The sequence below is a fragment of the Eubacterium sp. An11 genome, assembly GCF_002161065.1.
In the GTDB taxonomy this organism is placed as follows: domain Bacteria; phylum Bacillota; class Clostridia; order Lachnospirales; family Lachnospiraceae; genus Anaerobutyricum; species Anaerobutyricum faecale.
In genome coordinates this window covers 230,686-288,356 of sequence record NZ_NFLV01000001.1, presented here as the reverse complement: position 1 = coordinate 288,356, position 57,671 = coordinate 230,686, and the positions used below count along the sequence as shown (strand labels likewise).

General features: G+C 49.0%; 52 protein-coding genes (2 of these 52 only partly in view). 8 read left to right on the top strand and 44 right to left on the bottom strand.

Annotated features, from left to right (window positions below):
* Positions 1-370, bottom strand: partial view of an amidohydrolase gene (locus B5E53_RS01215; RefSeq protein ID WP_242963465.1) — the 5' portion only. It extends 1,229 nt beyond the left edge of the window; 370 of the gene's 1,599 nt are visible here — the first part of the coding sequence; the start codon lies at positions 368-370; the stop codon falls past the left edge of the window.
* 212 nt (positions 371-582) lie between these two features.
* Here B5E53_RS01215 and B5E53_RS01210 point away from each other — a divergent pair, with 212 nt between their 5' ends.
* Together B5E53_RS01210 and B5E53_RS01205 are read left to right on the top strand one after the other, a co-directional pair.
* Entirely contained in the window at positions 583-1,833 is a 1,251-nt protein-coding gene (locus tag B5E53_RS01210) for a M20 family metallopeptidase (RefSeq protein WP_087311951.1), read from the top strand.
* Positions 1,834-1,936: 103 nt separating this feature from the next.
* Positions 1,937-3,337 carry a YfcC family protein gene (locus B5E53_RS01205; RefSeq protein ID WP_087311949.1) on the top strand — a complete coding sequence of 467 codons (1,401 nt, stop codon included), beginning with the start codon at positions 1,937-1,939 and terminating at the stop codon, positions 3,335-3,337.
* Positions 3,338-3,530: 193 nt separating this feature from the next.
* Here B5E53_RS01205 and B5E53_RS01200 read toward each other — a convergent pair whose 3' ends face one another.
* The 7 genes from B5E53_RS01200 to B5E53_RS01170 all read right to left on the bottom strand — a co-directional run bounded on the left by B5E53_RS01200 (position 3,531) and on the right by B5E53_RS01170 (position 9,255).
* Positions 3,531-4,310 carry a protein-ADP-ribose hydrolase gene (locus B5E53_RS01200; protein ID WP_087311947.1) on the bottom strand — a complete coding sequence of 260 codons (780 nt, stop codon included), beginning with the start codon at positions 4,308-4,310 and terminating at the stop codon, positions 3,531-3,533.
* The gene (locus tag B5E53_RS01195; RefSeq protein ID WP_242963464.1) at positions 4,307-5,344 is read right to left on the bottom strand and encodes a Sir2 silent information regulator family NAD-dependent deacetylase; all 1,038 of its coding nucleotides are present in this window, start codon (positions 5,342-5,344) and stop codon (positions 4,307-4,309) included. Before B5E53_RS01195 ends, B5E53_RS01200 begins: the two co-directional genes overlap by 4 nt.
* A gap of 115 nt (positions 5,345-5,459) precedes the next feature.
* Entirely contained in the window at positions 5,460-6,245 is a 786-nt protein-coding gene (locus tag B5E53_RS01190) for an ABC transporter ATP-binding protein (protein WP_087311945.1), read from the bottom strand.
* A gap of 16 nt (positions 6,246-6,261) precedes the next feature.
* Positions 6,262-7,251, bottom strand: coding sequence for a glycine betaine ABC transporter substrate-binding protein (locus B5E53_RS01185; protein ID WP_087311943.1), 990 nt, complete (start codon positions 7,249-7,251; stop codon positions 6,262-6,264).
* 69 nt (positions 7,252-7,320) lie between these two features.
* Positions 7,321-7,959, bottom strand: coding sequence for an ABC transporter permease (locus B5E53_RS01180; protein WP_087311941.1), 639 nt, complete (start codon positions 7,957-7,959; stop codon positions 7,321-7,323).
* Entirely contained in the window at positions 7,956-8,723 is a 768-nt protein-coding gene (locus B5E53_RS01175; RefSeq protein ID WP_087311939.1) for a 4Fe-4S binding protein, read from the bottom strand. The genes B5E53_RS01180 and B5E53_RS01175 overlap by 4 nt, the downstream gene beginning before the upstream one ends.
* A gap of 52 nt (positions 8,724-8,775) precedes the next feature.
* Entirely contained in the window at positions 8,776-9,255 is a 480-nt protein-coding gene (locus B5E53_RS01170) for a nitroreductase family protein (RefSeq protein WP_087312207.1), read from the bottom strand.
* A 215-nt stretch (positions 9,256-9,470) separates the two neighbouring features.
* Here B5E53_RS01170 and B5E53_RS01165 point away from each other — a divergent pair, with 215 nt between their 5' ends.
* Positions 9,471-9,824, top strand: a complete 354-nt coding sequence (locus B5E53_RS01165; protein ID WP_087311937.1) for a helix-turn-helix domain-containing protein — start codon at positions 9,471-9,473, stop codon at positions 9,822-9,824.
* Positions 9,821-11,239, top strand: a complete 1,419-nt coding sequence (locus B5E53_RS01160; protein WP_087311935.1) for an MATE family efflux transporter — start codon at positions 9,821-9,823, stop codon at positions 11,237-11,239. The genes B5E53_RS01165 and B5E53_RS01160 overlap by 4 nt, the downstream gene beginning before the upstream one ends.
* A gap of 49 nt (positions 11,240-11,288) precedes the next feature.
* On the opposite strand, the gene B5E53_RS01155 is transcribed toward B5E53_RS01160, so the two are convergent.
* The 6 genes from B5E53_RS01155 to B5E53_RS01130 form a co-directional block, all read right to left on the bottom strand.
* Complete coding sequence (locus tag B5E53_RS01155; protein ID WP_087311933.1) at positions 11,289-12,593, bottom strand: HAMP domain-containing sensor histidine kinase; 1,305 nt, start codon at positions 12,591-12,593, stop codon at positions 11,289-11,291.
* Complete coding sequence (locus B5E53_RS01150) at positions 12,574-13,290, bottom strand: response regulator transcription factor (protein ID WP_087311931.1); 717 nt, start codon at positions 13,288-13,290, stop codon at positions 12,574-12,576. Before B5E53_RS01150 ends, B5E53_RS01155 begins: the two co-directional genes overlap by 20 nt.
* 83 nt (positions 13,291-13,373) lie before the next feature.
* Entirely contained in the window at positions 13,374-13,925 is a 552-nt protein-coding gene (locus B5E53_RS01145; RefSeq protein WP_140401418.1) for a hypothetical protein, read from the bottom strand.
* A 185-nt stretch (positions 13,926-14,110) separates the two neighbouring features.
* A complete protein-coding gene (locus B5E53_RS01140; protein WP_087311927.1) occupies positions 14,111-14,344 on the bottom strand; it encodes an aspartate dehydrogenase in 234 nt (77 codons plus the stop codon).
* A gap of 105 nt (positions 14,345-14,449) precedes the next feature.
* Positions 14,450-15,046 carry a TetR/AcrR family transcriptional regulator gene (locus B5E53_RS01135; protein WP_087311925.1) on the bottom strand — a complete coding sequence of 199 codons (597 nt, stop codon included), beginning with the start codon at positions 15,044-15,046 and terminating at the stop codon, positions 14,450-14,452.
* 166 nt (positions 15,047-15,212) lie between these two features.
* Positions 15,213-17,162, bottom strand: a complete 1,950-nt coding sequence (locus tag B5E53_RS01130; protein WP_087311923.1) for an FAD-dependent oxidoreductase — start codon at positions 17,160-17,162, stop codon at positions 15,213-15,215.
* Positions 17,163-17,547: 385 nt separating this feature from the next.
* Between B5E53_RS01130 and B5E53_RS01120 the strand changes: the two genes are divergently transcribed.
* Complete coding sequence (locus B5E53_RS01120) at positions 17,548-18,135, top strand: AAA family ATPase (protein WP_087311919.1); 588 nt, start codon at positions 17,548-17,550, stop codon at positions 18,133-18,135.
* A gap of 96 nt (positions 18,136-18,231) precedes the next feature.
* Here B5E53_RS01120 and tsf read toward each other — a convergent pair whose 3' ends face one another.
* The 10 genes from tsf to B5E53_RS01075 all read right to left on the bottom strand — a co-directional run bounded on the left by tsf (position 18,232) and on the right by B5E53_RS01075 (position 31,233).
* Positions 18,232-19,164, bottom strand: coding sequence for a translation elongation factor Ts (gene tsf / locus B5E53_RS01115; RefSeq protein WP_087311917.1), 933 nt, complete (start codon positions 19,162-19,164; stop codon positions 18,232-18,234).
* A gap of 170 nt (positions 19,165-19,334) precedes the next feature.
* Positions 19,335-20,069 carry a 30S ribosomal protein S2 gene (rpsB, locus tag B5E53_RS01110; RefSeq protein ID WP_087311915.1) on the bottom strand — a complete coding sequence of 245 codons (735 nt, stop codon included), beginning with the start codon at positions 20,067-20,069 and terminating at the stop codon, positions 19,335-19,337.
* A 285-nt stretch (positions 20,070-20,354) separates the two neighbouring features.
* Positions 20,355-22,139, bottom strand: coding sequence for a DUF262 domain-containing protein (locus tag B5E53_RS01105; protein ID WP_087311913.1), 1,785 nt, complete (start codon positions 22,137-22,139; stop codon positions 20,355-20,357).
* Positions 22,140-22,173: 34 nt separating this feature from the next.
* The gene (gene codY, locus B5E53_RS01100) at positions 22,174-22,944 is read right to left on the bottom strand and encodes a GTP-sensing pleiotropic transcriptional regulator CodY (protein ID WP_087311911.1); all 771 of its coding nucleotides are present in this window, start codon (positions 22,942-22,944) and stop codon (positions 22,174-22,176) included.
* A gap of 195 nt (positions 22,945-23,139) precedes the next feature.
* A complete protein-coding gene (topA, locus tag B5E53_RS01095) occupies positions 23,140-25,212 on the bottom strand; it encodes a type I DNA topoisomerase (protein ID WP_087311909.1) in 2,073 nt (690 codons plus the stop codon).
* Positions 25,213-25,377: 165 nt separating this feature from the next.
* Positions 25,378-26,502, bottom strand: coding sequence for a DNA-processing protein DprA (gene dprA / locus B5E53_RS01090; protein WP_087311907.1), 1,125 nt, complete (start codon positions 26,500-26,502; stop codon positions 25,378-25,380).
* A gap of 161 nt (positions 26,503-26,663) precedes the next feature.
* Positions 26,664-28,253, bottom strand: a complete 1,590-nt coding sequence (locus B5E53_RS01085; protein WP_087311905.1) for a YifB family Mg chelatase-like AAA ATPase — start codon at positions 28,251-28,253, stop codon at positions 26,664-26,666.
* Positions 28,254-28,323: 70 nt separating this feature from the next.
* Positions 28,324-28,473 (bottom strand): hypothetical protein, encoded by a 150-nt coding sequence (locus tag B5E53_RS19020; RefSeq protein ID WP_162611736.1) that lies wholly within the window; start codon positions 28,471-28,473, stop codon positions 28,324-28,326.
* Positions 28,474-28,508: 35 nt separating this feature from the next.
* The gene (gene nrdR, locus B5E53_RS01080) at positions 28,509-28,994 is read right to left on the bottom strand and encodes a transcriptional regulator NrdR (protein ID WP_087311903.1); all 486 of its coding nucleotides are present in this window, start codon (positions 28,992-28,994) and stop codon (positions 28,509-28,511) included.
* 148 nt (positions 28,995-29,142) lie between these two features.
* Positions 29,143-31,233, bottom strand: a complete 2,091-nt coding sequence (locus B5E53_RS01075; RefSeq protein ID WP_087311901.1) for a polyribonucleotide nucleotidyltransferase — start codon at positions 31,231-31,233, stop codon at positions 29,143-29,145.
* Between the two features lie 412 nt (positions 31,234-31,645).
* Here B5E53_RS01075 and B5E53_RS01065 point away from each other — a divergent pair, with 412 nt between their 5' ends.
* Complete coding sequence (locus B5E53_RS01065; RefSeq protein WP_087311897.1) at positions 31,646-32,305, top strand: GntR family transcriptional regulator; 660 nt, start codon at positions 31,646-31,648, stop codon at positions 32,303-32,305.
* Between the two features lie 94 nt (positions 32,306-32,399).
* On the opposite strand, the gene B5E53_RS01060 is transcribed toward B5E53_RS01065, so the two are convergent.
* The 4 genes from B5E53_RS01060 to B5E53_RS01045 all read right to left on the bottom strand — a co-directional run bounded on the left by B5E53_RS01060 (position 32,400) and on the right by B5E53_RS01045 (position 39,537).
* Complete coding sequence (locus B5E53_RS01060) at positions 32,400-33,089, bottom strand: cyclase family protein (RefSeq protein WP_087311895.1); 690 nt, start codon at positions 33,087-33,089, stop codon at positions 32,400-32,402.
* Positions 33,090-33,182: 93 nt separating this feature from the next.
* On the bottom strand, positions 33,183-34,607 hold the full coding sequence (locus tag B5E53_RS01055; RefSeq protein WP_087311893.1) for a four-carbon acid sugar kinase family protein: 1,425 nt from the start codon (positions 34,605-34,607) through the stop codon (positions 33,183-33,185).
* 1 nt (position 34,608) lies between these two features.
* A complete protein-coding gene (gene garR / locus B5E53_RS01050; protein ID WP_087311891.1) occupies positions 34,609-35,502 on the bottom strand; it encodes a 2-hydroxy-3-oxopropionate reductase in 894 nt (297 codons plus the stop codon).
* A 276-nt stretch (positions 35,503-35,778) separates the two neighbouring features.
* Positions 35,779-39,537 (bottom strand): phosphoribosylformylglycinamidine synthase, encoded by a 3,759-nt coding sequence (locus tag B5E53_RS01045; protein WP_087311889.1) that lies wholly within the window; start codon positions 39,535-39,537, stop codon positions 35,779-35,781.
* A gap of 377 nt (positions 39,538-39,914) precedes the next feature.
* Here B5E53_RS01045 and B5E53_RS01040 point away from each other — a divergent pair, with 377 nt between their 5' ends.
* Positions 39,915-40,394: an S-ribosylhomocysteine lyase gene (locus tag B5E53_RS01040; protein WP_087311887.1), complete on the top strand. Its 480-nt coding sequence runs from the start codon at positions 39,915-39,917 to the stop codon at positions 40,392-40,394.
* Positions 40,395-40,565: 171 nt separating this feature from the next.
* The gene (locus B5E53_RS01035) at positions 40,566-40,760 is read left to right on the top strand and encodes a hypothetical protein (RefSeq protein WP_087311885.1); all 195 of its coding nucleotides are present in this window, start codon (positions 40,566-40,568) and stop codon (positions 40,758-40,760) included.
* Between the two features lie 706 nt (positions 40,761-41,466).
* On the opposite strand, the gene B5E53_RS01030 is transcribed toward B5E53_RS01035, so the two are convergent.
* The 16 genes from B5E53_RS01030 to B5E53_RS00955 form a co-directional block, all read right to left on the bottom strand.
* Positions 41,467-41,727, bottom strand: coding sequence for a YlmC/YmxH family sporulation protein (locus B5E53_RS01030; protein ID WP_087311883.1), 261 nt, complete (start codon positions 41,725-41,727; stop codon positions 41,467-41,469).
* 16 nt (positions 41,728-41,743) lie between these two features.
* Positions 41,744-42,694, bottom strand: a complete 951-nt coding sequence (locus B5E53_RS01025; protein ID WP_162611735.1) for an alpha/beta hydrolase — start codon at positions 42,692-42,694, stop codon at positions 41,744-41,746.
* Between the two features lie 133 nt (positions 42,695-42,827).
* Positions 42,828-43,619 (bottom strand): RnfABCDGE type electron transport complex subunit B, encoded by a 792-nt coding sequence (locus tag B5E53_RS01020; protein ID WP_087311879.1) that lies wholly within the window; start codon positions 43,617-43,619, stop codon positions 42,828-42,830.
* A gap of 15 nt (positions 43,620-43,634) precedes the next feature.
* Complete coding sequence (locus B5E53_RS01015; RefSeq protein WP_087311877.1) at positions 43,635-44,210, bottom strand: RnfABCDGE type electron transport complex subunit A; 576 nt, start codon at positions 44,208-44,210, stop codon at positions 43,635-43,637.
* A gap of 15 nt (positions 44,211-44,225) precedes the next feature.
* On the bottom strand, positions 44,226-44,948 hold the full coding sequence (locus B5E53_RS01010; RefSeq protein ID WP_087311875.1) for an electron transport complex subunit E: 723 nt from the start codon (positions 44,946-44,948) through the stop codon (positions 44,226-44,228).
* Between the two features lie 2 nt (positions 44,949-44,950).
* Positions 44,951-45,577: an RnfABCDGE type electron transport complex subunit G gene (locus B5E53_RS01005; protein ID WP_087311873.1), complete on the bottom strand. Its 627-nt coding sequence runs from the start codon at positions 45,575-45,577 to the stop codon at positions 44,951-44,953.
* Positions 45,574-46,530, bottom strand: a complete 957-nt coding sequence (locus B5E53_RS01000) for an RnfABCDGE type electron transport complex subunit D (protein ID WP_087311871.1) — start codon at positions 46,528-46,530, stop codon at positions 45,574-45,576. Before B5E53_RS01000 ends, B5E53_RS01005 begins: the two co-directional genes overlap by 4 nt.
* An 18-nt stretch (positions 46,531-46,548) precedes the next feature.
* Positions 46,549-47,862, bottom strand: coding sequence for an electron transport complex subunit RsxC (gene rsxC / locus B5E53_RS00995; protein ID WP_087311869.1), 1,314 nt, complete (start codon positions 47,860-47,862; stop codon positions 46,549-46,551).
* Between the two features lie 272 nt (positions 47,863-48,134).
* Positions 48,135-48,542, bottom strand: coding sequence for a NusG domain II-containing protein (locus tag B5E53_RS00990; protein WP_087311867.1), 408 nt, complete (start codon positions 48,540-48,542; stop codon positions 48,135-48,137).
* Positions 48,514-49,536, bottom strand: coding sequence for a glycosyltransferase family 2 protein (locus B5E53_RS00985; protein ID WP_087312205.1), 1,023 nt, complete (start codon positions 49,534-49,536; stop codon positions 48,514-48,516). Before B5E53_RS00985 ends, B5E53_RS00990 begins: the two co-directional genes overlap by 29 nt.
* 70 nt (positions 49,537-49,606) lie before the next feature.
* Positions 49,607-50,896, bottom strand: a complete 1,290-nt coding sequence (locus tag B5E53_RS00980) for an adenylosuccinate synthase (RefSeq protein ID WP_087311865.1) — start codon at positions 50,894-50,896, stop codon at positions 49,607-49,609.
* Positions 50,897-51,155: 259 nt separating this feature from the next.
* Positions 51,156-52,826: a polysaccharide biosynthesis protein gene (locus tag B5E53_RS00975; RefSeq protein ID WP_087311863.1), complete on the bottom strand. Its 1,671-nt coding sequence runs from the start codon at positions 52,824-52,826 to the stop codon at positions 51,156-51,158.
* A gap of 91 nt (positions 52,827-52,917) precedes the next feature.
* On the bottom strand, positions 52,918-54,351 hold the full coding sequence (gene purB / locus B5E53_RS00970; RefSeq protein WP_087311861.1) for an adenylosuccinate lyase: 1,434 nt from the start codon (positions 54,349-54,351) through the stop codon (positions 52,918-52,920).
* Positions 54,352-54,467: 116 nt separating this feature from the next.
* Positions 54,468-55,913 carry an amidophosphoribosyltransferase gene (gene purF, locus B5E53_RS00965; protein WP_087311859.1) on the bottom strand — a complete coding sequence of 482 codons (1,446 nt, stop codon included), beginning with the start codon at positions 55,911-55,913 and terminating at the stop codon, positions 54,468-54,470.
* Between the two features lie 111 nt (positions 55,914-56,024).
* Positions 56,025-57,290: a glycoside hydrolase family 3 protein gene (locus B5E53_RS00960; RefSeq protein WP_087311857.1), complete on the bottom strand. Its 1,266-nt coding sequence runs from the start codon at positions 57,288-57,290 to the stop codon at positions 56,025-56,027.
* Between the two features lie 20 nt (positions 57,291-57,310).
* Positions 57,311-57,671, bottom strand: partial view of an RNA degradosome polyphosphate kinase gene (locus tag B5E53_RS00955; RefSeq protein ID WP_087311855.1) — the end only. It continues 1,775 nt past the right edge of the window; only the last 361 of its 2,136 coding nucleotides appear in the window; its start codon lies beyond the right edge, outside the window; its stop codon occupies positions 57,311-57,313.

Sequence of the window (57,671 nt, the reverse complement as noted above, 5' to 3'; positions counted from 1 at the left end):
TCGGAGAACGTTTCTCCGCAAACCCTTCCTCATCATAGCCCCAGCCTTCAATCCATTTTCCCGGTCCCTGGGCTTCCCTTCTCTTCCGGACGGCTTCTTTCAGCTCCGCAATGGAAGTGATCTCCGGCGGCATGATAGTAATCTGTTTCTGAAAATCTGCCAGAATGACCGGATGCATATGCGCATCCACGAATCCCGGGATCACTCTTCTTCCTTCCAGGTCAACCACGGGCCCGTCCCAGGATGGCATCTCTTCTTTTTTTCCGATCCAGGTAATCCGTCCGTTCTCCACCGTCATGGCGTCGGCTTCACGGATGGTATCACTGGCGGTAAATATTTTTCCATTCACAAAACATGTTTTTTCTGACATATTCATTGCTATCTACACTCCTTTAGGTACTATAATACCAGAACAAAAGATATTTGTCAGGAAGTTTTGTATAAATTATTGCAAAATTCGTAAAGAAGTAGTAACATAAATATTAATATGTTTTAATATTTATGACACACGTATGACTCCGAGGCTGGAATATAGATTGTCCGGAGTCTTTTCTTTTTTGTACAGAAAGGAGATTTACCAATATGGCAACGCCCAAAGGCGACAGCAATACAATCAGACAGATGGCGCAGGATCTGCGGGAGCAGCTTGTAAAAGACCGGCGGTATCTTCATCAGATACCGGAAATCGGAACCGACCTTCCGGAAACCAGCGCATATATTAAGAAACGTCTCGACGAAATGGGGATTCCGTGGAAGGACTGCGGCGGCCCTCTTCCGGAAAAAATGACGGAAGATTATATGGCCGCAGGCTTTCCACGCATGGAAAAAGAGACCGGTGTCATCGCTTCCATCGGCAGCGGAGAACCCTGTATTCTTCTCCGCGCGGATATGGATGCTCTGCCGATCAAAGAAGATACTCCTCTGGAGTTTAAATCCGTCAACGGATACGGACACATGTGCGGACATGACGCCCACGCCGCCATGCTTCTCGGTGCCGCGCAGATTTTAAAGCAGATGGAAGACTCGCTGCCAGGCACTGTCAAGCTTATGTTCCAGCCCGGCGAGGAAACCGGAGCCGGCGCACGTCTCATGGTAGAAGACGGGCTTCTTGAGAATCCGGCACCGGGCGCTGCTTTCGGCATTCACGTTCAGCCTTCCGATACCACCGGACAGGCCGGCTACGCCATGGGAGTCAACTCCGCCTCTCTGGATACGTTCATACTGAAGATCAGAGGAAACGGCGGACACAGTTCTCAGCCGCAGCTTTGCACCGATCCCCTGATAGTCATGAATCAGGTATATCAGGCAGTAAATCTGCTGGTGGGTCGCGAGACTGACCCGGCCGCCATGGTGGCTCTGACCTGCGGAGTGGCAAAGGGCGGCGCCGCCGTCAATATCATCCCCGATGAGGCGGAACTTCACATCGGCGTGCGTACATTAAACGTGGAGGCTGCGGAACATCTTAAAAAACGGATCCCTGAGCTGATCGATCACTATGTAAAGGCGTGGAACGCCGATTATACGCTGACCACCTTCCACACCCCGTGTACCCTGACCAACGAACTTCTCTGCCAGGAACTGGTTCCCTGCTTAAAAGAAGTGCTGGGCGGCAGCAATGTCCACCAGATTCCGGCCATGTCAGCCACGGAAGATTTCGGCTACGTGACAGAAAAAGTACCGGGCATGTTCGTCTTTTTAGGCGCCGGCGCTCCGGACAGCGCGCCCCTGCACAGCCCGCAGATGGTGCTTGACGAGGACGTACTTCCCCTGGGAGCGGCCCTTCACGCCAATGTGGCGATATCCTGGCTGAAGAGTCACAAAAACTCTTTATAGTTCCAGAACTTACGAACATCTGCAAATTATGCGGGCCTCCAACATGGGTCCTGCAATATTTCAGATAACACATATTACATATATATAATAGAAAGGAAAAAACATGAATACACAAGCCAAAGCAAAGAAAGGCTTCCGCATGCCGCATGTCTTTATCATCTTACTGTTAATCATGCTTTTTGTGGTTGTTCTTTCTTACCTCATCCCAAGCGGAAGTTACGAACGGGTGACAGACAGCGCAGGCATCACTGTCATTAACCCGGACACCTTCCAGTATGTGGAAAATGAAACACCGATCACCTTTATGGATTATTTTGAGGCTGTCTACAACGGTTTCGTCAACGGCGCCACCATTATGGGCACACTCTTTATCAGTTCCGGCGTCATCTACCTGCTGGAAGTGAGCGGGGCCTTCGGAGCCGGCATCAACCTGATCTTACAGAAAACCAAAGGAAAAGAGTTCTCTGTGGTATGTATTTTCTATACCATCTTTGTTATTTTCGGCGTGCTGGGATACGGTGAGGCCGCCTATCCATTTTATCCTCTGGCGGTGACCATCGGATTCGCCCTGGGATATGACCGGATGGTCGGTACGGGACTTGCCATCATCGGAAGCACCGTAGGCTTTACCTCCGGCCTCATGAACACTTTTACCACCGGCGTGGCCCAGCAGATCGTGGGACTTCCGCTGTTTTCCGGCATCGGCTTCCGTACCATCGGTCTTGTGGTTTTTTATATTATCGGTCTCGTGGGGCTCTACGCTTATTGCCGCAAGATCAAAAAAAATCCGGAAGCGAGCCTCATGAGCGACGAATATCTGAGCCAGAATAAAGAAGACCATGTGTCCGGCATAGAAGAAATGACTCTGCCGCGGATCCTGGGACTGCTGGTTTTCCTGTGCATCATCGTCATTCAGGGATTCGGCTGTATCCGCCTTGGCTGGAGCTTCCCGCAGATTGCCGCCATCTACGTGATCATGGGAATCCTTTTAACCATCATTTTCCGTTTCGAGCCGAGCAAAGCCTGTCAGCTGTTCTGTCAGGGCGCCGTGCGGGTCTTCGCCGCTGCTTTTGCCGTTGGCCTGGCCCAGTCCGTGGTAGTTCTCATGAATCAGGCGTGCATCATGGACACCATCGTCCACGCCATGTCCGTCCTGCTTCAAAACAAGAGTGCCATCCTTGCTCTGCTGATCATCTTCGTCTTTGTGACACTATTTAATTTCCTGGTGGTATCCGGCAGCGGCAAGGCCGTCATCGTCATGCCAATCCTGCAGCCTCTGGGCGAGATTCTTCACATCAACCAGCAGGTACTGGTGCTTACTTACCAGTACGGCGACGGCATCACCAACAGTTTCTGGCCGGGCAGCTCTCTGGTACAGCTCTCCATGTGCGGAGTGGACTACGGCTCCTGGATCAAGTTCTGCTGGAAAATCTATCTTGCCTTCATCGTCAGCGCATTCATTCTCGTGATGATTGCCCAGGGCATCGGATACGGGCCGTTCTAAATTTTATACAGACCGCAAAAAAGCTCTCCTTCTCCGGTGTACATTTGCTGTACTTCCGGCAAGGAGAGCTTTTTTATCTTTCCACAGATATTCCTTTCAGCACTGACTTTCTCTTACCATAGAATATATTCTGTCAGACAATTAAATGACTTCCCCCAGATTCTCTCTGAGGGAAGAAAAAATGAGATATGATTTATTTCAGAATCTCCCGATATATTTCCTGATCTTCCGGCTTGAACACATTAAACACGACTCGTTCTATGGATGTATCTTGTTTCAGATATTCCCGCACGGTCTTCACCGCGATCTCCGCCGCTTTCTGTTGTGGAAAATGAAACTCTCCTGTGGAGATACAGCAGAAAGCGATACTTTTCAGTCCATTTTCCGCGGCCAGTCCAAGGCAGGAACGGTAGCAGTCTGCCAGCTGCCGGCAGTGCTTTTTTGTAAGTTCCCCTGACACAATGGGGCCAACCGTATGAATCACATAGCGGGAAGGCAGATTATAGGCCGGTGTAATCTTTGCCTGCCCGGTGGGCTCTTCATAGCCCTGCTCATTCATGATCGTGTCACAGTCCAACCGGAGCTGAACGCCCGCATTGGTGTGGATGATGTTATCAATACAGGAATGGCAGGGTACAAAACACCCTCTCAGAGCACTGTTGGCAGCGTTTACGATGGCGTCAATCTTTAACGTTGTGATATCGCCCCGCCACAATACCAGACGGCCGTCCAGAGAAGACGGCGGCAGCAGCTCGCTGTCTGTGATTCCCTTTTCTGCCGTCTCTTCCTGAAGATATTCGTCCTGTATCCTGAGGAATTCTTCTTTTGCCGGACGGGGCGGACGGACATTCATCAGACTGCGGAGCAGTCCTTTTTGCTCCTCCTCACTGTCAGGTATTTTCATATCTCTATATGGAGGAAATTCCGACAACAATTCCTGAATCAGATATTCCCGCTTTTCTTTTTGTGTCATTTTCTCACCCCTGTTTCTGACATTTCCTGCAGTGTCTGTCCGATATCCGCATTGATACAGATGGATTTGTCCTTGATTTCATCCGGAGCCCAGGCTTCGCCCAGATTGATACATCCGTATACCGCATCCGGCTGCCTGCCGGTCATTCGCCAGAAATTAAATTTAATGATAGACGGCGTGTTCATTCCGGTCCCAAGCTCCAGATAGACTGTTTTAAGATTCCGGTGGCGTCGCAGGAATTCGCTGTATCTTTCCGCCGCCCAGTGCCATCCCTCATCTTCCACAAACGTGTTGTCGGCGCGCAGATTCATGCTCATGGGACGTCCGCACCGCGGGCAGCGGGGGATAAGTTCTGTCGGTATCCGCATCCCGGTCTTCTTCCCCTTGGGCAGAGCAAGTTTTTCTTTTTCTCCGCTTTCCCCAAAAAGAAATCCCTGAGCTTTCAGCATCTCTTCCACCTGGCTTTCGTTATCGTAGGTTTCCCGGTGACACGGCCCGGAACACTGCCAGAGACCATAATCGCCCTGGGTATAGAACAGACGCTTTTTGTCAAAACCCGCCTTCTGAAAACAGTGATCCACGTTGGTGGTGAGGACAAAATAGTCTTTGTTTTTCACCAGCTTTAAGAGCTGCTCATATACCGGTTTCAGCGCATTCATGTAGCGGTTGATATAAATGTAGCGGCTCCAGTAAGCCCAGTATTCTTCCAGAGAATCAAAAGGATAAAACCCACCGGAGTACATATCCTCAAAACCATATTTTTCCGCAAAATCCCCAAAATATTTCCGGAAGCGGTCTCCCGTATAGGTAAAGCCCGCCGAAGTGGAAAGACCGGAACCGGCGCCGATCACCACGGCGTCCGCGGATTCTATGGCGTGTTTTAATATCACAGCCTTTTTTTCGCCATCCGGCTTTATCTGCCATTTCTTCTGAAGGTTCCGTCCGTCGCTGTTTCCGGCTGTTTTGCCGGCTGTGAAATCAGTTACCTTATTCGTTTTCTTTTCCTTTCTTTTTTGTAATTTTTCCAAAAACATTCCGATCCACCTCTCTCTGATAAACTGTATGCGCGCGGCTTTCAGGCTCTCCCGCCATATCCCCAGCTGCCGGAATTCTCAAACTATCCTGTTGCATCCCCGATGGCCAGGATCCTCAGACTGCGCCGCTGTACTCACAGTCCCCCAGTTTTTCCTCCGGCAAATGGCATCGCCGGCGCTCTTTTTCCACCAGTTTTTTTACATATTCCGTAGCCGGTGCGTGGAGAATCTCATGGGGCGGAGCAAACTGCTGGATACTGCCCGCATCCATCACCAGAACCTTTGTCCCCAATTTTAATGCTTCTCCAATGTCATGGGTGACAAAGAGAATCGTGATCCCCGTCTCCCGGTGGATCCGGGCGATTTCCTCCTGCAGACTGCCTCTGGTGATCTCATCCACCGCCCCGAAAGGCTCATCCATCAGCAGGATATCCGGAGACGCCGCCAGCGCCCGGGCGATACCGACCCTCTGCTGCTGTCCGCCGGACAGTTCCGCCGGATAACGGCCGCGCAGGGAATCTTCCAGCCCCACGATGTTCATCCACTTTGTGACTGCCTGCTCTGTCCGCTTTTTATCTTTTTTGTTGAGCAGATTCGGCACATAGGCGATATTTTTCTCCACCGTCATATGCGGAAACAGCACGCTTCCCTGGATGGCATAGCCGATGTTGCGGCGCAGCATGGTCAGATCTGCCTGCCGGGTACTGTTTCCTTCCACCAGGACTTCCCCGCTCACGGGCTCCACCAGCCCGTTTACCATTTTCAGGATCGTCGTTTTTCCGCAGCCCGAAGAGCCGATGATAGTGACAAACTCCCCTTTTTCAATGGAAAGATTAAAGTTTTCGATGATCGTCTTCTCTCCATAGGCCATACAGATATTTTTATATTCTATGATACTCATATGTTTGTCACCTCTATTACTCCAGCAGCCCTTTTTCCTGTAAAAATGCGCTGGCCACATCTTCCGGCTCCCGTCCTTCGGTCTCCACCTGATCATTCATCTTTGCCATCTCTGCGTCTGTGATCAGATTCTCCACCTTGTCAAACACCTGCTGCAGCTCCGGATGATCCTCAAGCACTTCATTTCTCACCACAAAACCACACATATAGGATGGATACAGCCCCTTGTCATCCTCCAGAACCACCGCATCCGCCGTGGAAAGCTGTCCGTCTGTGGTGAAAATATTCATCACATCAATTTCTTTCTGAGCCAGGGCATCGTATTTCAGCCCGATATCCAGATCCATGGTATCTTTAAAGGTCAGACCATAGGTATCGCAGAGGGCGTCATAACCGTCTTCCCGCTCAAAAAAGTCATACTCTGCTCCGAATACCAGCTGGTCGGATACCGCCGCCAGATCGGAATAGGTTTTCAGATTATACTTCTTCGCAATATCGCTGGCCACCACCAGACCGTAAGTATTATTAAAACCCAGCATTCCCGTCCAGGTCATATCCATCTTCTCATAACCAGCCTGCAGCTGATCAAACATGCTCTCATCATAAAGGCTTTCTTCTTTCAATACTTCATTCCAGCCGCTGCCGGTGTACTCCGGATAAAAATCGAACTCCCCTTCTTCCATGGCCGGCTGAATGTTGGCGGTGCCGCCGCCCACACCCTCCGTGATCTCCACCGTCAGATCCGTATTCTGCTCAATGAGAGTCTTCATCATACTCCCTATAATGTACTGCTCCGTCATGGGTTTCGTTGCCATACGGATGGTCTGACTGCTCTGTCCGCATCCGGTAAGAATTCCCGCTGCGGTAATGGCTGTCAGCAGCAAAGCCGCTCCTTTTTTTAAGCCTCCTCTTTTTCTGTCAGCTGAAATTTTGCTGATATTCTCTGTTTTCAGGCCGCAGATCTTCACATTTTCTTCTCTCTTACACTTCTTTTCAAATTTCCCCATTTTTTGTCTCCTCTTTATACCTTTGACTGTTTTCCTGCTATTCCGTTTTTATGATTTTTCCAACCACTTTTATGCAACGCTATGCCGTTTTGTCTTTTTTTCCACCTGTCCGATGAGGACATCCACCACAATGGCCAAAACAGCGATCAAAAGACTGCCCACCAGCGTCATGGCTTTGTTGTTGGTGGTGATTCCCCGGTAGATGGCCACCCCCAGTCCGCCTGCTCCGATAAAAGAGGCGATACCTGCCAGAGCGATGGTCATGACCGCCATGTTCCGGATCCCAGAAATGATCACCGGCATCGCCAGCGGCAGCCTGACTTTCACCAGGGTCTGCAGGCGTGTGCTTCCCATACCTGTGGCTGCTTCCAGCAGCAGAGGACTTACATTGGTAAGACCGGTGTGGGTATTTCTCACCATGGGAAGCAGCGCGTAGACCGTCAGGGCGATGACCGCCGTGGTATCTCCCACTCCCGACAGCGGGATCAGAAATCCCAGCAGGGAAATGGAAGGAATCGTGTAAATGAAATTGACGATTCCAATGACAATCCTGGAACTCTTCTGATATTCGCTGATGACAATTCCAATGATCAGACCGATCACCATGGCAATGGCGATGGAAAGCAATGAAATCTGTATGTGCTCCACAAGAAGCTCCAGAAAGAAATCCCAGCGGTTCTGTATCAAATCAATGATTTCTGTTATCATAAATCATCCCTCTTTTCCTGCTGTTTTTTTGCTCTGTCCGGATTTTCATTGTTTTGCCCGGATTTTTCACAGTTCCGCACCGCACTCTCATTTTCCAATCTTTTCTCTATGGCCGAAACCGGGCAGTTTTCAAAACATAATCCACAGTGCAGGCAATGCTCCTGCATGATGCGGTACGGTGTTCCCGGTTCAATGCACTGCTGCGGACAGAGACCGGCACATTTTCCACAGCCGATGCAGGCATCCGTGATCAGAAAACCTTTCTTCACCGGGGCTACCGCCTCAGCCGCCTTCCGGTCGTTCCGGCTCTGGTCTGTATTCTGCTTCTCAGTCCTGATATCACTTCCCAGCCGGAAGGCTGCCCGGTAAATGGGACTCTTCCCCAGGTCAAAAAACTCCACCTGCCCTTCAGAGATGCAGAATGGTTCCAGAATGTAACGGCTCTCCCCCGGATAAACCCCTTTCATGGAAGGATTCTCTTCAAATATCCGGTCGATCCACATTTTCTGATCTTCCAGTTTTTCTGCCCTGCCGTCAAGACGGATCATCTGCCAGTCCTTCGTCAACCCGGTAACCGCCACATCGCCGGAAGCCATCAACTGTCTATAAAAGTCTTTTCCCCGGGCTGTGCAGAAATACAGTTTTTCATTTTCCGCCAGCATCACATCAATGATGCGGATCTGCGGTTTCCCATCTTCTGATACCGTGGCGAAAGCCACATCCTTTATCTCCCGTAATAAATCAAGACATTTTTGTGCGTTCATGTTTTCTACCTCTTTCTTTTACATATCCTGTTTTATATCTGCTTTAATTTCTTTATCTCTTTAACCTTATCTTTTTATCCGTCCACCCGGCGCCTTTTTTATCTCCGGCCGATGAATCCGGCCTTCTTCCACGGTTCTCTGTGTTCCTCTGGCATAGCGGATAAATGCCTTTCTCCGCCAGCCGTTCCATTTCTTTATATGCCAGATTCCGAAATACATGCATCTGTTCGCTGTCATCAATGAGTGTAAACTCCACTTGCTGCTTGTTTCCGCCATTGGGAGCATTTCCCAGACGCCGGAGCATATCTTTTATCATCGCGGAGTCCACGTTTCGGTTCTGATACCGCCGGCAGGAATGACGATTGGCAATGAGCTCGTTGATCACTCTCTCCGCTTCCGGGATATCCGGCACAGGAAGACTGTCCTCCGGCTTTTTACCGAGAACCTCAATGGCTCCCGGACAGACCTTCACGCACACTCCGCAGCCCACGCATTTTTCCTCATTCACTTTAAATCCTGCGATATTGTTCATTTCCTGTCCTCCTTTATATCTCCATTATACGAATGCATTTTCAGAAAAAAAGTACGCACTTTTTTATGCCCTGGTTACCTTTTGGTAACCTTGCAAATTCAGGCGTACTTGACTATAATACAAATGTTACATCGAAAAACGTCATTTCAATACGGGAATTTTTCATTGCAGGGATTTTCTGCAAATTTCAAAATCCAAAAGAGAGGTGAGAGGATATGCTGACAAAAGAAGAACTGCCGGAATGCCCGGTGGCAACCACCGTACAGCTCATTGGAAGCAAATGGAAACTGTTGATCATAAGAAATCTTCAGATGCGCCCCTGGCGTTTTAACGAACTGAAAAAGAATCTGGAAGGCATCAGCCAGAAAGTCCTCACGGACAGTCTCCGCTCCATGGAGGAGGATGGCATTATCGTGCGCACCGTCTATCCGGAGATGCCTCCGCGGGTGGAATACAGTCTCTCCAAACTGGGCGAATCCATGAAGCCGATTCTGGACGCCATGGAACAGTGGGGAAATAATTATAAGGCCAGTCTGGAAACAGACGGAGGAAAGAAGGAAATGTCATGAAGTCGCATCAGACAGATTTTTCAACAGGAAATGTATACAGAAATATCTGTGAAGTGGCTGTGCCGATGATTTTCGCACAGCTTTTAAATCTGCTTTATAATGTGGTGGACCGCATTTACATTGGAAAGATTCCGGAAATCGGCACCACCGCCCTCACCGGCGTGGGACTGTGTTTTCCCATTATTACCCTGGTATCGGCCTTTACCTATCTCTACGGCAACGGCGGTTCGCCCCTGTGCGCCATGGAAAGAGGCCGGGGCGACGACCGGGAAGCAGAGCTTTTCATGGGAAATTCTTTTACTTTACTGGTGGGCACCGGCCTGGTTCTGACCGTCATCGGTCTGCTCATTTATAAACCGGTCCTTTACCTGTTCGGCGCCAGCGATGTCACCTTTCCCTATGCAGAAGAATACATACGCATTTACCTGCTGGGAACCATTTTCGTGATGATCTCCGTGGGAATGAATCCTTTCATTAACTGCCAGGGATTCGGCAGCATGGGAATGCTCACGATCTTAATTGGCGCAGTGTTAAATATCATTCTGGACCCGCTGTTTATCTTTGTCTTTGGTCTGGGCGTCTCCGGGGCTGCCATCGCCACCGTTCTCTCCCAGCTGTGTTCGGCCCTCTGGGTGCTGCGTTTTCTCACGGGGAAACGGGCCGTACTTCATCTGAGAAAGAGTACGCTCCGTCTGCAGGGGGCAAAAGTAAAAAAGATCCTGGGTCTTGGTGTATCCGGATTTTTTATGGCATTTACCAACAGTCTGGTACAGGTCGTCTGCAATGCCACCCTTCAGGTGTACGGGGGCGATCTGTATGTGGGTATCATGACGGTGCTGAATTCCGTGCGGGATATCTGCACCATGCCGGTGCAGGGATTTACCAACGGCGCCTCCCCGGTCATCAGTTTTAACTACGGAGAAGGCGCATATCAGAAAGTGAAGAAGGCTATCAAGTTCACCACCATTGTCTGCGTGGCCTACACTTTATTTATGTGGGGGATTCTGAAACTGATCCCGGCATTTTTCATCCGGATTTTCAATGACAATCCGGATCTGCTGGCCCAGGGCATCCCCGCCCTGCACATTTACTTTTTCGGATTCTGCTTTATGGCCCTGCAGTTTACAGGACAGAGCGTCTTTGTGGCTCTCGGCAAATCCGGATATGCCACCTTCTTTTCCCTGCTCCGGAAAGCGATCATCGTCGTTCCCCTCACCATCCTGCTGCCGGGACTGGCGGGTCTTGGCACCGACGGAGTATTCTGGGCAGAACCTATATCCAACCTTCTGGGCGGCTGTGCCTGCTTTATCACCATGCTTCTCACGGTGCTTCCGGAGCTTTCCTCCAAAAAAAGTACATCCGGTATTTCCACCGTTTCTGACAAAAAGAATATATCACACACAAAAAAAGAATAAGGCGGAACAGGTTTCTGCTCCACCTTATTCTTTTCACACATGAACAAACTCAGATCACCGGAAAAAGAAGAGTCAGACGGAAAGACTCCCCTTTCCGCTCTGTCCCGCATTTTCCGTGCATTTTCTCCATCATATTTTTTATATTCTGAATACCAATACCGGTGCTCTCCGTCCTCCCGGTGTCCCGGCGGACGTGGTTCTCTACAGAGAAACCGATAAAATTCTCCTCTCTGACCGAAGAAAGAATCAGCGGAAAAGCAGCATCCGCATATTTCAGAAGGTTCGATGTGATGTTGTCCATGATCCTCATCACGTAATCCTCCGAAATCCTGATCTTTTCATCGCTCCATTCCACCTGAAAGTCTACCTGGAATCCTTTCTGTTCCAGATAACTGCACGTCTCAGAAAAAATATCATAAAAAATTATCTCAAAGGCCTCCGGCTCCTCCAGCTGTATTTCTTCACTGCCGGCCGTCAGCGAATATTCAAAAAGATGATCGGTCAGCTGTTTCATCTGGTAAGCTTTCTTTTCAATGATATCCATATATTTTTTCTGCTGCGCCTCATCCAGATTTTTTCCTTTTTTCAGTATTTCTGTATACAATATGATGGACGTCACCGGCGTGCGCAGGTCATGGGACATCTCTGTGACAATCCTCTGATTTTTCTGAACCATCTGCGCTTCTCTCTCTCTGATTTCCAGAAAGGACAGGCGCATATGATCCAGTCCCTCCGCCAGAGCCGCCAGTTCATCTTTACCTTTTACTGTCACCGGATAATCCAGGCTTCCGCCTTCCAGGATCTCGATCTCCTCGCTGAGCATCGTTATGTAACGCATTTTCTTCCTGATCCCAAAAAGGACCAGAAACAAAAACATGGCAAAAGCCAGCAGAATACTGGCAACGAGTTCATAATTGTAAAGCTGATAATCATAGAAGGCCAGAATACTCACCTGGGCGTCGCCATCCGCAAACTCCACCGTATAATACGTCTCGTAATCACTTAACGTAATTTCCTCTTTGGAGACTTCCTGCTCAGGATAATCCGAATTGAAAACCTGGATCCCATCCTTATAGATATAGATAGAAACATTTTTCTGCTTACGCACCCAGGAGGAGAGCGCTTCTGTCTCTCCCGTCGTAATCTGTTCCTGTTTTACATATCTTTGAAAATCATCCATGGCCGCCCGGTCTTTTTTCTCCCGATACGTGGAATTATACAAATATTTATCGATCATGTAAATTCCTGCGGAGTCCAGCGCCCGGAATACAAGAAAAGATAACAGCGCAGCGACAACCAGCAGGCGGAAAAGCTGTACATAGATGGAATTCTTTTTATTTATACCCTGTGTCAAATTTGTACCCCTTTCCCCATACAGTCCTCACATATTCCGGCGCCTTTGGATTCTTCTCAATCTTCACCCTGAGCTTCCGGATATGTACCATGACCGTGCTGTTGCAGGAGTAAAAATACGGTTCCTCCCACACGCTCTCGTAGAGATTCTGCGCTGAAAAAATCTTTCCGGGATGCCGCATCAGCAGCAGCAAAATATTATATTCTATTTCCGTCATATTTTTCTCCACGCCGTCCACAAAGACTTCATTGAAAGTTTTATGTATCCGAATCCCTCCTATTTCCAGATATGGCTCCTCCTTCTCTGTCTCCGGCGTGTATTTTCCCAGATAAATCCTGTACCGGCGCACCAGCGCTTTCACCCGGCCCAAAAGCTCCGCATAGGAAAATGGCTTGGGCAGATAGTCGTCGCCTCCCGCCATCAGACCGATCAGTTTATCCGATTCCTGAGCCTTGGCAGTGAGAAACAGGATTGGCACATTGGAAATCTTCCGTATCTCTTCGCAGGTGCGAAGTCCTGACATTCCGGGCATCATCACATCAAGAATCACCAGATCGGTATCATCCTCCAGAAGTTCCAGCCCCTTTCTGCCGTTCTCCGCTTCCTGCACCATGTAGTTTTCACTTTCCAGAAGAATCCGCACGCCTTCTCTGATATCGGCGTCATCTTCCACGATCAATACCTGTTCTTTCTTCATATTTTGCTCCTTTAGATACGTCACATCTTCTGTGCAGTTCCTTTTCTCACTGCCCGTCCATTTATGCCTTATTGCTCACTGTTTTATCTTTTGGTTCTACTTGTGCCGGCTGTTGTTTTTTTGGTACTTTTCGTGCTCTTTTTGGACTTTGTACCCTTTTTAGCTTTCTTTTTGTTCTTTTTGGAAGAGGTTTTGTTCTGCTTTTTCTGTTCTGTACTTTTCTTGCTGAAAACCTCCGCTTTACCGGAATCTTTTTTCGCCGTGGAACTATTTCCGGCAGCTGCCGTTGTGCTCCCACCGCCGTTTTTTCCGGCATCTGCTGCACTCTTATTGTCTTTCTTCTCCGATGCTGCTGTGGTACTCTCGCTGCCGCTCTTTCCGGCGGCCGCTGTTGTTCCCTTGCTTCCGGATTTGGTCGTGCCGGATTTAGGCTTTATGCCTGATGTTCCGGACTGACTGCCTGTTTTATTCTGCGTGGATTCCGTCTTAGACGCGGGACTGCTGTTCCCGGCGTTCTTTTTCTTCGGACCGCTGCAGGCCATCATGCTGAACGCCATCACGCCTATCATACCAAATACCAGCCCTTTTTTCATTAAACCTTTCATTGTTCCCTTCATTTCTCTGTTTTTCATCATCAGTTGCTCCTTTCTTTTAAGAGTTCTGTTTTTGTTTCACCATATCACTGCGGTTACTCCAAACTCTTTTTCGTGTATTTCAAAGCAATGTTCCTTTGATGTGTTCATTATCTCAGAGAAATCTGAATGGTTCCTGAAAAGAATCTTAATGAATCTGAAGATTGCACCTCACAGCCTGCCGTCTCTCAGTAAATTTTCGGAATTTCTCCCTCAACGCCATACTGTTTCCGAAACAGTTCCAGATCTTCTTTATTTTTTATAAACATGACTTCCTCACATTTTCCCGTATGAATATCCTGAAAAGCTGCCACCTGCTCGCCGTTGCAGATGCTGCATTTTAAGACTGGTTTTTGATTCTCCTTATCATAGGTCTTCACTTCTGTATTCCTGCCGCCTGTTTTTCTTTTGAATAATCCCATAGCTGATCCTCCTTCTCTTATCCGGATTTTTCATTAACAGCCGTATTTTTTATGCGTTCTGCCTCTGTCTCCCGATGGATAACAACAGTTTCATTCATGCACGGATCACTCATCCGCCCGACGGATCACTCCGTTCAGATAGATGGAAAACATCCGCTCCGCCACTTCCTCGATGTCATAGGAACCTCTGGAGGAACTCCAGTCAAAAATGATTCCCTTGGCCAGGATGCACAGCTCTTTGGCAATCTGATCTGCCTCATAACCTTCCCTGATCTCACCGGCCTTCTCGTGAAGACATTTTTTAGAGATTTCATAAAAGGCATTGTACATATACATAGGATCGATGGCCCGGTTGTTGGAGTTAAAAAAATTAATGCAGAAATCCAGGCCAAAGTCTGCGGTATAACGGATATACCACCGGTAACAGATGAGCATCTGATGATAGAGATCCGCGTTCTTCATGGTTTCTTCCTGCCCTGCCAGGAAATCATCGGCTGATCTGGTGTAATAGTAAGCCATCAGTTCATCTTTATTCTTAAAGAAATGATAGAAACTGCCGTTGCTCGTGTTGGATTCCTTGCAGATTCTCCGCACAGTCACCTTATCATAACCCTCTTCCTTTAAGATCCTGACTGCTGTCTGGAAGATCAGATCTCTTGTCTTTTTTCCGTTCTCTGTAAGTTCCGTATTGTCTCTTCCCATCTCTCTGCTCCTTATGCTCGTTCTTCTTTTCTAAAAATGCTACCATAACTTCAAGCTATGCGCAAGTGCCGAAAAGGGGCGAGCCGCACGCGGTCCCCCCATCTGCCCGTGCGGCTCGCCCCTGTATTCTGCTTTCATGTCAATTGTTTACATGATTCTTTTTATATTATAAGGACCATCCCAGATAGTAGCTTTCCTCAATATTGCGGATGCCTTGTTTCACATCTTTGGCATCTCCCGTCAGCACCGTTCTGATTCCGGTATCTTTCAGCGCCTCGTACAAATCCTGGTTGGAGGAGGAACCTACTGCCACAATAATATCTGAGACATCATCAATCTCGTACTCTTTATCTTTGTACTTGTATGTCACGGTTTCACCGTCATAATTCTGGAAGAATGCCTTGGTGTGGACGTCCACTTTAAACTCGTCCAGAATCTTGAACAGGAAGTAGTTGTTGGAATATTCTCCATCCAGAGAAATGCCATCCCTCACCTCCAGAATGGACACGTGTTTGAAGTCCTGCGCCACATGGGCCGCCGTTTCCACTCCCACACTTCCGCCGCCGATAACTACCACATTTTTGCCGGTCAGCGTCTTTCTTCCGCTTAAGATGTCCTGCGCTTTAAATACGTTTTCCGCATCCAGTCCCGGAAGAGGCAGCATTTTTTCTCTGCTTCCCGTGGCAATCACGATGAGATCCGGCTTCTCCTCCTGCGCCATCTGCGCTGTGTATTCTGTGTTAAGATGTACTTCCACGCCCAGTTTTTTCAGCTGCCTTCTCTGCCACATGGTCAGAGTAGTAAAATCCTGTTTTGCCGGAGGCACCGCTGCCAGATTCCACTGGCCGCCCATCTTGCCACTCTTCTCGTAAACAGTTACCTTATGTCCCTTTCTGGCAGCTGTGATCGCTGTCTCACAACCGGAAACGCCGGCTCCCACCACGGTGATCCGTTTCGGTTCTTCCGCCTTTTTCTCTGTCTCCTCTGCCAGGAATTCTTTGTTGGTCTTCGGGTTCACCATACACTGGATCGGCTCACCCCGGCGCAGATTGCCAAGACATCCCTGCACGCAGCCGATACACAGCTGGATATCTTCTTTATGTCCTTCCAGATATTTTTTCGGAGCCAGCGGGTCCGCCAGGGACGCCCTTCCCATACAGACAAAGTCTGCGGTTCCGTCTTCGATAATATGGTTGGCCAGGTCAAAATTAAGGATTCTTCCGATGGCGATGACCGGAATTCCCTTGATGACATCTCTGCATGCTTTCACATGATCGATGAATCCCGCCGGAGGAATGGCACCCGGCTGGATAACGCCCCACTCCGTGGCGTTGACGCCCTGGCTGATGGTGATGGCGTCGATGTCCTCCCGGGAGAAAATCCGGGCCAGCTCGCGGCCTTCTGCCACCTGCAGTCCTCCCGCCACAAATTCATTGACGGTCAGTTTAAACAGAACAGGATAATCTTCTCCCACGGCTGCCCGCACCGCACGGATCACTTCCACGCCGAATCTTGCCCTGTTTTCTGTACTTCCCCCATACTCATCATTTCTCTTGTTGGAAAACGGAGAATTAAACTGGTTGATGAGATAACCGTGGGCTCCATGAATCTCCACTGCGTCGAATCCACATTTTTTCGCCCGCACGGCCGCGTCGGCATAGGCCTGAATGATCTCCTGAATATCTTCTTTTGTCATCTCCCGCGGTGTCTCAAAGGATGGCGGATCCTTGTACGGTGACGGCGCCATGCACTGCACCCCGTTGACTCCGCTGTTGGTCTGTCTTCCTGCGTGATAAATCTGACAGCAGATCTTCGTATCCAAAGCATGGATCCGGTCCACAAATTTTGTGTGGGCCTCAATCTGATCATCGGACCAGAGGCCCGCCAGATCCCGGAATCCGCCTGCCGTCGGTGTGATAGCATAATCCTCGGTAATGATCATGCCCCAGCCGCCTCTGGCCTTTTCCTCATGATATTGAATATAACGCTCCGTCGGCATTCCGTCCGGCTGATTGCTGTTGACTACCATCGCCGGCACGATCAGCCGGTTCTTTAAAGTAAGCCTTCCAATGGTTCCGGGCTGAAACGCCGCTCCCGCCTCTTTGTAACTCATCATTTTTCCTTTCCACCTTTCTCAGTCTTCTTCCCGGTCTTCGCCGGTTTCCCCCGGAATCAAAAACCGGGGTTCCATCGTCTGATATCTTTTGATGAACTGAGTATAGCACTTTATTGGAACATTGTCTAGAGCATGTTCTAGATAATGTTCCAATTTGTCGTAATGCATAAAAAACAAAGATAACATTTGTTCATCCTGCCCATAAAAAAATTCAGACAACGGATTCTTTTCCCTATCCTTTTTCTTGCAATACATTTTCGTCAATGTTACTATTAAGAAGTCAAAGGATGGAAGGTAATATTTTCACATTCTTTTTTCTTTCCGAAATGGAAAGGAACAAAACCATACATCATAGAAAGGAGCCGGCATCGCTGCCGTAAAAGCCATGAAAAAAATGATACTTGTTACTTCCCCTCCTGCATGTGGGAAGACTTATATTTCCAAACAACTTGCTAAAAATTTAAAACATGTCGTCTACCTCGACAAGGACACGCTGATCCCTCTGTCCAATCGGGTATTTGCGGCTGCCGGTGAGGAAATCAACCGCAGTTCAAAGTTTTTTGAAGATAATATACGCGACTACGAATATGAGACGATTGTTGATATCGGAGTGGAGGCACTGGAATATGATGACATTGTGTTGATCAACGCTCCGTTCACCAAAGAAGTACACGATGAAGATACCCTGGAACGTTTCCGCACAAAACTGAGAAAAAAGAATGCCAAGCTGGTCATCATCTGGGTAGTCACTGACCCGAAAGTCTGTCATCAGAGAATGATCGCCCGGAACTCTGACCGCGACACCTGGAAGCTTCAGCATTGGGATCAATATATCAAAACCGTTGACTTTTCCATCCCGGAACCTCTGGAACGGCTGGATGCAGGGCACGACCTGATTCTTTTCCATAATTCTTCCGATGAAGAATTTGAGGAATCCATGCGGACCATTCTGCCGAAGCTGGAAGAAGAATGAGACTTTATCTTTACTTTTGAAAATTATAAAAAGCCCTTGAAGATCCCATAAAACGGGTATTTTCAAGGGCTTTTGAGTACTCTTTAAACGATGAAATTACATTCCCATCTGAGCTGCAACTTCTGCTGCAAAGTTCTCCTGTTTCTTCTCGATTCCTTCGCCTGTTTCCATGCGGACAAATCCTTTGATGACAACTTTTGCGCCGTTTGCTTTTGCAACTTCGTCAACGTATTTTCCAACACTCTGTTTTCCGTCTTCTGCTTTTACGTAAACCTGATCAAGGAGACAGATTTCTTTTAACTCTTTGTTCAGACGGCCTTTTACCATACCGCTGATGATCTTGTCATTGGCGTCTGGTTTTTCATTTTTGGCAGCAGCCATGAGGATCTCTTCCTCTTTTGCAAGGTAATCCTGATCAACTTCGGCTCTGCTTGTATATTTTGGTTTTAAAGCTGCAACCTGCATGCAGACATTCTTTGCCATCTCTTTGATCTCGTCGTTGACAACGTCTGTCTCAACGTCAACAAGAACGCCGATCTTTCCGCCCATATGAGTGTAGGAAGCAACAAAACCTGCATCCTCTTTTACCTGCTCATATCTGCGGATGTTCATGTTCTCACCGATGATAGCAATCTGGCCTGCCAGAGCTTCTTTTACAGTCTTTGTATCGTCGAACTTCCATGTCTCAGCCAGGAAAGCGTCCATATCAGCTGCTTCTGTATCCATAGCCTGCTCTGCAACCTGTCCAACGTAAGCCTGGAACTTCTCGTTCTTTGCAACGAAGTCTGTCTCTGCGTTTACTTCAACTGCGACTGCTTTGTGTCCGTCTTCGGAAACAAGAACCTTAACGATTCCCTCTGCAGCAATTCTTCCGGCTTTCTTCTCAGCGGTAGCCAGACCTTTTTCTCTTAAGAACTCAATTGCTTTATCGAAATCACCGTCAGTAGCTGTAAGAGCTTTCTTACAGTCCATCATTCCGGCACCTGTCATTTCACGTAACTCTTTTACCTGTTTTGCTGTAATAGCCATTTTCATTCCTCCAAAATCATCAAATCATTTTTTGTGTCCGGCATTCCCGACAGCTGATCCGCAGCCGCTGCGCGACCCTCTTTTCCGGAAATGCACCGGTAATAACATATCACACAAAAATGCCCCGGCCTGCGAGATGCAGGCTGAGGCGTATGGAACTGCGTTGAGAATTAAGCTTCTGCCTCTGCAGCTTCCTCTTCTTCTTCTGCAACTTCTGCATCCTGTCCCTGATTGCCTTCGATAACGGCATCTGCCATCTTGGAAACGATTAATTTGACTGCACGGATAGCGTCGTCATTTCCAGGGATCACGTAATCTAACTCTTCAGGGTCACAGTTTGTATCACAGATACCAACTAAAGGAATACCCAGAGTATGTGCTTCCTGAATGCAGATTCTCTCTTTTCTTGGGTCAACAACGAAAATCATATCAGGAATATCCTGCATCTCTTTGATACCGCCCAGGTTCTTCTCCAGTTTCTCCTGCTCTCTCTTGAGCTGGATGACTTCTTTCTTAGGAAGTACTTCAAATGTTCCGTCCTCTGCCATCTCCTCAATCTTCTTTAAGCGGGCAACACGGCTCTGGATGGTCTTGAAGTTCGTGAGCATACCACCTAACCATCTCTGGTTTACGTAGAACATTCCACATCTCTCAGACTCGTTCTTGATAGAATCCTGTGCCTGTTTCTTTGTTCCAACGAAAAGAATCTTTCCTCCGTTAGCTACACAATCTCTGATTGCGTTGTAAGCTTCGTCTACCTTACCTACAGACTTCTGTAAGTCGATGATGTAGATGCCATTACGCTCTGTGTAGATGTACGGAGCCATTTTAGGGTTCCATCTTCTTGTCTGATGTCCAAAATGAACACCGGCTTCGAGTAACTGTTTCATTGAAATTACACTCATGTCAATTCTCCTTTTTTGTTTTGTCTTCCGTTATCTTCATATTCCTCAGCCACCCGTAAGGGCACACCGACCGACAGAATCCGATAACGTGTGTTTTATCCGGCCACGAACTCATGGCCTGACTGTTACTTTTTTACCGAAGGTAGTATAGCATATAAAAAATCCCTTGGCAAGAAGTTCCGTCTAAATTATTGCAGAAAATTTGCGGCAGCACAGCCATACACCTGAAAATTCAAAAAAAACGATGTCATGACTGAACTGCCGCAAAAAAGTATTGTCACATTTTTACAGAGAATAATAGTAACTCTGAATTTTCCGTGCCATCTTTTTCCTTCTGTCCGCAAGAATCTGCGAGACACTGGAAGCATCTGCCTCAAAAATGGTCTCCGGAATGTCGTTGGCCTCCAGAGAAGTACGGATCTCTTCCGGAGCAAGCTGTTTTTCCAGAGCTTCCTTGTAATCCGCCGGAGACTTCCTCTTTATGATACTTTTTACATCTTTTGTAATATAGGTAAGGTTTGCCACCTGACCGTAAGTTTCTCTGGTCTTAAATCCACATTTCTCCAGATACGCCTTCGGAAGGATCTGGTATGCTTCCGCCTTTGCCGCATAGAGATCGCCGACCTTTTCTTTGCTGTAAAGGGAGGCTGCGCCGCCGGCTGTCTGTGCAGCCAAATAGGCAAGATACGGTGCCGTCCGCGCTGTGGTGGAAGTAAACTTCTGCGGGAGAACGGAAGCAAAGAACTCCTCACCCAGCCGAAGTTCCTCGATCTGTCGCAGATAACTTTCCATCCCTGCCTCTTTAATCTCTTTATAGTCTCTTATGACCACTGTATCCGGTGAACTCTGATAATGTCCGGTGATAAGGCTCATGGTCATCCACCTGCCGATGAGGCTGTCTTTCTTATCAGAAGGGATGCCCTCCATATCCATGAGAAGATACATGGCATAACAATAATTTAACACTGCCTGGGAATAAAGCAGGCGCTCACAGGAATAGCCCGCTCTGCGCAGCGCGCGGAGAAATCCCCGGAAGTTTTTCTCGCTGACAAAAGCCCGCACACCTTTCCCCAGCGTCTCAAAAGCTTCCTGAGAAACTTTTTTAGACACTTCCGTTTTTGCAGACATCCTGCCAGGGGTTTTGCCTGACAACAGATTGACCAGATCGCTGATCTTACTCTTTCCGAATCCGGCGATCAGTACGACCTTTAACACATCTGAATAGGAAGGAACGTACAGAAATTCTTCCTCTTCCGTCAGCCAGCCCAGCAGTCTGCCGTATTCTGTCTCCATGAATTCTTTCTCATTCTGATTCAGGATTCCCATGAAAGACGGCTCTTTGATGAGATGGCAAAAATAGTCGATGCAGTTGCGGATGAGATCTCCGTCATACTGTTCATTGACTGAGATCTTAGACATGGCAAAATCTTCCTGATTGAGCGGTTTGCCCTGCAGATTGATCCGGATGAAAATCTCGGATACCACATCGATATCAAGAAGAAAGGACAATTCAATCACACCGACCTGGTGCTTGACAATGCCCTTTAACCGGTCAATGGCCGCCTCCAGAGGAGATGCGTCCACTTCCGGATTCTTTTCTTTATATTCTTTTTCAAATTTACGGAAGGAAAAATCTCTTCGGAATAAAACGGAAATATCCGGAATCCATCCCGGCTTATCTTCATAGGAAGCGTCGCTGACCGCAAATTTTTCCTCCCCCGGCTGTGCCAGGGGATAAAATGCAATCTTAATCCGGTGAGACCGGTACTGGGAATCCAGCACTTCCCGGCCCAGAAGAGCTGCCATCAGGGCTGTCACTCTCTGCTGCCCGTCTATGAGGATCTTTTTCGTTCCTCCTTTTCCAAATCCGCGGATCCTGACCTGAGAATTCTGCCATACAATCAGATATCCAATGGGATATCCTTCATAGAGGGAATCGATCAAATCTCTGACCTCCTGTCCCTTCCAGACAAAGGGTCTTTGTATTTCCGGAATGGCAATCTGAGAATTCTCCACATATCCTAAAATTGTATTGACTGAATACTGGGTTATTTTATAATTATCCGCCATGGTGTTACTCCTTTATCCTATCGTAGCCTTTCTGTTAATGTTTCATTTTCTTCAGTTCGTCAAATACAACATCGTTCAGTACCTTGATATAGGTTCCCTTCATGCCGGAAGAACGGGACTCGATAACGCCGGCACTCTCAAACTTACGGAGTGCATTCACAATGACAGATCTGGTGATTCCCACCCGGTCGGCAATCTTGCTTGCCACAAGAATCCCTTCCTCTCCGTCCAGCTCATCAAAGATATGCTGAATGGCTTCCAGCTCCGAGAAGGACAAGGTGGAGATCGCGGATTTTACAATAGAAACTTTTCTGGTCTCCTCCGCATTTTCTTCATTGACGGAACGCATCATTTCCAGCCCGACCACTGTAGTTCCGTATTCCACCAGAATAATGTCATCAATTTCATAATGTTTTTCTTTCCGGTACATAAAAACAGTTCCCAGTCTCTCGCCGGCAATATCAATCGGGGTGATAATTGCCTGATACTCTGAAATGTCTGAAAATTCAAATCCCAGTGTTTCCAGGTTGACATTCTCTTTTGTCGATAAAACTCCCAGAAGCCGTTCATTGAGCAGCGGATCAATATATTCACCCACCTCATTATTGATGAGCTCATTGATGGTCTCAATATCCGCCCGGTCTTTGATTCCCAGAACCTTCCCCTTCTTGCTGATGACCAGCACATTGGAGACAAGAATCTCACTGAGAACTTCACAGATGTCATTAAATACTACTTTGTGAGAATTATTATTATGCAGCAGTTTGTTAATTTTTCTCGTTTTATCAAGCAATTGGACACTCATAGAAACCTCCATATTATTTACTGACAATTCTTCATTAAAAATTATTTTAACACATCTACCGCACAATCACAACGATATTATCTAAAAATTTAGCAATTCGTTCAATTATCCTAAACAGAAACAAATTATAAAACAAAAACCGCCTGCAGTGATGATCTCTCATATCTGCAGACGGCCTTCTGCGCTGTCTGTATTTTATTCTTCGTCCTGTTTATCCGTCACATAGCCGCATTCCGGGTTGGCACACACAAGCTTTTTGCCCTTTTCCACCATCAGGCCTCCACATTCTTTGCACGGAACCTTTGACGGCTTCTGCCAGCTCATAAAATCGCACTCCGGATTATCAATACAACCATAATATTTTCTGCCTTTTTTGGTCTTCTTCAACACGATATCCTTCCCGCATTTCGGGCAGGCAACGCCGATCTTTTCATAATACGGCTTCGTATTCTTACATTCCGGAAAGCCCGGGCAGGCCAGAAACTTACCGTGAGGTCCGTATTTGACCACCATGTTACGGCCGCATTCCTCACAGATCTCGTCGCTGACTTCATCGGCAATCTTAACCTCTGCCAGCTCCTTCTCCGCTGCCTCCACAGCGTCGTTCAGATCCGGATAAAAGTTCTCGACGATGGTCTTCCACTTGACCTTGCCTTCTTCCACTCCATCCAGCAGGGATTCCATGTTGGCGGTAAAATTCACATCCACGATGGAAGGGAAGCCCTTCACGATCAGATCATTGACCGCCTCTCCCAGCTCTGTCATGTAAAGATTTTTGTTCTCCTTTACAATATATCTTCTGGCAAGAAGGGTGGTGATGGTTGGCGAGTAGGTACTCGGACGTCCGATCCCCAGCTCTTCCAGCGTCTTTACAAGACTGGCCTCGGTGAAATGTCCCGGCGGCTGTGTAAAGTGCTGCTGCGGCTTCAGTTCTTTTAATGTCAGCTTCGAATCTTCGCTGATTTTTTTCAAAACCGCATCCAGGGTGGACTTCTCATCATCATAACGGTATACCGTCATAAACCCGTCAAACTTGATCCGGGCTCCGGAGACACTGAAGCGATAGTCGCCGGCTCCTATTTTAACAGAGACTGTCTCATACACTGCCTCAGACATCCGGCTTGCCACAAACCTTGTCCAGATCAGATTATACAGCCGGTATAAGTCCCTGGACAGCTCTTCTTTCAAATCCGACGGCGACAGAGTGACATCTGTCGGACGGATGGCTTCATGGGCGTCCTGGATCTTGCCGGCGCCGGTCTTTCTGGCTGCGCCGTTTCCCACAAAATCTTCTCCGTACTGGGTCTGGATGTATTCCCGGCAGGCCGCATCCGCTTCCTCGGAGATTCTGGTGGAATCAGTACGAAGGTAAGTGATCAGACCGATATTGCCCCGGCCTTTTATGGAGACACCTTCGTACAGCTCCTGGGCCAGACGCATGGTCTTCTGGGTGGACATATTGAGCTTCTTGGACGCCTCCTGCTGCAGGGTGCTGGTGGTAAACGGCAGCGGCGGCTTTTTCCGGCGCTCGCCTCTTTTTACTGCCAGCACTTCATAGCTGCATCCTTCCAGCTCCTTCATGATGCGCTCCACGTCCTCTTTGCTGTGAAGCTCCACCTTTCCGTCTTTATTTCCTGTGAAATGCGCCTCCAGAGGCTTTTTGGATCCTTCCGCCTGCAAGTCCGCATCCAGGCTCCAGTATTCCTCCGGAATAAATTCATTGATCTCTCTTTCTCTGTCAGATATAATGCGAAGCGCCACGGACTGCACCCGTCCGGCACTCAGTCCACGCTTGATCTTGGACCAGAGAATCGGGCTGATCTTATATCCCACGATCCGGTCCAACACTCTTCTTGCCTGCTGCGCATCCACCAGGTTCATATCAATATCCCTGGAATTCTTGATGGAACGCTTCACCGCATCCTTTGTGATCTCATTGAAAGTAATACGGCTGCATTTTTTATCTTTGAGATTCAATGCGTTATAGAGGTGCCAGGAGATAGCCTCACCTTCCCGGTCCGGGTCAGTGGCCAGATAAACCTTATCCGCCTTTTTCACTTCTTTTCGAAGCTGCGCGAGAATCTCTCCCTTTCCTCTTATTGTTATATATTTTGGTTCATAATCATTATCAAAATCAATTCCCATAGAACTTTTCGGCAGGTCACGGACATGGCCGTTGGAGGCGATGACCTTATAATTCTTTCCCAAAAACTTCTGAATTGTTTTTGCCTTTGCAGGTGATTCTACAATCACTAATTTGGTTGCCATTTCCAAATACACTCCCAACTTAATATATACAGATTGATGGCATAAAACTTCCCAGTCGTTTACAACGGGACGATTCCAGCCTATATTATTCCTATACAAAGCCTTGTCCCGTAAAACAATTATCAATAATACACCATTTCCCAGGGGTACGCAAGAAAAAAATTTTTAAAATTTTCTGAGGTAGGTGTTCTGCGCCGATTGATAAATCTTCTGAGAAATCTCCATTTCCAATAAAATATACTGCAATTTTACAAAATTATACCCGCTTTTTTCTAAAAGTTCATTGAAACTTGTCGGACGATTCACATCCAGCAGCTCATAAATCTTCTGACATTCCGGATCTTTAAACGCAGGCTCCTCCGTTCCTGCCAAAGACTTTACTTCTTTTGTATATATTTTTGACCTGAACTTTTCATATTTTTTAAAGAGTACTTCCGCAATGTCCTCCGGCCGCTGCACCAGCACGGCACCCTCCGCGATCAGCCGGTTGCACCCGGCGCTTAAGGGATCTGAAACTCTGCCTGGCAGCGCAAAGACATCCTTTCCCTGCTCCAGCGCCTGGTCAATGGTGATAAAAGAACCACTTTTCTCTCCGGCTTCCAGCACAAATACCCCGTCGGATATTCCACTGATCAGACGATTCCTCACAGGAAACAGTCCCGGACTGTTGGGAACACCGAGATTGTATTCCGAAAGAACACCGCCCCGTTTATACATCTCCATGTAAAGAGAAAAATTCTCTCTTGGGTAGAGAGTGTCAATACCTCCGCCAAGGACACCCAGTGTATATCCGCCTGCCTCAAGGGTTCCCCGGTGACTGGCCGCGTCAATCCCCGCCGCCAGGCCGCTGACAATCTGTATCTTCTCACCGGCCAGTACTTTCGCAAACTCCCTTGCCGTGTGAAGTCCGTAGGGCGTCGCCGTCCGGGATCCCACCATACCGAGGACCGGCCTGTCTTCTGCAGGAAGGGTTCCCCTCACATAGATCCCGTACGGAGGATCAAATAATTGCCGGAACTTCCGGGGATACTCCGGAGATTCCCAGTGCACAAACCGCGCGCCGGATTCCTGAAGCTTACTCATCGACTGATTTATCCTATGTGTATTGCGGGAGCGCTGTAAATATACACACTGTCTTTGATTCAAAATATCTCTGTATTCTTTTTCCTTCGCGCCATAGACCGCTTCCGGATGTCCGAAACGATCCAGAAGCTTTCTTCTGGCAGCGCTTCCCACCCCGGGAATATTCACAAACCAGTACCAGAAAAATGTAGTCTTTCCCTCTTCCATGTCGCCTCCCTTTTTGGCTCTGCCCTGCTGATATCAGCTTTTGCATCACCGGCACTCTTGGTATCCGTCTGTTATCTCCACCGACGCTACCCCCATCTCCGTTCCTTTTTTCTGAAACCGCGCACTCCTTACAATCCGCCTGATCAGCATATCCCCATACCCTATATCCCCATACCCTCTGCCATAGGCGCCATGCGGCGGAACAAAAGGGCCTCTCTCACATGCACTTCCCGAATCTGCAAAGAATGGTCCAGATCCGCAATGGTCCTTCCCACTTTCAAAATTTTATTATAAGAACGGCCGGTCAGCCCCATGGGATCAAACACTTCTCTGAGCAGCGCCCGGGAATCCCTGTCCAGAATACAGTACTTTTCCACTTCTTTCGGGGTCATTCTTCCATTGAACGGGGACGTTCTGCCCGGAAAACGCTCCCTCTGTATCTCCCACACCTGCCGAACCCTCTCCCTGACCACTTCAGAAGGTTCTTCGCAGCGCTCTTCCGTCATCACCGCGTACGATATCCTGTCGCAGCGCACAAAAAGATCCAGCCGGTCAAGAATAGGACCGCTCAGCCGGTTTTGATACTTGGAGATCTGCCTTGAAGTGCAGCGGCAGTAACGGCGGTCAGGATAGTAACCGCAGGGGCAGGGATTCGCTGCCGCAATGAGAATAAAATCTGCCGGAAATGTCACATTCTTTCCATTTCTGATCTGAGTAATCCGGTGCTCCTCCAGCACAGTCCGGAACATCTCTATGAGTTCTCTCCTAAACTCCGGAAACTCATCCAGAAACAAAATCCCATGGTGGGCCAGGGTCACTTCTCCCGGTCTCGGATTGCTGCCACCGCCAAACATTCCCGCCATGGTCACCGAAGACGAGGGTGCACGAAAAGGTCTCCTGATCGCGGGAACAGAACCATCCCGCAGCATTCCCCGGACACTGTATATCATGGCCGTGTCAATTCTTTCCTCGTCGGTCATCTCCGGCATGATACCCGGCGCACAGGCCGCCAGCATGGACTTCCCTGCCCCGGGCGGTCCGTCCAGGAACAGATTATGGCACCCCGCAACCGCAATCTCCAGCGCCCGCTTTGCCATCCTCTGCCCTTTCACCTCTGACAGATCCGGATACTGTTGTTCGTCTTCCCTGTCTTCCTCCATACCGGAGTACCGCAATTTCTCAGACACAGATTCCGTCGGCACAGCGGACAGACCTTTTCTTCTCATTTCCCCTTCTTCTCTCTGTCCGGTCAGAAAATGAATGACTTCCTCTAAATCTGTAAATCCCAGAACCTTCATCCCCGGCAGCAGGGAGGCTTCCTTTACATTGAAAAGAGGAATCACGCAGATACGGCAGCCAGCCTCCAGAGCTGCCTTTAAAATAGAAAGAACTCCTGTCAGCGGTGAGAGCATACCGTCAAGGGACAGTTCTCCCAAAAAGAGAATCCCGCGGACAGATTCCCTGGAAATCAGGCCCATGGCAGTGAGGATCCCCACGGCTATGGCAAGATCATAGCAGGTACCGCTCTTTCGCACATCCGCCGGAGCCAGATTCACCGAAACTCTCCTGGGCGGCAGATGATATCCCGTGTTCTTAAGGGCAGTCCTCACCCTCTCTTTGGCCTCTTTTACCTCCGAAGAAAGATGACCGGTCATGCCAAAAACCGGCAGTCCGTCACTGATATCTGCCTGCACTGTGATCAATTCTCCCTGAATCCCCTGCACCATTCCGCTCAATACTTCTGCTACCATGATCCTCTCCTTATCTTTTTCCAGATTTTAACATATTATATTTACATTTTCAAGTATAATTTACATTGTTTTACATCAAAAGATCAAAAAAAGAGACTTTCCCAACCTCTGCCGGCAGTATCAGATCTTCGGTATCCTGCAAGGATACACTCTTTTCTGTACAGCCTTCCGTTCTCCCGAAAGCCTCTCTTCCATATATAGTATTCTGTTTTCGATCCATAAAGATTTCTCAATGCATCTGTTCCGGTATTCCTTTTATTCCTGCCCGTTCTTGTCCTGTGTATCATTACTGGAATCCAGCATTTTCTTCAATTCATTCATAAATGTATTGACATCCTTGAACTCTCTGTAAACAGAAGCAAAACGCACATAGGCCACCTGCTCCAGAGATTTGAGCCTCTCCATCACGATCTCGCCGATGACCTTGCTCTCAATCTCCTTGTACTCCAGATTAAAAATATCATTTTCAATCTTGTTGACCGTCTCTTCTATTTTTTCCACGGGAATCGGACGCTTGTGACAGGCACGGAGGACACCCGCCATGATCTTACTCCTGTCATAAGGTTCCCTGGATCTGTCTTTTTTGATGACCGTCAGCGGAATAATCTCCACTTTCTCATATGTAGTGAATCGTTTTCCGCACTCATCACATTGTCTTCTTCTGCGAATCGATGAATTATCATCTGCCGGCCTGGAATCAATCACCCGGGTATTATCCATGCCGCAAAATGGACACTTCATTATTTATTCCTCCTGGTATTTTATCTGCCTGCCGTGCCGCCCGGGGCGAAGGGGTTAAACTTCCGCCGGACTCCGGAGTCTCCAAAAGGGACTGCCGGCAAATCATCCGCGGCAGTCCCCCACAATCATGTATCTTTACCCGCTGCTATCAGCTTAATTTCTCTCTCAGCGCCAGGTTGATTCTTCCCATCTTGTCGATTTCCAGAACCTTAACTCTGACTTTGTCACCGATGTTCACCACATCTTCCACTTTATTGACTCTGTCTCTGGACAGCTTGGAAATGTGGATCAATCCGTCTTTGTTCGGGGCAAGCTGTACGAAAGCACCGAAGTTCATGATTCTCACTACTTCACCTTCGTAGATAGCTCCCACTTCCACCGGCTCCACGATCAGACGGATGATATCCATGGCCTTCTCAATCATCTCCTGATCCACGCCGCAGATATCCACTCTTCCGTCATCGTTGATGTCGATCTTCACGCCGGTCTCATCAATGATCGCATTGATGGTCTTGCCCTGTTTTCCGATGATCTCACTGATCTTGTCCGGATCCACATGCATCTGTTTGATCTTAGGCGCATATTTGCCGACTTCCGGTCTCGGCTCAGAGATAACCGGCTCCATGACCTCTGTCAGAATGTATTCTCTGGCAGCCTTTGCCTTTGTGATGGCGCCCTTGATGATATCCGGTGTCAGACCGTGGATCTTGATATCCATCTGGATAGCAGTGATACCGTCATGGGTACCTGCCACCTTAAAGTCCATGTCTCCAAAGAAGTCTTCCAGACCCTGGATGTCGGTGAGGATCAGGTAATCGTCATCGGTATCTCCTGTCACAAGACCTGTGGAAATACCAGCCACCGGCTTCTTGATCGGCACACCTGCTGCCATCAGAGACAGAGTGGATGCGCAAACGCTGGCCTGAGAAGTGGAACCGTTGGATTCCAGTGTCTCTGATACAGTACGGATGGCATACGGGAATTCATCCTCGCTCGGCAACACCGGTACCAGAGCACGTTCTGCCAGAGCGCCATGACCGATCTCCCGGCGTCCCGGTCCACGGCTCGGCTTCGTCTCACCGACAGAATAGCTCGGGAAGTTATAGTGGTGCATATATCTCTTGGATGTGATATTTAAGTCAATACCATCCACCTTCTGAACTTCAGATAACGGAGCCAGGGTGGTGACAGTCATAATCTGTGTCTGGCCTCTCTTGAACATACCGGAACCGTGTACTCTCGGCAGGATATCGATCTCCGCGGAAAGCGGACGGATCTCGTCGATGGCTCTTCCGTCCGGACGCTTGTGATCTTTTAAGATCATCTTACGGACAGTCTTTTTCTGGAACTTATACACAGCGTCACCGATTAACGGCAGCCAGTCTTCATGCTCCTCTGCGTAACGTTCTTCCAGCTTCTCTTCAATCTGGCGGATATTCTCCTCACGCACCTGTTTCACATCGGTAAATACTGCTTCTTCCATGGCTTCCGGTGTGATGAATTCCACCATGTCGTTCCACAGCTCTTCCGGTGTATCCACATGTTCATAATCATGCTTTTCTTTTCCGCACTCATCCACGATCTTCTGGATAAACGCAATGATCTCTTTATTCACTTCGTGAGCCTTGAAAATAGCCTCAATCATAGTGTCTTCCGGCACCTCGTTGGCCCCTGCCTCGATCATGATGACCTTCTCCGCTGTGGAAGCTACTGTAAGAGCCAGATCAGATATCAGATTCTGATCAGAAGTCGGATTCACAATAAACTCTCCGTCAATGAGACCGATCTGTGTCGCTGCGATCGGGCCGTCAAACGGAATGTCGGAAATGCATGTGGCGATGGAAGAACCAAGCATCGCTGCCACTTCCGGGGAACAGTCCGGATCCACGGACATAACCAGGTTATTTAATGTGACATCATTTCTGTAATCCTTCGGGAAAAGCGGACGCATCGGACGGTCAATGACACGGGATGTGAGGACCGCATGCTCGGAAGCCTTACCTTCTCTCTTGTTAAATCCTCCCGGGATCTTACCCACGGAGTACATTTTCTCTTCAAATTCCACACTCAGAGGGAAGAAATCGATTCCTTCTCTCGGCTTGTCAGAGGCGGTCGCTGTGGAAAGCACCACCGTATCTCCATAATGCATAAATGCTGCGCCGTTGGCCTGTGCGGCAACTCTTCCGATCTCCACGGTAAGAGGTCTGCCGGCCAGTTCCATCGTAAACTGTTTTACCATTTCGTTACCTCCTGAATTATGATGACAAACATAATACGGGAAGGTTAAAAAACACCGCCCGTATCCATACATCACTGGGAAGGGTCCGAAACAACTGAAAAACACACTGCATACGGTTCCAATGTGCTTTTCAGAAGTCCCGGTCACACACTTCCCATGGTTTGTCTGTTATTATAGTATTACTATTGCCTAATCTCGCTTATTTTATCACACTGTGGAAAAGAATACCAGTCCTTTTTTTCTATTATTATTTTCATTTTTCTTACAGCCATCTCCCCTGGATCTCCATTGGCCGGACTGCTTTTTATCTTATAAAATCCACGCCGGTTTTCATACTGGAATTGACAACCCAGGCATTTCATTTTATCATAAAATAAATGCCACTGAAAAAATATGATTTTGAGGTACCGCCATGAAAGAAACACATTTGCTGCAGACGCAGGCTTACGATTATCTCATCGACCTGATCAAAAAAGGGGAACTGCAGCCTGACACCATATATTCCTTAAATAAACTCGCAAAGGAATCCGGGGTTTCCCGGACACCTTTCCGGGACGCCGTCCTCTGTCTGGAACAGGAACGATATCTGGATGTCCTGCCCAGCAAGGGCTTCGTCCTCCACAAGATGACAAAAGAAGATATCGTGGAGACCTACCAGATCCGCAGCGCCATCGAGGTCTACTGTTTTAAACAGTTGTCCCGCCACCTGGAAACCGAGAGAGGCCAGCAGTATTACGCGAAGCTTTCTTCCAAAGTGGACAGCCAGAAAGAAATTGCCCGGACCACCTGCTCCACAGAAGACTTCGGCCGGAAAGATTATGAATTCCACCGCAGTCTCGTTCAATATGTGGGCAACGCTTCCATGCTGGAAATCTACCGCCGGTTCATGTACCGGATCTTCTGGCTGAACGTCACCTCCTTTTCCAGAGACGGCCGTATGGACGAGACCATCACTGAACACGATGCCTTTCTCCGCATGCTCCGGGAGCATGATATGACCGGCCTGGAGGATATGGTGGAACATCATCTTGCCACCGCACAAAATATCAATCTGACACTTCTGGAGTCCTGAGGGAGTCCGAATACTCCCCGCTTCCATGCATCCGACTTTCAAAAACAGCGGCCGCTTTACGCGAACCGCTGTCTTTTTATGTCTGATTCTGTGATTATTCTTCAATCTCCGCGATGCAGACCACCTGGCTGGAATCCAGGCCTTTGATGCGAAGCGGCGCATTGAAAAATCTTGTGATCTTTGCTCCCTTCGGAATCTCCGATAAATGCATATCTTCCACACCGGTGACAAACTTACCGGTGTAGTATCCCAGAAGATGTCTGTGGCAGTCCGGCGGAAGCTCGCCCTCCGGGCACTTGGAAGAGGCAGAACCGATGGCCAGGAAATCCATACCGATCCCCTTGAGGTTCGGGAATTCTTCCGTCAGATAATCGCCGGCGCTCGGCGCGATATAGACGCCCTCATTCTGATAAATGTTCTGATCGGTCTCCCGGTATTTCTCCATGCCGGTGCGGATCAGAGCAAAGGAAACTTTCGATAAGGTATCCGCAAACGGTTCCAGATCCTCTTTATAGATGCCTTCTGCCGGTCCCTTCGGAATCTCCAGGAGAGCCACCTCTGTGTGGCAGAAATATTCGATCGGCAGTTCATTGATGCTGAGACCGTCTTTCACAAAATGTCTCGGCGCGTCCATATGGGTGCCGCAGTGATTCGGCACTTCTGAGATAAAACTGCAGAACGGACAGTCATCGGAAACATCCGTACACTGTTTTACTTTGACCACAGGTTCTCCCGGCCATGCGTAACCCTCCGGATCCAATGGATGTGATAAAAACATAAACATAACAAAAAACCTCCTTCTCAAAATGATATATGGTACCTATGCACCAGACAGCACTTTCTTTGGATCCTTTTCTGATCCGCTGCCCGGTGTTTTTTATTTCCCCATCAAAATCTCCGCTGCTTCCTTCAGCGTGCTGTCTTCTCCCACATTGCCCGGGAAGATCACATACGGTGTCTGCGGGAACTTACTCTCGTCTCCCGTCTGCCATACCGGAATTCCCGGCCGGATCTGTCCCAGCACATTGGCTCTCTGCACCGCCAGCGCCTTGGTTCCCACATCGGAAGAGGTGATGCCGCCCTTGGCAATCACGAAACTTGGCACAATGGTCAGCCGGCCCACCAGCGACTGCACCGCATCAGAAATGCGCACCGCCAGCCGGAGATCATCTTCTTTATCTCCGGTATCTGCCGTGATCAGGGTGCGGGTGGTATAAACACAGACGGTGGTTCCGGAAGAAATGTACTCTTCTTCCAGAGCCAGACAGCGCTCCACCTCCCCGGCAAAGGCTTCCTCATCCTTCACTAAGCCGGCATTCAGTTCCACGAAGGCAATTCCCGGAATCTCTTTTAATTGTTCCATCTGTCTGGTTGTCTTGTCCGTGTGAGAACCGATCACGATGATTCCTCCGTTGTCCGTCTCCTTCACCACCATCTGTTCTCTCGTCAGCAGCGGCTGATCCGGCACGCCTCCCATGACCTTGACAATGGCGGCCGCTGTCCGGAACATAAAACTCTTTCCTTTTGCCATGGCCCTGAACAAGGCCACACAGAAGATCTTGATATCCACATAGTCAATGGCGTTGACTATGACCTTATTGAAATCCTCCACGGCCATCAGCTGCGCTTCGATCTTATCGTAATCAAGATTACGGATATCGGTCAGAGAAATGGAAGTCACACTTTCTTTCTTATAGGCTCCTCCGGTCTTCTCCTCCACATATTCTTTTAAATCGGAAGCTGTGTAACCAAAGGTCTTATCCTTCGCGAACTCAGTTTCCGCCGCCGGAACCAGAGTGTCGCCATAGCGCACATAATGGACATCATCAATGGTATAACGGCCGCCCTCCTTGAAGAACGGGCAGAGAATCTCCCCGTCAATCTTCTTTCCGGTATTCTTCTCATATTCTTCTTTGAGGATCACGGTCTCCAGCGGGTAATGTCCCCGCAGGGTGGAATCACTGCGGCTGATGAACATATATTCCTTTCCTGTCTCCTTCGAAACCGCATCCACCACCGAAGCGATCTCCCGGTGGGCGGTTTCTGTCTGCGCCGCGGTAAATCCCCGGGAATTGGTCAATATGTAAAAAAGTGTATTTTTCTCGTCAAACCCTTTCCGGATGCTGTCTTTGGTCCAGTTGGTGTAAACGGAAATGTCATGAACCGTCTGTACTCCCGTCGGATCATCATCCAGCACTACGATTTTCTTATGATTATTCTCAATTTCTTTTGTCAGCAGTTCGTCCACGGCCTTCTCATCGACCGGCGGATACGATGACAAAATATCTGCTTTTACTGCCATTTCAGTCCTCCACCTTTTTCACCTGTACGTCTGCCAGTGCCTCAAAATATTGAACGATACCCGCATGGTCATCGTTCATATGTCCATGTACCTTCAGGGTCTGCAGAATCTCATAAAGCTGCGCGGAATATGGAATCGGCACATCCAGGGCATGGGCGGTGTTGACCACATTTTTGATATCTTTGTGATTGATGGAAATCTTGCCTCCCGGCACAAAATTCCTCTCCACCATCATCGGCACCTTGGCGTCAAGGACAGCGCTGCCTGCCAGACCGCCGCGGATGGCCTCATAGACCTTCACCGGATCCGCTCCCGCTTTGGTTGCCAGCACAAAGGCCTCGGACACGATGGCAATGGTGTTGTTGACGATGATCTGATTGGCCAGCTTGGTCACAGAACCGCTGCCGCTGTCGCCGATCCGCACAGCGGAAGATCCCATAATCTCAAAATACGGCGTCAACGCATCGAAATCTTCCTGTCTGCCGCCTGCCATGAACGCCAATGTTCCTCCCACGGCTCCCGGCTCTCCTCCGGATACCGGCGCATCCACAAATCCGACGCCCTGTTCCATGAGCCGATCAAAACATTCCTTTGACTCCACCGGTGTCACGGAACTCATATCACAGACGATCTTGCCCGGAGTCAGGGCAGATGCCACTCCATTCTCATCAAATAACACGGATTTGGATATATCACCATTGGGCAGAATCAGGAAAATAATCTCACACTGTTCGCCAATCTGAGCATAGCTTCCCGCCTCTGCTCCGGCCATTGTCACTTCCTTTACAGCCTCCTCGTTCAGATCACAGACCAGAAGCTCCACCCCTGCCTTCAGCAGGTTCTTCGCCATGGGCTTCCCCATGATTCCAAGTCCAATGAAACCAATCTTACTCATTGTTATCATTCCTCCTTCTGCCGTACAGCCGGCGCCTGCTCTCTGCGGGGACCGGCTGTATATACTGCATCGTTCTCCTTGTATCGTCAGTGCACATGCTCTGTTTTAAGCAATATCACTAAATTCATACTGATTTTATCCTCTCAGTCTATGCACTTATTATACGATATACCGGTATATCAGTCAAGGATAAAAACAAAAACTGTACAAAAAAGAACGCCTTCCAAAAATCAGATCACAACATCCAATCCCTGAAAGGCGTCCTCTCACAGAGCTTTATTTAAAATATTTCACGCCGCTCTCAAACAGACGCATATTCTGTTTTACGTAAATATTCTTTGCCACGTTTTCTCCCATACGCTCGGAATGTCCCATCTTACCTAAGATACGGCCATCCGGACTGATGATACCTTCAATGGCATAATAAGACCCGTTCGGATTATAGCGGATATCCATGGTCGGTGTTCCCTTCAGGTTCACGTACTGCGTTGCCACCTGACCATTCTTGAAGAGCTTCTCGATCCACTCATCGCTGGCAACGAAACGTCCCTCTCCATGGGATACCGGCACTGTGTACACTTCATCGATGACCGCGCCTTTGAGCCACGGGGACTTGTTGGTGATAACCTTGTTATAAACCATGGTAGATACATGACGTCCGATCTCGTTGGTGGTCAGAGTCGGAGAATCTTCTGTCTGCGGCACGATCTCGCCGTAAGGAAGAAGTCCCAGCTTGATCAGCGCCTGGAATCCGTTACAGATACCCAGCGCAAGACCGTCTCTCTCGTTGAGAAGCTTCATCACAGCCTCTTTGATCTTCTCGTTGCGGAAGACGGAAGCGATGAACTTGGCGGAACCTTCCGGCTCATCTCCGGCACTGAAACCGCCCGGGAACATAATGATCTGCGCCTGGGAGATGGCTTTTTCAAAGGCATCCACAGACTCCAGGATATCGGATTCAGACTGATTTCTGAATACGATGGTCTCCACCTCAGCTCCTGCACGGCGGAAGGCCTTTTCGGAATCGTACTCACAGTTCGTTCCCGGGAAGACAGGAATAAATACCTTCGGCACAGCAACCTTGTTCTTGCAGATGAAGAATTCTCTGCTGCTGTACAGCGGCTGAGATACATTTCTTGTACCGGCCTTTGTCTTTGTCGGGAATACGGATTCCAGAGGGCTCTCCCATGCGTCCAGCATCTCATCAAACGGAATCTCCACATCGCGGACGGTGATGCACTCATCTTCATTTACCTGTCCGATGTAGGTGCAGTACTCGCTGTCCACATCGGCGATATGGGAGTTCTCCAGTTCCAGAAGGATGGAGCCGTAACGTTTTTTATTTAATTCTTCCAGAGGAAGATCATCGACAATCTTAACACCATAACGGTTACCAAAGCTCATTTTGCTGATGGCCTCAATAAGTCCGCCGGCACCGAGCGCATAGGCGGAAATGATCACGCCTTTTTTGGTGAGGCAGTGAATCTTGTCATACAGCTCTCCTGCTTTCTGATAATCCGGAATACCGAAGGAATCAAACGGAATCTCCACCAGCAGCAGGCTGTTGCCCGGTTTCTTAAATTCCGGAGACACGATATGGGACGCCTTCGTATAATCAACAGCAAAGGAAACCAGTGTCGGCGGCACATCGATATTCTCAAAGGAGCCGGACATACTGTCTTTTCCTCCGATGGACGGGATGCCGAATCCTTTCTGTGCGTCGTAAGCTCCCAGCAGGGCCGCAAACGGTTTACCCCAGCGATGCGGATCCTCACCCAGCCGTTCAAAGTATTCCTGGAAAGTCAGACGGATCTTCTTGTAATCCCCGCCGGCTGCCACGATCTTGGCAACGGACTCCAGAACAGCATAGACAGCGCCGTGGTACGGGCTCCAGCTGGACAGATACGGATCAAAACCATAAGACATCATGGTGGCAAGATCTGTCTTGCCCTCCATCACCGGAAGCTTCGCCACCATGGTCTGGATTGGCGTGGTCTGTGTCTTTCCGCCGTATGGCATCAGAACGGTAGCTGCGCCGATGGAACTGTCAAACATCTCCACCAGTCCTTTCTTGGAGCAGATGTTGAGGTCAGACAGTGTACGAAGCCATGTTTCTTTCACATCGGTGATCGGTTCCTGTTTCTCGTAGTAACACTCTTCTTTTTCCGGCATCTCCACGATGACGTTGGTCTCCTGATGCGCACCATTGGTATCCAGGAAAGCTCTGGACAGGTTGACGATTTCCTTGCCTCTCCAGCTCATAACCAGACGTTTCTCTTCGGTCACTTCTGCCACCGCTACGGCTTCCAGGTTCTCCTCAGCAGCGTAAGCCAGGAACTGATCCACATCCTTCGGAGAAAGGACTACTGCCATACGCTCCTGAGATTCGGAGATGGCAAGCTCTGTTCCGTCCAGACCGGCATATTTCTTCGGAACTTTGTCCAGATTGATCTGCAGGCCGTCTGCCAGCTCACCGATGGCAACGGAAACGCCGCCGGCTCCGAAGTCGTTACATTTCTTGATCAGGCGGCTGACTTCCTCTCTCCGGAACAGTCTCTGAATCTTTCTCTCTGTCGGAGGATTACCTTTCTGTACTTCCGCTCCGCAGGTATCAATGGAAGAGGTAGTGTGTGCCTTGGAAGATCCTGTGGCTCCGCCGCAGCCATCTCTTCCTGTCCGTCCGCCCAGCAGCACGATGATATCGCCCGGATCGGAAGATTCACGAATCACATTCTTTCTCGGTGCTGCGCCCATGACTGCTCCGATCTCCATACGTTTTGCCACATAACCCGGATGATAAATCTCATCCACAAGACCGGTGGCCAGACCGATCTGATTGCCATAGGAGCTGTAACCCTGAGCGGCACCGACCGTCAGCTTTCTCTGTGGCAGTTTGCCCTTTAAGGTCTCGGACATCGGAACGGTCGGATCCGCACATCCGGTCACACGCATTGCCTGATATACGTAGGAGCGTCCTGACAGCGGGTCACGGATGGCACCGCCCAGACAGGTGGCAGCTCCACCGAAAGGTTCGATCTCCGTCGGATGGTTGTGCGTCTCATTCTTAAAGCTGATGAGCCATTCCTCTGTCTTATCCTCAAACTCCACAGGAACCACGATGGAGCAGGCGTTGATCTCGTCGCTCTCTTCCATGTTGTCAAGGATTCCGTCTTTTTTCAGCTTCTTCATGCCCATCACAGCCAGATCCATCAGGCAGATGAACTTATCTTTCCGGTCTCCGTAGACATCTTCTCTGTCTCTCTTATATTCTTCAAAGGTCTTCTCAAAGAGTTCCTTGTACGGGCCCTCTTCAAAGGAAATCTCCTTTAATTCCGTAGAAAATGTGGTGTGGCGGCAGTGGTCAGACCAGTAAGTATCCAGCACGCGGATCTCTGTCATGGTCGGATCCCGGTGTTCCTCACCGCGGTAATAATTCTGAATATGCAGGAAATCCTTGAACGTCATGGCAAGACCCAGGGAGTCATATAACGCTTTTAACTCCTCTTCCGGCATATCCTTGAATCCTTCGAATACGGAAACATCCGCAGGCTCCTCATATTCCATAACCAGGGTCTCCGGTTTGGTCTCATCGGTCTCTCTGGAATCCACAGGATTGATACAGTATTCTTTGATTTTGTCAAATTCTTCATCGGTAATCTCTCCGGACAGCACATAGGTGGTCGCAGAGCGGATGATCGGTTCTTCCTTTTCATTCAAAAGCTGCAGACACTGTACTGCAGAGTCTGCCCGCTGATCAAACTGTCCCGGCAGGTATTCCACGCTGAATACGCGGTCTCCCTCTTCCTTCGGGAAGCTCTCCTCGTATATATAATCCACCGGCGGCTCAGAAAATACTGTTCCCATGGCCTTCTGATAGGTCTCCTCGGAAACATTCTCCATATCGTAGCGAATCAGCACTCTGACTCTCTGAATATCTTTCAGGAACAGATAGGACTGCAGTTCTTCTGCCAGTTCTTTTGCCTTCACCGCGTAATCCGGTTTCTTTTCCACATACAATCTTCTTACCTGATTCATACTTACCTCCAAAATCTATAGAAACATCCATATTCAGGATCCGCCGCCCGGACAAAACTCTTCCACGACAACAGACCTGGGCATATTTTGTCTTATTCATGATAACATTTTTTGCCGCTCTTTCAAACTGGTTTTTCTCTTTTCGCAAAAAAAGGGAAAATTGACGAAAAACGAGGATTTTTCTCGTTTTTTTTGGATATTTTACTTATAGTTTTCCCGGATCGCCGAATATTTACTATTCATTTCGCGGTTGACCTTTTTGGAAAAATTATATATCATGTACATGATATCGGGGTTCTGACACAGAAATTTATAGATCGTACCGGAACCTCCGCAATACCTGTCAATTGATCATTACATATATGAAGGAGAATACCATGGAAAAAATTGCAAGTTTTACCGTTAATCATCTGGACCTCATTCCGGGTGTCTATGTTTCAAGAAAAGACTACGTGGGACAGGAAGTTCTCACCACCTTTGATCTTCGTATGTGCGCGCCAAACCGCGAGCCTGTGATGAATACCGCAGAGCTCCACACCATTGAACATCTGGCTGCCACCTATCTGCGGAATGAACCGGACTGGAAAGAAAAGGTCATCTACTTTGGGCCGATGGGATGCCGCACCGGCTGCTATCTGATCCTCGCCGGTGACTATGAATCCAAAGACGTGGTTTCCCTTGTCCGCGATACTTTCCGTTTCATCGCTTCCTATGAAGGCGAGATTCCGGGAGCCGCTCCAAAGGACTGCGGCAATTACCTGGATCAGAATCTGCCGATGGCAAGATTCCTGGCCAAAAAATATCTGGATGAAGCTCTGGAGAATCCGACCGAGAAGAATCTCGTCTATCCGGAATAAAAAATGTGACAGATAAATTCTTCTCCATCCGGAGTCATTTATCTGCATAATTTTTTTTGATTTTCACATACTACCTCCTGACCCCGGAAAAGGGACAGACCTTTCGTCCCGGATACCGCGGGCACTCTTTTTGATTCACTATCTTTAAACTATGCAGGAGGAAAATGTATTATGAAAAGTTCAAAACAGACCTATCAGGAAGTGGCGGAAGCCTGCAGCAAATATGATCCGGTTTCCAGCGAGTACGCAGCCAAGAATTCCAGTTGTGACTGCAAGACGCCAAGCTGCTTAAACTGCGTGCATTTTGATAAGAACGAGCACTGCGTTCTCGACTTGTACGATCAGATCGTAGAACGGATTCAGTAATTGCACACCGCATTGTAAAAAGATAAGAAAAAAGACGAGCCGGCAGAGACATGCACTGTTTCTGCCGGCTTGGCTTTTCCAAAATTGGGATTTGTCGCTTTGAACCTATAGGTTTTGAAATGATCCCGGTGAATAAGAACAGACGGAATTTGCAGCTTTATATGTATCACAGAAAAACGCAGTCAGGGAAGTTTCCTCCTCCACTTCGGCAGGCTGACAGATGCTCCTCTTTCTATGACTGTCATCGACGCCTGCGCTCACAGTCGTCGTCGATCTTCCCTGATCCGTTTTTCTATCATGATCACACATGCCGCAAATCCCTGTCTCCTGCATCATCCGGATGATAAGAAAAATACCTGATTCAAACCGACACAAGAGCTACCTGTGCGGCTTGCTCTGCAGGTACATGCCAGACAGACACGACCATAAATTTGGGTATCCGCTATTCGTCTGTAGCCATAGCCTGCTGTTTTACCAACGTAGCACAGGATTTTTGCAAAGGTGGAACAAAGGCTTTTCAACAGACAGATGACGTTTTGGACACATACGGCTTTCGACCGCGAGCTGTGAGGGAGGACTGATATAGTCCTTTTACAAGGATATCCCTGGTCAGTCCGACTGAGGGCCGAGACGGTCGAATCCGTATGTGCCCTTACGTCATTGTCCGTCTGAACAGATAGCTGTTACCACCTTTACAAATCCCGATTTATAGTTTCACAAAACATTTCTTCTCATCAATGTCCACCAGGATGATGTCCACGCCGATCTTGACGACACAGCCATAGGGGATCCTGTATTCTCCCCTTTTCCCCATACAGCCGCAGTACTTGCTCCCTACGGGCACAAAAAGGCAGGTGATGCAGCCGTTTCCAAGATCAATCTCCACATCACCCACACAGCCCAGTTTTTTCCCGTCCTTGCAGTTGATCACTTCCCGGTTTCCAAGCTCCCAAAATCGAACATGCATAAAAAGACTCTTTTTTTCAGTATATGCCGTTTACGCCGTCTGGTTCCTCCACATATTTTTTCATCCACTCCAGCATATCATGAAAAACGATATTCCGGTCCGGATCGCTCTGCAGTTCATGACGGATGCCGTCGTAAAGCTTCATCTGTACACAGCACCCCTGATCGGAAAGCCTGTGATAGATCTCCGTGATGCCTTTGCCGAAATTACCGATGGGGTCCTCTTTTCCGCTGATCAGAAGGATCGGCAGTTCCTTATCAATGGAATGATACCACTTTCTGGTGGAGACCAGTCCCAGCATCTTGAAAATATTCTCATAAGCACTTAAGGTAAACCGGAACTGAGAACGTTTGTCGGAGCCGTAACGCTCCCTCACTTCCTCATCCGCGCTGAACCAGGAGAGACAATCTTTCTCCCGGCGGAACTTCCGGTTCAGTCTCCGGTAAATCATACTTTCCAGGAAGCAGCTCCGGTGATTCAGTCCCTTGAAACGCCGCATCAGCGCTGTGAAAAGGATCGCCCGGCGGCAGTACTTCTGTTTGCTGCTGGTGCCGGAGAGAATCACGCCGTCCCACGGAAATTCGTACAGACAGCAAAGCCGTGTCACCAGAGACCCCATGCCGTGACCGTAAAGGAAAAACGGGATCCCCGGATATTCTCTCTTGATATAAGCTGCCAGCCGCTTGACATCTTTCACCAGACAGGACCAGCCGTCCTCTTCTTCCAGCTGTCCTAGATCTTTCTCCTCGGAAGAACGTCCGTGGCCGATAAAATCACAGCCGCAGACCATCACGCCGTGATCCGTAAAAAACTGGATGAGTTCTTCGTTTCTCTCTATGTAATCCTTCCACCCATGGGTAATCTGCAGGATGGCCCGCAGGTCGGTTTCCGGTTCGAATATATAATAATGAATTCTGTTTTTATGATTTGCACTGCGGTAAGTACCGCGGAATTTTGAATATGCCATATCTGTCTCCATTCACTTTCTCTTTTTTCTTTATACATAATACTCCTTAAGTGTGAAAAAAAAAGGCTATTTCCCTTGCATTTTTATTAAGGGAAATAACCTTTTTGTGAACATCTTCATAAATTCTTAAGAATTACAGAATTACTTTTGCCGGACATTTCTCCGCACATTTACCACATCCGGTACATTTGCTGTAATCGATATGGGCAATATTGTTCTCTACAGTGATGGCTCCGTCTTCACAGGTCTTCACGCAGAGCTTACAGCCGATACAGCCGGCCGCACAAACTTCCTTCACCGCCTTGCCAAAGGCTTTTGAATTACATGCCACCTTGTGCTGGGCGCTGTACGGAACCAGTTCGATCAGAGACTTCGGACAGGTGTCCACACATTTGCCGCAAGCCACACACTTCTCTTTATCCACCAGGGCGATGCCATTTACGATATGGATAGCGTCAAAATCGCAGACCTTCACGCAGCTGCCAAAACCAGTACATCCGTATTCACAGGCCTTCGGGCCGCCGCCAGGCACGCTTACAGCGGACACACAGTCCTCATTGCCGAAATATTTATATTTGGATGAAGCCTTCTCACAGGTTCCGGCACATTTGACGAAGGCTACCTTTTTCTCCATATCTCCGGCTTCCACACCCATGATCTCTCCGATCTTTGCCGCCACGGCAGGACCTCCCACCGGACAGGCTCCTACCGCCGCTTCTCCCTGGGCGATGGCTTTTGCCAGGGCGTCACAGCCGGCAAAGCCGCAGCCGCCGCAGTTGTTTCCCGGCAGACATTCTCTCACTGCGATTTCCTTTTCATCCACAGGCACTTTAAACTTCTCGGAGGCAATACCAAGAAGAATGGAAATCACAAGACCTGTTCCTCCGACAACGGCTGCCGCAAGGATAATTCCAGTTACACTCATCTTTTTTCCCTCCTGTTAAATAATACCTGAAAAGCCGAAAAAGGCAATGGACATAAGCCCTGCCGTCACGAGAACGATCGGCATGCCTTTCCATGAGGCAGAGATTTCATTGTATTCCATTTTTTCCCGGATACCCGCCAGAATAACGATGGAAATCGTAAAACCAAAGGAGATACCAAAACCGTAAACGGTGGATTCCAGAATATTGTAACCGTAAGTTACAGAATTAAGGGCAACACCGAGTACCGCACAGTTGGTGGTGATCAGCGGAAGATATACGCCCAGCGCCTCGTAGAGGGATGGAACGGACTTCTTTAAGAACATTTCCACAAACTGTACCAGTGCGGCGATGACCAGAATAAACACAATGGTCTGCAGATATTCAAGTCCCAGAGTGACAAGAATAAATTTATAAATTAACGATGTTATGAACGCTGAGATTGTAATAACGAAGATAACAGCAACTCCCATACCCAGGGCGGTATCTACTTTTTTGGATACGCCCAGGAACGGACACAGGCCGAGGAACTGGCTGAGGACAACGTTATTGACAATGGCAGAACTGATAATGATCAACAATAATGTTTCCATATTCTACTTTCCCTCCTATTCGTTATCCTTCTTCTGATCCACGGTCATGTCAAAGAAACTGCGGCTTCCGCAGGCGCTGTTGGTACACTGAGAACAGTCTCCACATCCGCCTGTTGTCTTCGGCTGGCCAGGTGCTTTCGGTTTCCGGTTCTTGATCTTGTTCTGAATGGCAACCAGACAGGACAATACGAAGAACGCGCCCGGAGCCAGAATAAAGATGGTGATCGGTGTGTAGAAGGATTCTGATAATACCGTGAAACCAAAAATCGTTCCCGCACCCAGAAGCTCTCGGAAAGCGCCGAGAATCGTCAGAGAAAGAGTAAATCCAAGTCCCATTCCCAGACCGTCAAAGAAAGAATTCACCGGGCCGTTCTTGCCGGCATACGCTTCCGCACGGCCGAGAATGATACAGTTCACAACGATCAGCGGGATATATACACCCAGGGAGTCATTGACAGAAGGCACGTACGCCTGCAGTAAAAACTGCACGATGGTGACCAGAGAGGCAATGACAACGATATATCCCGGAATCCGGACTCTGTCCGGAATAAAATTCCTGAGAAGTGAAATTACCAGGTTGGAAAACATCAATACGGCTGTTGTGGACAGGCCCATACCGATACCATTGATGGCGGAAGTGGTAACCGCCAGGGTCGGACACATACCGAGGGTGAGCACAAGAGTCGGGTTTTCTTTGATGATACCGTTAATCAGTCTTTCAACAGGATTATTTTTCATCTTTAGTTCCCCCCTTCTAATGTATGGAAGTAAATGATACAGCTGTTCACCGCACCAGTGACCGCATTACTGGTGATGGTCGCGCCGGAAATGGCATCGATTTTGGCGTCATCGTTGGCACCGGAGCCATCTTTCACCACGGTAAAGGCATCCACCTGTTTGCCGGCAAACTGATCTGCCCATTCTGCATCCTGAGCATTCATGCCAAGACCCGCTGTCTCATTGATGGATAAAATAGAATATCCGTTGACAGTTCCGTCCGCCTGGATACCGACGGTGAGGGAAATATCCCCGCCGTATCCTTCCGCGGTGGTCACATTAAAAATATATCCGAGGGCCTCTCCGGAAGCGTCCACCGCCTCAACCACAGAGGTGATTTCATCATCTTCGTGACCGTCGATAGGATTATCACCGGACGCCAGAACTTTCGCGGCTGCTTCCGGACTGAATCCATCTACTTCCTCGAAATCCGCTGCGTCAGGAAATACGGCAGCATAGGCTTCCATCTGTGTTTTCTCTTCCTGCGCCGCGATCGGTTCTTTTGTGATGCCGTAAACCGCACCGAGAGCCGCGCCGGCAATGACCGTGATGGTCACAAGCTTAATACAGTCTTTGATCAATGCATTCATTTCTTCTTACCTCCTTTTCCAAATGCGGCAGGAGTGGTAAATCTTTCAATCAGAGGTACCAGCAGGTTACAGAAGATGATCGCGTAGGATACACCTTCCGCGGAACCTCCGAAGAGACGGAAGATTCCCGTAAAGATACCCAGCAGAATACCAAAAACAATCTTTCCGACAGGAGTGATCGGGGAGGTCACATAGTCCGTTGCCATAAAGAAAGCACCGAGCATCAGACCGCCGCCGAACAGATGGCCTGCCAGATATGTCATATCAAATCCATGTCCGCCGAAGAGCAGAACAAAAATTCCCAATGTCACAATGTAGCACACCGGAATCTTCCAGCTGATGACCTTTCTGGCAATCAGATAGATACCTCCGATGATCAAGAGCAGAGAAGAAGTCTCTCCGATGGTTCCCGGAATCACGCCCAGGAACATATCCTTGATATTAACCGCCTCACCGGCTTTAAGCGCTGCCAGCGGGGTAGCGGAAGTTACGGCGTCAAAGCTTCCTCCGAATCCGTGATAGGAGAAATTCGTCATGATTCCCGCAAAGGAAATCAACAGAAAACAGCGGGCGCCCAGCGCCGGGTTCATGAAGTTCTGTCCCAGGCCGCCGAATACCTGTTTTACCACGATGATCGCGAACACACCGCCGATGACCGGAATCCAGAATGGTACTTCCGGCGGCAGGTTCAGCGCCAGCAAAAGACCTGTCACCGCTGCGCTCAGATCATTGATGGTTATCTTTTTGTGCATAAAACGCTGCCATATGTATTCACTGATCACACAGGCCAGAATACAAATCACAGTATTGATGATCGCCTTCACACCAAAATTCCAGAAACCAAAGATGGTGGCCGGAAGCAGCGCGATGATCACATCCCGCATGATGCTCTGAGTAGAAGCCTTATCCCTTACATGAGGATTGGCTGATACGTTATATAATTGTTCGTTCATTTTTCACCTCTCCTTATGCTATGCTTTCTTCCGTCTTAAAGCCAGCGCCTCCCGGCGTCCGGTCTTCATGGACTGGGTTAATCTTCTCTTGGCCGGACAAACGTAGGAACAGCATCCGCATTCCACACATTCACATCCGTTTAACTGATCAAACAGCGCAAAATCTCCATGATCTGCCACCTCAGAGAGCTTCGTAGGCATCAGGCCCGCAGGACAGACTTCCACGCAGCGGCCGCAGCGGATACAGTTGCCAGGTTCACAGGCCGCCACCTCATCTTTGGTAAAGCACAGCAGAGAAGAAAACGTCTTTCCGCAGGGAACATCCAGGGTTCCCAGTGCCATACCCATCATAGGGCCGCCGGAAATCACCTTCTCCGGACGGATCTTAAATCCACCGGCTGCCTCCACCAGCTCTGCCGCGTTCGTTCCGGCTTTGACCTTAAAGTTACCCGGAGCATTCACCGCGTCACCGGTCACTGTCACCACTCTCTCATAAAGAGGCTTGCCCATGGTCACCGCCTCATGGATGGCGATGGCTGTGGCCACATTATCCACAATGCAGCCGGCGTCCGCCGGAAGCATACCGGAGTTGATGGCACGTCCTGTAATCGCATAGATCAGAGAACGTTCCGCTCCCTGCGGATATTTTGTCTTCAGTTCTGCCACCTCAATGCGGGATTCGCTCTTGCACAATTCGCGCATTTTTGCGATGGCGTCCGGTTTGTTATCTTCTATTCCAATAACCCCTTTTGCCTTCGGGAACAGGGAAAGAATCAGATTCAGACCGGAAATCACCTGTTCCGGAATCTCCATCATGCAGCGGTAGTCTGCCGTGATATACGGCTCACATTCCGCTCCGTTGATAATAATGGTATCAATCTTATCCGGTTCTTTTGGAGAAAGCTTCACATGCGTCGGGAAGCCCGCACCGCCGAGGCCCACAATACCTGCCTCTCTGACAGCGGCGATCACCGCTTCCGGAGTGCGGTCTGCCACAGGCGTAAACTCTGCCTGTTCGTACTGTCCGTCGTTCTCCACGATAATGCTGTTCACCTTCGCGCCGGAAACAGTCATCCTTGGTTCGACAGCTTTCACTGTACCGGAAACAGAACTGTGAATGTTAGCGGAAACAAAACCGCCGGCTTCCGCAATTCTCTGGCCGACCAGCACCCGGTCTCCTTTCGCCACACAAGGTACAGCAGGGGCGCCGATATGCTGGCTCAAAGGATAGACCATCTCTCCCTGCGGCAGGTATTCAGTAATCGGTTTATCTTTACTGAGATCCTTTCCATCGTAAGGATGAAGGCCACCTTTAAATGTAAGTAGTCCCATTTTTTTACCCTCTTTCTTTCGCTTTTTGTCGCTACATCTGCAACTATAAAGAAATTTGTCAGATTGAAGTAAGCTAAACTTAATAATATAGTAAAAAAAAACGAAAATCAAGATACGTTAATTAAATAACAAACACTTTCTTTTCGTTTTTTCTTTATACACAATTATTAAATAATTATTCAAAGTCATACAAAAAAAATCTTGTTAAATGTATCAGAAATAAAACAAAATTTTTTTATGATCGATGTTTTTTCGTTAATATAATAACAATATCAACGGGTAAGCACATCAAATTCCGGATTCTCTGTCTCTCCCTCTCCGGCAATGATCTCCACCACCACTTTGTGGGGCAGACAGATAATGGACTCTCCCACATCGGAGATGGGCGCATGATCGACACACACCTTATCGGGGCAGTCCGCCTCCGTCATGTCCGCCTGCCCTCCTTCGATCACCAGCGTATTGCTTCCGCCAACACCCTCAATGGCAACGGTATCATCACGGTTCAGCGGATACTCTCCTGTCACTGTTCCGTCCACTGTCACCCGGACAATCTGCCCGCCTTCTCTTCCGATGTTTACCCAGATCAATCCTGCGGCGGCAATCACGAGAAAGAAAAGGATGAGGATGACATCCTGCTTCCGAAAAACTCTAGTTGAATCCGATCCACTTCTGCGCAATCTTATATCCTCCCATTGTCAGCTTATGAGACAGCTTGCCATGGGAACTGGAAAGCTTGCCCAGCAGAGAGTGTTTGAGAGTCTGATACGCATTCGGAGACTTCTCCCGTAAGTATTTCCAGACGTCGTCTCTCATCTCCATGGACTCTTCTGTATTCATCTTCATCAGCAGAACGGAAGTTACCATCATGATCGTTTCCAGATAATGCTGCATATACTCACACAGCTGCGGACAGGAAAAACTGTCTTCATGCTTTGCGTAAATATCAATCATGATCTTATTGACCCGGATCTGCTGATCAATACGGGACATCATGACCTTTTCATTGACGGACTGATCTTCCCGGCCGATAAAATACCGGTAAAAATCCGTGTCCAGATAAAACATCTTTTTCACATACGGCAGCGGCCAGTAGACGAAAATATTATCCACATAAAAAGTGTGCTTCGGCAGTTCAAAACCGCAGTCCCGCAGAAGCTGCGTGCGGTAAATCACCGAATGCATCAGGATATTCTGGCTCGCTCCGAAATGTCCGATATCCTCCCAGCCGAAATAACAGTTTTCCGGTAAAATGGAACGATACTGGATCACCTTTTTTCTCTTGGCGCCCTGTTTCTCATATACATAATTGCAGATGAGCATATCCAGGGGCTCTTCCTCCTTCACCGCCTGACGAAGGAAAGAAAGTACCTTTTCATAAGATTCCTGGTCCACCCAGTCATCACTGTCCACAACTTTATAAAAAAAGCCGGAAGCATGGCGAAGGCCGGCGTTGACCGCCTCGCCATGTCCTCCGTTGGGCTGATGGACTGCCCGGACGATGGTCGGATACTTCTCCGCATACTCATCGGCGATCTGCGGAGTCGCATCTTTTGAACCATCATCAACAATAAGAATCTCCACTTCTTCCCCGCCAGTCAACAGGCTGTCTATGCAATTCCTCATATAATCCTGCGAATTGTAACTTGGGATTGCTATGGAAAGCAGTTTCATAATAATCTCCTTCTGGTCTTTTCTTTCAGTATGGATGCCAGCGGCATCATCATCTGTCAACCGTCAAAGTCTACTTGCTCGGTGTACGGTAAATGATATCCTCACGTCCCGGTCCGTTGGAAACCATGGTGATCGGATATCCAATCTGCTCTTCGATAAACTCGATGTATTTCCGGCAGTTTTCCGGCAGATCTTCGTATTTTCTGATACCACGGATATCGCTCTTCCATCCCGGCAGAGTCTTAAGAACCGGTTTTGCCTTCTCAAGAAGAGGGGTCACCGGAAACTCTGTGGTGACTTCGCCGTCAATCTCATAACCCACACAAACCGGAATCTCATCCAGATATCCCAGCACATCCACCACCGTGAATGCCACATCAGTGGTTCCCTGCATACGGCAGCCGTATTTGGATGCCACACAGTCAAACCATCCCATTCTTCTCGGTCTTCCGGTGGTCGCTCCGAACTCTCCGCCGTCTCCGCCGCGGACTCTGAGCTCCTGAGCCTCATCGCCAAAGATCTCGCTGACAAACGCGCCGGCTCCCACAGCACTGCTGTAAGCCTTGCAGACCGTCACTACCTTCTCAATGGCGTATGGAGGCAGTCCTGCGCCGATGGCGCCGTATGCTGCCAGTGTGGAAGATGAAGTTACCATCGGATAAATACCATGGTCCGGATCCTTCAGAGTCCCCAGCTGTCCTTCCAGAAGAATATTCTTCCCTTCTTTTAATGCTTTATCCAGATATAAAGATACATTGCACACATAAGGGGCCACCATCTCTTTGTATTCCATCAAAGTATCATATAACTCGTCTGCATCAATGAGCGGCTTATGATATAAATGCTCCAGAAGAACATTTTTCTGAGAGAGCACCCGGTCAATCTTCTCTCTGAGGGCATCTTCTTCCATGAACAGTTCATTCACCTGGAAACCGATCTTTGCGTATTTGTCCGAATAAAACGGAGCAATGCCGGACTTGGTGGAGCCGAAGGACTTGCCTCCCAGACGCTCTTCCTCGTACTGATCGAATAAAATGTGATACGGCATCACAATCTGCGCCCGGTCAGAAACCAGAATCTTCGGTTCCGGAACTCCCTTGGACACAATCTCTTTAAGCTCATTAAACAATACCGGAATATTCAGCGCCACGCCGTTGCCGATAATACTTGTGGTATGACCGTAAAACACACCGGACGGCAGCGTATGAAGGGCGAACTTCCCGTAATTATTTATAATTGTATGGCCGGCATTGGCACCTCCCTGGAAACGGATAATAATATCGGAATCCTGGGCGAGCATATCTGTAATCTTACCTTTTCCCTCGTCACCCCAGTTGGCGCCTACAATTGCTTTTACCATGCGTTCTTTCCTCCCAGTTATCTAAAAAACATATTTTGTAATTTCAGGCAGAATTCCACCTGCTCAAAAAAGCATAACAGTCCAGCCATGACATCTCGGAAACTCACTGCTAACGCAGCTTACCTGGCACTATGCGCCTGTTTCCTCAACTATGGCAGAATGCCATATGCCTGAACTGTTGTCAAAAAACAACATTTTTATTATATCTCACTTTTATATAGAAGTAAAGGAACAACTTCCCGCCATATCGGAAAATACCTTACAGCAGCCGGAACTTCCTTGCCAGACGGACCATCATATATCCTTTCGGAAATCTTCGCAGTTCCTCCTCAGATACACCCTTTAATTTTATCAGAAGTGCAAAATATACGACAACTGCAAAAACAATGGAAACCAGCAGGCATACCAGCACCAGCAGCCGAAGAGGAAGCAGCGCTCCCAGTGCTCCGCCCACGATCATGTAAAGTCCCTGATAGAAAATATAGCAGAGCACGCCCATTCCCACCGCAGATACGGCCGGAATCACAAAGGTCTTCCTCACCTCCTGCCGGTATCCCAGATACCGGCGGACGCTGATACTGTTTAACACGCACATGAAAAATGCATAGAACATGGTGGCAAATACCAGAGCCAGCAGATCCATGTTGGTGAAATACAGCAGGCCTGCCAGCAGCAGCACGTGAAGCAGCAGCGATACCGCTGCATTTCTGAGCGGCACATTGACCTTTCCGATTCCCTGCAGGACGCCGTTGGTCACGGTGGAAAGGCAGTAGAATACCACGCTGATACAGCCGATACGCAAAAGCCCCACAGCCAGATCAATGGTATCCCTCTGCGGGAACAGCACCTGCATGACCGGATACGCCAGCACACACAGGCCCACCGCGCTCGGAATACTGATGAGCATAGTGAAATGCACCGACTGTTTCACCTGGGCGTTGCACTCTTCATAGTTCTCCAGGGTATAGGCCGAGGACACCGCCGGGATCATAGCCGTGGACATGGAGTTGGCCAGGGCCACCGGCACGTTGATCAGCGTCAGATACTTGGTGGAAAAAACTCCGTAAAGGGCTGCGGCCGTATCCGACAGCACTCCCTTATAATCCATCACGTCCATGAAGATCGTCTGATCGATGGGCGCGCTGATATTATAGACACAGGTGCTGAGGATGACCGGCGTGATCATCAGGAACATCACCTTGAAGATATCCCGGTAGGAACTGTTCTCCGCCGTCACATCCTGCTCGCAGTGTTTCATAAAATACGGGCGGTTCTGCCGGTAGATAAAGACTATAAAAATAAGACCTGCCGCCACGCCGGCCACGATACCGGCCGCGCTTCCCATGGCACCAAAGACAGGAACACTGCCCTCGTTATTCCCGGCAAAAACCTGAATGAACAGCACCGCGGCACCGATGCTGACAATGGCATTCAGCACCTGCTCGATGATCTGGGAGATGGATGTCGGCATCATCGTCGAATGTGCCTGGAAGTATCCCCGCAGAACACCGAGGAAACCGGACAGAAAGATGGCCGGCGCCAGCACCCGGAGGACCGGGATCGCCTTCTGCTGGCTGTCCGGAACCAGGATGGATGCACCAAAGAAGGTAAACAGACTGGCGATCGCTCCTACGATCAGAACATAGATCAGGGCGCAGCGGAACACCTTATGGGCTTCCCGGTACTGTTTTAAGGCCAGCTTTCCGGAAACCACCTTTGAAACGGCCATCGGTATGCTGTAAGAAGCGATCAGGAGGACCATGGAATACAGATTATAAGCAATACTATAATATCCGTTTCCTTCGTCCCCGATGATGCTGGTGACCGGACTCCGGTAGAGCACTCCGATGATTCTCACCAGGATCCCCGCCGCCATCAGTATAGTCGCCTGCGCTATTACATTTTGTTCACTCGAATTATTTCTTCCCACTGTATCCTTCCTCTCAGAGTCTTTTCCCTGAATCCTTCCTGCTCTTTTTCCGCGGTCCGGACTTCAGACCGCTTCTGCCTGTCACCTGCTTTTATACGTTGATTTCCGCCTTCATGCCAAGGACGTCTTTGTTCGCCTCGAGGATCGGGCGGACATATTCATTGATGTATCCTTCCGTCTGCTGCGGCGCACATCCCACAAAGTTCTCCGGCTTCATGATCGCCTGGATCTGTTCAAGGCTCATGCCGAAAGCCGGGTCAGCGGCAATCCGCTCCAGCAGGTCATTGTCTTTTCCTTCTTCTTTCACTACACGGCCCGCTGCCATGGAATGCTGACGGATCTTCTCGTGCAGTTCCTGACGGTCTCCGCCGGCCTTCACCGCATCCATCATGATGTTCTCTGTGGCCATGAACGGAAGCTCTCTCATGAGATGTGCCTCGATCACCTTCGGATATACCACCAGGCCGTCCACCACATTTAAGTATAGATCCAGGATACCGTCGATGGCCAGGAATCCTTCCGGCACAGACAGACGCTTGTTGGCGGAATCATCCAGCGTTCTCTCAAACCACTGGGTGGAAGCCACCAGGGCCGGATTGATCATATCCGCCATCACATAGTCAGCCAGGGAAGCCATACGCTCGCTGCGCATCGGATTTCTCTTATAGGCCATGGCAGAAGAACCGATCTGATTCTTCTCAAACGGTTCCTCAACTTCCTTTAAGTGCTGGAGAAGACGGATGTCGTTGGAGAACTTATGGGCGGACTGGGCGATTCCTCCCAGCACATTGATCACACGGCTGTCCACTTTTCTGGAATAGGTCTGTCCAGAAACCGGATAACAGGTCTCAAAGCCCATCTTTTCAGCAATCTTCTTATCAATCTTGCGAACGGTCTCATAATCTCCGTTGAACAGTTCCAGGAAGCTTGCCTGGGTTCCTGTGGTTCCTTTGGAACCGAGAAGCTTCATGGTGCTGATGACATAATCAAGATCTTCCAGGTCAAGCATCAGATCATTTAACCACAGAGTGGCTCTCTTGCCCACGGTGGTTGGCTGCGCCGGCTGGAAATGGGTGAACGCCAGCGTCGGCAGATCTTTGTATTTCATGGCGAAAGCCGCCAGCTCACTGATGACATTCAATACTTTCTTCCGCACCAGTTTCAGAGCTTCTGTCATGATAATAATGTCGGTGTTATCTCCCACATAGCAGGAAGTAGCTCCCAGGTGAATAATGCCCTTGGCATTCGGACACTGCACACCGTAAGCGTATACATGGGACATAACATCATGGCGGACTTCTTTTTCTCTTTCTTTTGCCACCTCAAAGTTAATATCGTCGGCATGAGCCTTGAGCTCCTCGATCTGCTCTTTTGTCACACTGTCAAGACCCAGCTCATACTCGGTCTCTGCCAGGGCAATCCAAAGCTTTCTCCATGTTTTAAACTTCTTGTCCGGTGAAAAAATATACTGCATTTCCTTGCTGGCATAGCGCTCAGAAAGCGGACTCTGATATCTGTCGTACATCGTTTTCCTCCTGTTTTCCTCTACTTCTTTTTTATATCTATCTTTTTGTGATACCTTAACAAATTTGGCCTTTTATGCCTGTTGTGACACTGTTTTATGCCTATTGTGACACCGTTTTATCCCTGTTCGCCGCGAATATCGTGTTCTGGCGGATCCAGCGGGTAATTGCCGCTGAAGCAGGCGTCACAGAATGGCAGCCCCTCACAGATTTCCGGCAATCGCTCCATGCGCAGATATGCCAGAGAATCGGCGCCTAAAATCTCCCGGATCTCCTCTACACTCTTACCATGGGCAATGAGCTGATCCTCCGTCGGGATATCCGTTCCAAAATAGCACGGATGCAGAAATGGCGGTGAGCTGATACGCACATGCACTTCTTTGGCGCCGGCATCTTTTAACATCTGCACGATCCGTCCGCAGGTGGTTCCCCGCACGATGGAATCGTCGATCATGATGATCCTCTTTCCGCGCACATTGTCTTTCAGAACATTTAACTTGACCTGGACGCTGCTCTCTCTCATGCTCTGCTTTGGCTTAATGAAGGTTCTTCCCACGTAGGAATTCTTGATAAACGCGATCCCGTAAGGAATCTTTGATTCGATAGCGTATCCCTGTGCCGCCGGGTTGCCGGATTCCGGAACACCCACCACCAGGTCAGCTTCCACCGGGGAATCCTGCGCCAGAAAACGTCCGGCACGAATCCGGCTGGCATATACGCCCACACCGTCGAAGACCGCGTCCGGTCTTGAAAAGTAAATATATTCAAAGATACATCTTGCCTGCTTTTTCGGGTCTGCGAAACACATTTCCCGATTGGAGAGGATTCCTTCCTTCGTGATGGTCACCAGTTCTCCCGGCTCCACATCCCGGACAAACTGCGCTCCCACCGCGTCAAGGGCGCAGGTCTCCGATGCCAGCAGGTAGGCATTGTCTCTCTTTCCGATGCAGAGAGGGCGGAAACCAAAGGGATCTCTCGCTCCCATAAGCTTTCTCGGGCTCATCACGATCAGGGAATACGCGCCCTTTATCTTTCTCATGGCAGCCAGCACCGCTTCCTCAGCGGTATCTGAATTGATACGCTCTCTGGCCACATGATAAGCGATCACCTCGGAATCGATCGTTGTCTGGAAAATCGCGCCTGTTTTCTCCAGTTCTTCCCGGAGCTCCAGGGCGTTGATCAGATTTCCGTTGTGGGCCAGAGCCAAAGTTCCCTTATAATAATTGAGTACCAGCGGCTGGGCGTTCTCCCGGGTGCTGGACCCTGCTGTGGAGTAGCGGACATGTCCCACTCCTATGTTGCCTTTGAGTTTTTCCAGATCTTCTCCGTGAAAAACTTCATTGACCAGTCCCATACCTTTATGAACCTGAATATTTTTCTTCGGACCATTGGTGTCAGAAACGGCGATGCCGCAGCTTTCCTGTCCCCTGTGCTGCAGGGCAAACAGCCCGTAGTACACCGTGGAGGCCACATCGCCTCCATCCAGGTCATACACACCCATGACACCGCATTCTTCGTGTAATTCTGTCTCAGTCTCAAACTGCTCTCTGCTGTCAAATGCCATTCTTATCCTCCTAATACTGCATCATCCATTTACAAAGTATTTACATAGCTTTCAAATATTTTGGCGTCTTGTATACTAACACAAAATGCCCTTCCACACAAGAACTCTTTTCTACTGCTGCACAATATCCGCCAGCAGAGGAGACGTCAGCGGAAGGATTCCCCGCCGGATCTTCACCGTGAGGATCCGGGATACCGCCTGATTGATCTGCCGCTCCGTGAGCGTTCCGTCCTGAACAGCCTCGTACACTGCCTCATAGGCGCTCACAAAATCATCCGGCATCAGAATCATATCATTCCCCGCCTCAATGGCCATGACCGCCGCCTCCCCGGCGTCATAAAACTTCGTAATGATCTTCATGTTCATGGCATCGGTGATGATAACGTTGTCAAACTGCAGTTCCTCCCGGAGAATATCGGTGACCATCAGGGAAGAGAGGGACGCCGGCACCTCGTTCTGGGTGATATTTCGTACCGCCACATGGGACATCATGACCATATCCGTCCCGGCGGCAATCCCGGCTTTAAACGGGCCGAATTCCACGTCCCGCAGCCGGTCAATGGTCACATCCAGGTTCACAAAACCTTTGTGGGTGTCATCGCCGGAATCTCCCTGTCCCGGAAAATGTTTCAGCGTGGCGCTGACGCCGTTGTCCTGCAGTCCCCGTACTTCCTGACTTACCATGTCGGAAACCAGGTCCGCGTCGCCTCCAAAACTCCTGGAACCGATCTCCGTATTGTCCGCATTGGTGGAGATATCCGCCACCGGGGCAAAATCAAGATTGAAACCAAGCTCCGCGATCTCTCTTCCGATGGTGGCTCCCACATTGTAGGCCTGACGGGAGTCTCCCGTGGCTCCGATCTCCGACATTGCCGGAAACTTTGTGGTCCCCATGGCGTCCGAGTTGGCGATTCTTGCCACCGTTCCGCCCTCCTCGTCCACGGAAATGAACATCGAGACCTCGGAATATTTCTGCATTTTCCGGATAAACCGTTTTAATTTTTTTCTGTTGTTGTTCACATTGTGCTTGGTGGTCAGATTGAACGAGAAGAAAATCACGCCGCCCGGCTGGTATTTTTCAATATTCTCTTTCATCTGATCCGTCATCTTTGTCTCCGCGTTGAAATCCAGAGAGTCCGTGCTGACGATGAACAATTGACCAATCTTTTGTTCCAGAGTCATCTGATCGAGCACTTCCGACACCAGACCCTCCATGGTGATATCATCAAGACTCTCCGGGTCCGCTTCCACAATGGATGTACTGCTTTCCGCCGGATCATCCCCGCCAAGGGGCGTTCTTCCGCAGCCGGAAAGAATGGTCAGCAGAAGAACGAGAAGACAGCAGATGACTGTCCGGCCCCTTCTATATCTTTTCATGGATCTCCATGCCCCCGTATCTATTCATGTTCCGGTGCCATTCCAGGCTCAAAATGTCTCTTTGGCACTGTCGGCTGCACCTGATTTCTCTCCATCGCCTCTTTGCAGAACTCTTTCTGTGCTTCCAGAAGGACCTTTCCTCTTTTGTCCACTTTCTGATAGCTGTTATCCGGCTGCAGACAGTGGGCCTTCATGGTATCGGCCAGCTGCAGATCCAGGATATGTCTTGCTTTCTTTTTCAGCTTCTCATCTTCCACCGGGAAAACGATCTCCACACGGCGATCCAGGTTTCTAGGCATCCAGTCCGCGCTTCCCAGATAAATTTCCTCATGTCCATCGTTATAGAAGGAGAAGATTCTTGCGTGTTCCAGGAAATTGCCG

What these genes read in the sequence shown, in the direction of transcription:
- purB (WP_087311861.1), bottom strand. Translation starts at nt 54,351, where the DNA reads ATGTACGACAGATATCAGAGTCCGCTTTCTGAGCGCTATGCCAGCAAG.
- B5E53_RS01180 (WP_087311941.1), bottom strand. Translation starts at nt 7,959, where the DNA reads ATGATAACAGAAATCATTGATTTGATACAGAACCGCTGGGATTTCTTT.
- B5E53_RS01045 (WP_087311889.1), bottom strand. Translation starts at nt 39,537, where the DNA reads ATGAATCAGGTAAGAAGATTGTATGTGGAAAAGAAACCGGATTACGCG.
- B5E53_RS01130 (WP_087311923.1), bottom strand. Translation starts at nt 17,162, where the DNA reads ATGATGAGTTACAAAGAGGCGGGAGCGGCGTTTCAGCCCGGAACCATT.
- B5E53_RS00960 (WP_087311857.1), bottom strand. Translation starts at nt 57,290, where the DNA reads ATGAAAAGATATAGAAGGGGCCGGACAGTCATCTGCTGTCTTCTCGTT.
- B5E53_RS01135 (WP_087311925.1), bottom strand. Translation starts at nt 15,046, where the DNA reads ATGGGAAGAGACAATACGGAACTTACAGAGAACGGAAAAAAGACAAGA.
- B5E53_RS19020 (WP_162611736.1), bottom strand. Translation starts at nt 28,473, where the DNA reads ATGGATCGAAAACAGAATACTATATATGGAAGAGAGGCTTTCGGGAGA.
- B5E53_RS01065 (WP_087311897.1), top strand. Translation starts at nt 31,646, where the DNA reads ATGAAAGAAACACATTTGCTGCAGACGCAGGCTTACGATTATCTCATC.
- B5E53_RS01150 (WP_087311931.1), bottom strand. Translation starts at nt 13,290, where the DNA reads ATGAAGAAAGAACAGGTATTGATCGTGGAAGATGACGCCGATATCAGA.
- rsxC (WP_087311869.1), bottom strand. Translation starts at nt 47,862, where the DNA reads ATGGGACTACTTACATTTAAAGGTGGCCTTCATCCTTACGATGGAAAG.
- B5E53_RS01010 (WP_087311875.1), bottom strand. Translation starts at nt 44,948, where the DNA reads ATGAAAAATAATCCTGTTGAAAGACTGATTAACGGTATCATCAAAGAA.
- purF (WP_087311859.1), bottom strand. Translation starts at nt 55,913, where the DNA reads ATGGCATTTGACAGCAGAGAGCAGTTTGAGACTGAGACAGAATTACAC.
- nrdR (WP_087311903.1), bottom strand. Translation starts at nt 28,994, where the DNA reads ATGAAGTGTCCATTTTGCGGCATGGATAATACCCGGGTGATTGATTCC.
- B5E53_RS01025 (WP_162611735.1), bottom strand. Translation starts at nt 42,694, where the DNA reads ATGGCATATTCAAAATTCCGCGGTACTTACCGCAGTGCAAATCATAAA.
- B5E53_RS01055 (WP_087311893.1), bottom strand. Translation starts at nt 34,607, where the DNA reads ATGGCAGTAAAAGCAGATATTTTGTCATCGTATCCGCCGGTCGATGAG.
- B5E53_RS01195 (WP_242963464.1), bottom strand. Translation starts at nt 5,344, where the DNA reads ATGTTTTTGGAAAAATTACAAAAAAGAAAGGAAAAGAAAACGAATAAG.
- B5E53_RS01030 (WP_087311883.1), bottom strand. Translation starts at nt 41,727, where the DNA reads ATGCATGTTCGATTTTGGGAGCTTGGAAACCGGGAAGTGATCAACTGC.
- B5E53_RS01175 (WP_087311939.1), bottom strand. Translation starts at nt 8,723, where the DNA reads ATGAACGCACAAAAATGTCTTGATTTATTACGGGAGATAAAGGATGTG.
- B5E53_RS01085 (WP_087311905.1), bottom strand. Translation starts at nt 28,253, where the DNA reads ATGGTAGCAGAAGTATTGAGCGGAATGGTGCAGGGGATTCAGGGAGAA.
- B5E53_RS01210 (WP_087311951.1), top strand. Translation starts at nt 583, where the DNA reads ATGGCAACGCCCAAAGGCGACAGCAATACAATCAGACAGATGGCGCAG.
- B5E53_RS01040 (WP_087311887.1), top strand. Translation starts at nt 39,915, where the DNA reads ATGGAAAAAATTGCAAGTTTTACCGTTAATCATCTGGACCTCATTCCG.
- B5E53_RS00985 (WP_087312205.1), bottom strand. Translation starts at nt 49,536, where the DNA reads ATGAAACTGCTTTCCATAGCAATCCCAAGTTACAATTCGCAGGATTAT.
- topA (WP_087311909.1), bottom strand. Translation starts at nt 25,212, where the DNA reads ATGGCAACCAAATTAGTGATTGTAGAATCACCTGCAAAGGCAAAAACA.
- B5E53_RS01165 (WP_087311937.1), top strand. Translation starts at nt 9,471, where the DNA reads ATGCTGACAAAAGAAGAACTGCCGGAATGCCCGGTGGCAACCACCGTA.
- garR (WP_087311891.1), bottom strand. Translation starts at nt 35,502, where the DNA reads ATGAGTAAGATTGGTTTCATTGGACTTGGAATCATGGGGAAGCCCATG.
- B5E53_RS01185 (WP_087311943.1), bottom strand. Translation starts at nt 7,251, where the DNA reads ATGGGGAAATTTGAAAAGAAGTGTAAGAGAGAAGAAAATGTGAAGATC.
- B5E53_RS01140 (WP_087311927.1), bottom strand. Translation starts at nt 14,344, where the DNA reads ATGGGATTATTCAAAAGAAAAACAGGCGGCAGGAATACAGAAGTGAAG.
- B5E53_RS01005 (WP_087311873.1), bottom strand. Translation starts at nt 45,577, where the DNA reads ATGAATGCATTGATCAAAGACTGTATTAAGCTTGTGACCATCACGGTC.
- B5E53_RS01170 (WP_087312207.1), bottom strand. Translation starts at nt 9,255, where the DNA reads ATGAACAATATCGCAGGATTTAAAGTGAATGAGGAAAAATGCGTGGGC.
- B5E53_RS01145 (WP_140401418.1), bottom strand. Translation starts at nt 13,925, where the DNA reads ATGATGAAAAACAGAGAAATGAAGGGAACAATGAAAGGTTTAATGAAA.
- B5E53_RS01205 (WP_087311949.1), top strand. Translation starts at nt 1,937, where the DNA reads ATGAATACACAAGCCAAAGCAAAGAAAGGCTTCCGCATGCCGCATGTC.
- B5E53_RS01015 (WP_087311877.1), bottom strand. Translation starts at nt 44,210, where the DNA reads ATGGAAACATTATTGTTGATCATTATCAGTTCTGCCATTGTCAATAAC.
- B5E53_RS01200 (WP_087311947.1), bottom strand. Translation starts at nt 4,310, where the DNA reads ATGACACAAAAAGAAAAGCGGGAATATCTGATTCAGGAATTGTTGTCG.
- B5E53_RS01035 (WP_087311885.1), top strand. Translation starts at nt 40,566, where the DNA reads ATGAAAAGTTCAAAACAGACCTATCAGGAAGTGGCGGAAGCCTGCAGC.
- B5E53_RS01160 (WP_087311935.1), top strand. Translation starts at nt 9,821, where the DNA reads ATGAAGTCGCATCAGACAGATTTTTCAACAGGAAATGTATACAGAAAT.
- codY (WP_087311911.1), bottom strand. Translation starts at nt 22,944, where the DNA reads ATGAGTGTCCAATTGCTTGATAAAACGAGAAAAATTAACAAACTGCTG.
- B5E53_RS01000 (WP_087311871.1), bottom strand. Translation starts at nt 46,530, where the DNA reads ATGAACGAACAATTATATAACGTATCAGCCAATCCTCATGTAAGGGAT.
- B5E53_RS01120 (WP_087311919.1), top strand. Translation starts at nt 17,548, where the DNA reads ATGAAAAAAATGATACTTGTTACTTCCCCTCCTGCATGTGGGAAGACT.
- tsf (WP_087311917.1), bottom strand. Translation starts at nt 19,164, where the DNA reads ATGGCTATTACAGCAAAACAGGTAAAAGAGTTACGTGAAATGACAGGT.
- B5E53_RS00980 (WP_087311865.1), bottom strand. Translation starts at nt 50,896, where the DNA reads ATGGTAAAAGCAATTGTAGGCGCCAACTGGGGTGACGAGGGAAAAGGT.
- B5E53_RS01105 (WP_087311913.1), bottom strand. Translation starts at nt 22,139, where the DNA reads ATGGCGGATAATTATAAAATAACCCAGTATTCAGTCAATACAATTTTA.
- B5E53_RS01020 (WP_087311879.1), bottom strand. Translation starts at nt 43,619, where the DNA reads ATGAGTGTAACTGGAATTATCCTTGCGGCAGCCGTTGTCGGAGGAACA.
- dprA (WP_087311907.1), bottom strand. Translation starts at nt 26,502, where the DNA reads ATGGAAGAGGGAAAGACTACATTTTTCTGGTACTGGTTTGTGAATATT.
- B5E53_RS01060 (WP_087311895.1), bottom strand. Translation starts at nt 33,089, where the DNA reads ATGTTTATGTTTTTATCACATCCATTGGATCCGGAGGGTTACGCATGG.
- B5E53_RS01075 (WP_087311901.1), bottom strand. Translation starts at nt 31,233, where the DNA reads ATGGTAAAACAGTTTACGATGGAACTGGCCGGCAGACCTCTTACCGTG.
- rpsB (WP_087311915.1), bottom strand. Translation starts at nt 20,069, where the DNA reads ATGAGTGTAATTTCAATGAAACAGTTACTCGAAGCCGGTGTTCATTTT.
- B5E53_RS01190 (WP_087311945.1), bottom strand. Translation starts at nt 6,245, where the DNA reads ATGAGTATCATAGAATATAAAAATATCTGTATGGCCTATGGAGAGAAG.